Origin of the sequence: Proteus sp. G2300 (assembly GCF_009915965.1) — a bacterium.
GTDB lineage: Bacteria > Pseudomonadota > Gammaproteobacteria > Enterobacterales > Enterobacteriaceae > Proteus > Proteus vulgaris.
The window spans coordinates 57,672-115,342 of sequence record NZ_JAABNK010000007.1; the positions used below are offsets into that span (position 1 = coordinate 57,672).

General features: G+C 38.7%; 50 protein-coding genes, 1 tRNA gene and 1 pseudogene (1 of these 52 only partly in view). 31 read left to right on the plus strand and 21 right to left on the minus strand.

Features of this window, described 5'->3' with window-relative positions:
• Positions 1-77: 77 nt before the first annotated feature.
• Together dppA and GWI97_RS05545 are read right to left on the minus strand one after the other, a co-directional pair.
• A complete protein-coding gene (dppA, locus tag GWI97_RS05540; protein WP_036933859.1) occupies positions 78-1,685 on the minus strand; it encodes a dipeptide ABC transporter periplasmic-binding protein DppA in 1,608 nt (535 codons plus the stop codon).
• Between the two features lie 874 nt (positions 1,686-2,559).
• A tRNA-Pro gene (locus GWI97_RS05545) sits at positions 2,560-2,636 on the minus strand.
• Positions 2,637-2,934: 298 nt separating this feature from the next.
• On the opposite strand from GWI97_RS05545, the gene GWI97_RS05550 reads away from it, so the two are divergent.
• Positions 2,935-3,240, plus strand: a complete 306-nt coding sequence (locus GWI97_RS05550; protein ID WP_036933856.1) for a DUF5339 family protein — start codon at positions 2,935-2,937, stop codon at positions 3,238-3,240.
• A gap of 62 nt (positions 3,241-3,302) precedes the next feature.
• Here GWI97_RS05550 and GWI97_RS05555 read toward each other — a convergent pair whose 3' ends face one another.
• Positions 3,303-3,638 (minus strand): YceK/YidQ family lipoprotein, encoded by a 336-nt coding sequence (locus GWI97_RS05555; RefSeq protein ID WP_036933854.1) that lies wholly within the window; start codon positions 3,636-3,638, stop codon positions 3,303-3,305.
• A 384-nt stretch (positions 3,639-4,022) separates the two neighbouring features.
• On the opposite strand from GWI97_RS05555, the gene GWI97_RS05560 reads away from it, so the two are divergent.
• Entirely contained in the window at positions 4,023-5,681 is a 1,659-nt protein-coding gene (locus tag GWI97_RS05560; protein WP_036933853.1) for a putative transporter, read from the plus strand.
• A gap of 265 nt (positions 5,682-5,946) precedes the next feature.
• Here GWI97_RS05560 and GWI97_RS05565 read toward each other — a convergent pair whose 3' ends face one another.
• Both GWI97_RS05565 and GWI97_RS05570 read right to left on the minus strand, forming a co-directional pair.
• The gene (locus GWI97_RS05565; protein WP_036933851.1) at positions 5,947-7,206 is read right to left on the minus strand and encodes a valine--pyruvate transaminase; all 1,260 of its coding nucleotides are present in this window, start codon (positions 7,204-7,206) and stop codon (positions 5,947-5,949) included.
• A 170-nt stretch (positions 7,207-7,376) separates the two neighbouring features.
• Positions 7,377-7,961, minus strand: coding sequence for a DNA-3-methyladenine glycosylase I (locus GWI97_RS05570; protein ID WP_036933849.1), 585 nt, complete (start codon positions 7,959-7,961; stop codon positions 7,377-7,379).
• A gap of 237 nt (positions 7,962-8,198) precedes the next feature.
• Between GWI97_RS05570 and glyQ the strand changes: the two genes are divergently transcribed.
• Positions 8,199-9,104, plus strand: a complete 906-nt coding sequence (gene glyQ / locus GWI97_RS05575; protein WP_004246832.1) for a glycine--tRNA ligase subunit alpha — start codon at positions 8,199-8,201, stop codon at positions 9,102-9,104.
• 9 nt (positions 9,105-9,113) lie between these two features.
• The gene (gene glyS / locus GWI97_RS05580; protein ID WP_087803699.1) at positions 9,114-11,186 is read left to right on the plus strand and encodes a glycine--tRNA ligase subunit beta; all 2,073 of its coding nucleotides are present in this window, start codon (positions 9,114-9,116) and stop codon (positions 11,184-11,186) included.
• 93 nt (positions 11,187-11,279) lie between these two features.
• Here glyS and GWI97_RS05585 read toward each other — a convergent pair whose 3' ends face one another.
• Positions 11,280-12,566, minus strand: coding sequence for a DUF3748 domain-containing protein (locus tag GWI97_RS05585; protein WP_036933846.1), 1,287 nt, complete (start codon positions 12,564-12,566; stop codon positions 11,280-11,282).
• 136 nt (positions 12,567-12,702) lie between these two features.
• On the opposite strand from GWI97_RS05585, the gene GWI97_RS05590 reads away from it, so the two are divergent.
• The 6 genes from GWI97_RS05590 to recG all read left to right on the plus strand — a co-directional run bounded on the left by GWI97_RS05590 (position 12,703) and on the right by recG (position 19,552).
• Positions 12,703-13,320 carry a trimeric intracellular cation channel family protein gene (locus tag GWI97_RS05590; protein WP_006534609.1) on the plus strand — a complete coding sequence of 206 codons (618 nt, stop codon included), beginning with the start codon at positions 12,703-12,705 and terminating at the stop codon, positions 13,318-13,320.
• 305 nt (positions 13,321-13,625) lie between these two features.
• A complete protein-coding gene (gmk, locus tag GWI97_RS05595) occupies positions 13,626-14,249 on the plus strand; it encodes a guanylate kinase (protein ID WP_036933844.1) in 624 nt (207 codons plus the stop codon).
• Positions 14,250-14,303: 54 nt separating this feature from the next.
• Entirely contained in the window at positions 14,304-14,579 is a 276-nt protein-coding gene (rpoZ, locus tag GWI97_RS05600; RefSeq protein WP_006534607.1) for a DNA-directed RNA polymerase subunit omega, read from the plus strand.
• 29 nt (positions 14,580-14,608) lie between these two features.
• A complete protein-coding gene (spoT, locus tag GWI97_RS05605; protein ID WP_036933842.1) occupies positions 14,609-16,735 on the plus strand; it encodes a bifunctional GTP diphosphokinase/guanosine-3',5'-bis pyrophosphate 3'-pyrophosphohydrolase in 2,127 nt (708 codons plus the stop codon).
• 2 nt (positions 16,736-16,737) lie between these two features.
• The gene (gene trmH, locus GWI97_RS05610) at positions 16,738-17,460 is read left to right on the plus strand and encodes a tRNA (guanosine(18)-2'-O)-methyltransferase TrmH (RefSeq protein ID WP_036933840.1); all 723 of its coding nucleotides are present in this window, start codon (positions 16,738-16,740) and stop codon (positions 17,458-17,460) included.
• 4 nt (positions 17,461-17,464) lie between these two features.
• Positions 17,465-19,552, plus strand: a complete 2,088-nt coding sequence (gene recG, locus GWI97_RS05615) for an ATP-dependent DNA helicase RecG (RefSeq protein ID WP_036933838.1) — start codon at positions 17,465-17,467, stop codon at positions 19,550-19,552.
• Positions 19,553-19,702: 150 nt separating this feature from the next.
• Here recG and gltS read toward each other — a convergent pair whose 3' ends face one another.
• A complete protein-coding gene (gene gltS / locus GWI97_RS05620; protein ID WP_036933836.1) occupies positions 19,703-20,917 on the minus strand; it encodes a sodium/glutamate symporter in 1,215 nt (404 codons plus the stop codon).
• Between the two features lie 241 nt (positions 20,918-21,158).
• Between gltS and GWI97_RS05625 the strand changes: the two genes are divergently transcribed.
• The 4 genes from GWI97_RS05625 to GWI97_RS05640 all read left to right on the plus strand — a co-directional run bounded on the left by GWI97_RS05625 (position 21,159) and on the right by GWI97_RS05640 (position 25,351).
• Positions 21,159-22,550 carry a uracil-xanthine permease family protein gene (locus tag GWI97_RS05625; protein WP_161751869.1) on the plus strand — a complete coding sequence of 464 codons (1,392 nt, stop codon included), beginning with the start codon at positions 21,159-21,161 and terminating at the stop codon, positions 22,548-22,550.
• Between the two features lie 151 nt (positions 22,551-22,701).
• Complete coding sequence (locus GWI97_RS05630; protein ID WP_036933831.1) at positions 22,702-23,244, plus strand: hypothetical protein; 543 nt, start codon at positions 22,702-22,704, stop codon at positions 23,242-23,244.
• A 103-nt stretch (positions 23,245-23,347) separates the two neighbouring features.
• Positions 23,348-25,024: an AsmA family protein gene (locus GWI97_RS05635; RefSeq protein WP_161751870.1), complete on the plus strand. Its 1,677-nt coding sequence runs from the start codon at positions 23,348-23,350 to the stop codon at positions 25,022-25,024.
• An 87-nt stretch (positions 25,025-25,111) separates the two neighbouring features.
• The gene (locus GWI97_RS05640) at positions 25,112-25,351 is read left to right on the plus strand and encodes a hypothetical protein (RefSeq protein WP_036933827.1); all 240 of its coding nucleotides are present in this window, start codon (positions 25,112-25,114) and stop codon (positions 25,349-25,351) included.
• A gap of 81 nt (positions 25,352-25,432) precedes the next feature.
• Here the strand turns inward: GWI97_RS05640 and rluF are convergent, their stop codons facing one another.
• The 5 genes from rluF to typA all read right to left on the minus strand — a co-directional run bounded on the left by rluF (position 25,433) and on the right by typA (position 31,084).
• The gene (rluF, locus tag GWI97_RS05645; protein ID WP_036933825.1) at positions 25,433-26,314 is read right to left on the minus strand and encodes a 23S rRNA pseudouridine(2604) synthase RluF; all 882 of its coding nucleotides are present in this window, start codon (positions 26,312-26,314) and stop codon (positions 25,433-25,435) included.
• Between the two features lie 170 nt (positions 26,315-26,484).
• A complete protein-coding gene (gene fabY, locus GWI97_RS05650) occupies positions 26,485-27,399 on the minus strand; it encodes a fatty acid biosynthesis protein FabY (protein WP_036933823.1) in 915 nt (304 codons plus the stop codon).
• Positions 27,400-27,435: 36 nt separating this feature from the next.
• Positions 27,436-27,873: a D-aminoacyl-tRNA deacylase gene (dtd, locus tag GWI97_RS05655; RefSeq protein ID WP_036933821.1), complete on the minus strand. Its 438-nt coding sequence runs from the start codon at positions 27,871-27,873 to the stop codon at positions 27,436-27,438.
• Positions 27,874-27,940: 67 nt separating this feature from the next.
• Positions 27,941-28,558, minus strand: coding sequence for a glucose-1-phosphatase (gene yihX, locus GWI97_RS05660; RefSeq protein WP_036933819.1), 618 nt, complete (start codon positions 28,556-28,558; stop codon positions 27,941-27,943).
• 690 nt (positions 28,559-29,248) lie between these two features.
• The gene (gene typA, locus GWI97_RS05665) at positions 29,249-31,084 is read right to left on the minus strand and encodes a ribosome-dependent GTPase TypA (RefSeq protein WP_036933818.1); all 1,836 of its coding nucleotides are present in this window, start codon (positions 31,082-31,084) and stop codon (positions 29,249-29,251) included.
• Positions 31,085-31,443: 359 nt separating this feature from the next.
• Here typA and glnA point away from each other — a divergent pair, with 359 nt between their 5' ends.
• From glnA to glnG, 3 genes are all read left to right on the plus strand, one after another.
• Positions 31,444-32,853, plus strand: coding sequence for a glutamate--ammonia ligase (gene glnA / locus GWI97_RS05670; RefSeq protein ID WP_036933816.1), 1,410 nt, complete (start codon positions 31,444-31,446; stop codon positions 32,851-32,853).
• Positions 32,854-33,040: 187 nt separating this feature from the next.
• Positions 33,041-34,087 carry a nitrogen regulation protein NR(II) gene (gene glnL / locus GWI97_RS05675; protein ID WP_036933814.1) on the plus strand — a complete coding sequence of 349 codons (1,047 nt, stop codon included), beginning with the start codon at positions 33,041-33,043 and terminating at the stop codon, positions 34,085-34,087.
• A gap of 10 nt (positions 34,088-34,097) precedes the next feature.
• The gene (gene glnG / locus GWI97_RS05680) at positions 34,098-35,519 is read left to right on the plus strand and encodes a nitrogen regulation protein NR(I) (protein ID WP_036933812.1); all 1,422 of its coding nucleotides are present in this window, start codon (positions 34,098-34,100) and stop codon (positions 35,517-35,519) included.
• A gap of 19 nt (positions 35,520-35,538) precedes the next feature.
• Here glnG and hemN read toward each other — a convergent pair whose 3' ends face one another.
• The 5 genes from hemN to GWI97_RS05705 all read right to left on the minus strand — a co-directional run bounded on the left by hemN (position 35,539) and on the right by GWI97_RS05705 (position 42,287).
• Entirely contained in the window at positions 35,539-36,912 is a 1,374-nt protein-coding gene (gene hemN, locus GWI97_RS05685) for an oxygen-independent coproporphyrinogen III oxidase (protein WP_036933810.1), read from the minus strand.
• A gap of 853 nt (positions 36,913-37,765) precedes the next feature.
• Entirely contained in the window at positions 37,766-38,422 is a 657-nt protein-coding gene (locus GWI97_RS05690; RefSeq protein WP_036933809.1) for a DUF799 domain-containing protein, read from the minus strand.
• A complete protein-coding gene (locus tag GWI97_RS05695) occupies positions 38,419-38,769 on the minus strand; it encodes a DUF4810 domain-containing protein (RefSeq protein WP_036933806.1) in 351 nt (116 codons plus the stop codon). The genes GWI97_RS05690 and GWI97_RS05695 overlap by 4 nt, the downstream gene beginning before the upstream one ends.
• A 24-nt stretch (positions 38,770-38,793) precedes the next feature.
• Positions 38,794-39,468, minus strand: coding sequence for a CsgG/HfaB family protein (locus GWI97_RS05700; RefSeq protein WP_087803755.1), 675 nt, complete (start codon positions 39,466-39,468; stop codon positions 38,794-38,796).
• A 482-nt stretch (positions 39,469-39,950) separates the two neighbouring features.
• On the minus strand, positions 39,951-42,287 hold the full coding sequence (locus GWI97_RS05705; RefSeq protein ID WP_087803703.1) for a Tex family protein: 2,337 nt from the start codon (positions 42,285-42,287) through the stop codon (positions 39,951-39,953).
• Positions 42,288-42,467: 180 nt separating this feature from the next.
• Here GWI97_RS05705 and greB point away from each other — a divergent pair, with 180 nt between their 5' ends.
• The 12 genes from greB (at position 42,468) to GWI97_RS05765 (ending at position 53,260) form a co-directional block, all read left to right on the plus strand.
• Complete coding sequence (greB, locus tag GWI97_RS05710) at positions 42,468-42,947, plus strand: transcription elongation factor GreB (protein ID WP_036933803.1); 480 nt, start codon at positions 42,468-42,470, stop codon at positions 42,945-42,947.
• 148 nt (positions 42,948-43,095) lie between these two features.
• Positions 43,096-43,818: an osmolarity response regulator transcription factor OmpR gene (ompR, locus tag GWI97_RS05715; protein WP_036933800.1), complete on the plus strand. Its 723-nt coding sequence runs from the start codon at positions 43,096-43,098 to the stop codon at positions 43,816-43,818.
• On the plus strand, positions 43,815-45,155 hold the full coding sequence (gene envZ / locus GWI97_RS05720; protein ID WP_087803705.1) for a two-component system sensor histidine kinase EnvZ: 1,341 nt from the start codon (positions 43,815-43,817) through the stop codon (positions 45,153-45,155). Before ompR ends, envZ begins: the two co-directional genes overlap by 4 nt.
• A 208-nt stretch (positions 45,156-45,363) precedes the next feature.
• Positions 45,364-46,404, plus strand: a complete 1,041-nt coding sequence (gene pstS, locus GWI97_RS05725) for a phosphate ABC transporter substrate-binding protein PstS (RefSeq protein ID WP_036933797.1) — start codon at positions 45,364-45,366, stop codon at positions 46,402-46,404.
• 77 nt (positions 46,405-46,481) lie between these two features.
• Positions 46,482-47,441, plus strand: a complete 960-nt coding sequence (gene pstC, locus GWI97_RS05730) for a phosphate ABC transporter permease PstC (RefSeq protein ID WP_036933795.1) — start codon at positions 46,482-46,484, stop codon at positions 47,439-47,441.
• Position 47,442: 1 nt separating this feature from the next.
• Positions 47,443-48,345 (plus strand): phosphate ABC transporter permease PstA, encoded by a 903-nt coding sequence (gene pstA / locus GWI97_RS05735; protein ID WP_036933793.1) that lies wholly within the window; start codon positions 47,443-47,445, stop codon positions 48,343-48,345.
• A 30-nt stretch (positions 48,346-48,375) separates the two neighbouring features.
• A complete protein-coding gene (gene pstB, locus GWI97_RS05740) occupies positions 48,376-49,152 on the plus strand; it encodes a phosphate ABC transporter ATP-binding protein PstB (protein WP_161751871.1) in 777 nt (258 codons plus the stop codon).
• Positions 49,153-49,166: 14 nt separating this feature from the next.
• Entirely contained in the window at positions 49,167-49,901 is a 735-nt protein-coding gene (phoU, locus tag GWI97_RS05745; RefSeq protein WP_036933791.1) for a phosphate signaling complex protein PhoU, read from the plus strand.
• A gap of 215 nt (positions 49,902-50,116) precedes the next feature.
• Positions 50,117-50,956, plus strand: a complete 840-nt coding sequence (locus GWI97_RS05750) for an ABC transporter substrate-binding protein (protein ID WP_036933789.1) — start codon at positions 50,117-50,119, stop codon at positions 50,954-50,956.
• 106 nt (positions 50,957-51,062) lie between these two features.
• Positions 51,063-51,800: an amino acid ABC transporter permease gene (locus GWI97_RS05755; RefSeq protein ID WP_087803707.1), complete on the plus strand. Its 738-nt coding sequence runs from the start codon at positions 51,063-51,065 to the stop codon at positions 51,798-51,800.
• Between the two features lies 1 nt (position 51,801).
• On the plus strand, positions 51,802-52,554 hold the full coding sequence (locus GWI97_RS05760; protein ID WP_161751872.1) for an amino acid ABC transporter permease: 753 nt from the start codon (positions 51,802-51,804) through the stop codon (positions 52,552-52,554).
• Between the two features lie 283 nt (positions 52,555-52,837).
• Positions 52,838-53,260 (plus strand): Hcp family type VI secretion system effector, encoded by a 423-nt coding sequence (locus GWI97_RS05765; RefSeq protein WP_161751878.1) that lies wholly within the window; start codon positions 52,838-52,840, stop codon positions 53,258-53,260.
• Between the two features lie 164 nt (positions 53,261-53,424).
• On the opposite strand, the pseudogene GWI97_RS18580 reads toward GWI97_RS05765, so the two are convergent.
• A pseudogene (locus GWI97_RS18580) lies at positions 53,425-53,568 on the minus strand (hypothetical protein); the annotation flags it as partial.
• 215 nt (positions 53,569-53,783) lie between these two features.
• A complete protein-coding gene (locus GWI97_RS05775) occupies positions 53,784-53,978 on the minus strand; it encodes a hypothetical protein (RefSeq protein WP_161751874.1) in 195 nt (64 codons plus the stop codon).
• 659 nt (positions 53,979-54,637) lie between these two features.
• Here GWI97_RS05775 and GWI97_RS05780 point away from each other — a divergent pair.
• Both GWI97_RS05780 and GWI97_RS05785 read left to right on the plus strand, forming a co-directional pair.
• Positions 54,638-55,990 carry an NCS2 family permease gene (locus GWI97_RS05780; protein WP_144242567.1) on the plus strand — a complete coding sequence of 451 codons (1,353 nt, stop codon included), beginning with the start codon at positions 54,638-54,640 and terminating at the stop codon, positions 55,988-55,990.
• Between the two features lie 80 nt (positions 55,991-56,070).
• Positions 56,071-56,382 (plus strand): monooxygenase, encoded by a 312-nt coding sequence (locus GWI97_RS05785; RefSeq protein ID WP_036933781.1) that lies wholly within the window; start codon positions 56,071-56,073, stop codon positions 56,380-56,382.
• A 51-nt stretch (positions 56,383-56,433) separates the two neighbouring features.
• Here GWI97_RS05785 and GWI97_RS05790 read toward each other — a convergent pair whose 3' ends face one another.
• Both GWI97_RS05790 and GWI97_RS05795 read right to left on the minus strand, forming a co-directional pair.
• Positions 56,434-56,979 carry a GNAT family N-acetyltransferase gene (locus tag GWI97_RS05790; protein WP_036933780.1) on the minus strand — a complete coding sequence of 182 codons (546 nt, stop codon included), beginning with the start codon at positions 56,977-56,979 and terminating at the stop codon, positions 56,434-56,436.
• Between the two features lie 3 nt (positions 56,980-56,982).
• Positions 56,983-57,671, minus strand: the final stretch of a protein-coding gene (locus GWI97_RS05795) for a glycosyltransferase family 39 protein (RefSeq protein WP_036933779.1). The gene runs 784 nt beyond the window's last position; the window shows 689 of its 1,473 coding nt (coding positions 785-1,473); its start codon lies beyond the right edge, outside the window; the stop codon is at positions 56,983-56,985.

The window sequence follows — 57,671 nt, forward strand, 5'->3', positions numbered from 1 at the left end:
TACTGAATGTATTCTTTATTATGGAATAGCGGTGCCTTTCTCAAAGAAAGACACCGTACTAAAGTAAGGTATTACTGTTATTTCAGAGAGACATTCTCGAAGTGATGTTTGCCTAATGGATCAACCACATAGTTCTCCACTTTTTTACTCACTGGTTCATAAACAGTTGAGTGAGCAATGATCAATGCTGGGGCTTGATCATGCATAACAACTTGAGCTTGCTTATAGAGTTCAACTCGTTTGTCGTGATCAGCGGTGATCCGCGCTGGCTGGATCAGATCTTCAAAAGGTTTGTAACACCATTTTGAATAGTTCGACCCTTGTTCTTTTGCCGCACAGCTAAAGAGTGTAGCAAAAAAGTTATCTGGATCCCCATTATCACCTGTCCATCCCATCATAACAGCTTGATGTTCACCGGATTTAGCACGTTTGAGATACTCACCCCACTCATAACTCACAATCTTGGTTTTAACACCAATTTTTTCCCAATCCGCCTGTACCATTTCAGCCATACGACGTGCATTTGGATTATAAGGGCGTTGTACTGGCATTGCCCATAAATCGATGGTAAAGCCATCTGCCAAACCAGCTTCTTTTAACAGTGCTTTCGCTTTTTCAGGGTTATATTCATAATCAACGATCTCATCGTTATAACCCCACATAGTTGGTGGTATAAGGTTTTTGGCTTTTTGACCAGCTCCTTGATAAACAGCCTCAATAATGGCGTCTTTATTCACTGCCATGCTTAACGCTTGACGAACTTTTTGGTTATCCAGTGGCTTTTTCTCAACATTAAATGAGATATAACCTACGTTTAAGCCTGGCTGTTCTAACAGATTGATATCGCTATTTTGTTTCATCTTCGCGATATCGGCAGGATTAGGATAAGGCATTGCCTGACATTCACCTTTTTGCAATTTAGCGTAACGCACAGAAGCATCAGGTGTAATAGAGAAGACTAAACGATCAATATCTGGTTTTTTACCCCAATATTGGTCATTGGCTTTATAAAGAATACGAGAATCTTTTTGGTATTGCAGTAATTGGAAAGCACCTGTTCCGATAGGATCTAAGTCGACTTTTTCAGGTGTTCCTGCTTTCATCATATTATCGGCATATTCCGCAGATAATATAGATGCAAAGTCCATCGCCATATCAGCAATAAAAGGCGCTTCTGAACGTGTTAAAACGAAACGAACGGTATGATCATCAACTTTCTCGATTTTCTCGATCATATTGTTCATATCCATGCCAGTAAAGTATTCATAACTGCCACCTGACACTTTATGGTAAGGATGTTTTGGATCCATTTGACGCATAAAAGTATACATTACGTCATCGGCATTAAATTCACGAGTTGGCTTAAAGGTTTTACTACTGTGCCAATTTACACCTTTACGTAAATGGAAGGTATATACCTTACCATCATCACTCACATCCCAACTTTCAGCGAGCCCTGGAATGATTTCCGTTGTACCCAGTTTAAATTCGACTAAGCGGTCATAAATAGGCACTGAACTTGCGTCATAAGTCGTTCCCGAGGTAAATAACTGAGGGTTAAATCCTTCAGGCGAACCTTCGGAGCAATATACTAATGTTTTTGCCTGCACTCCCGCAGAAACAGCTAATGCAAGTAGCCCGATTGTGGCGGTTAAAATTCCTGTCTGTTTTTTGGAGCTTTTCATCATTACTCTCCGACATTGTTCTGTTGTGTTTTGGTTTCCTGTTTAAAAACGGAATACCTTTTTATTTTGTCATTGTTCAATTAACCAACTGTATCCCCTTACGTCAATAAGGGTCTACGCAGTAAAAAGAACCCGTTATAAACACAAATGAAACAAATATCGAACAAACTCAGAATAAAAAAATAAGTCTCTGGCTAATATATAGTCAATAAAACTACGTATTAAGAAATCCTTAAGTGAAATGACTGTTTTAAAAAAAGCGGTAATTTGTGATTAACCGCTTAAATATTGAACGAATATTTTGAAATGAAACAAAGAATTTGGTGCTTTATTCTGTTATAGAAGAAAAATCACCGTACGATTAGAGGGGCCTGACTTTGATACAAATAAAATCATTAGAGTAAAACAACCAAAATACCGAACTTAACAAATCACTAAACTAAACAGGACCATTAAATTCAGTGTGTTATTAATAGTTTTGATCCTTTAATAGTAGAAAATTCATATTTTTTGAGGATTATCAGAAGTTCCATTGCCCATAAAAAGAGAATTGAGCTGATGATCTAGGCTTCTCATTAAGAATAAATAAAAGTATTCCTCCAATAAGCCTAATAACTGAACGACTTTATCATCGTTGCCAAATCAAAAGCACAATTCATCAAATAATTATCTTTATTATGGAAAATATTTCCACGAATTTCTGTTTTTGAGCTTAATAAAAAAACGGAGTACCCGACGCGATATAAAATAAGCCAAAGAGGATGCCAATATGGCGAAAAAAGAAAGGCGAAGATCTGATACATCGAAATGTATCAACCTAATTTCTAGGGACTAGAACGACAAAACCCCGCTTTAAAAGCGGGGTTTCTTAATATGGTCGGCGAGAGAGGATTCGAACCTCCGACCCACTGGTCCCAAACCAGTTGCGCTACCAGGCTGCGCTACTCGCCGAAAACGAGGTGCATCTTACTGCCAGAAACCCACTGCGTCAATACTTTTTTAGTATCTCCTGACTGTTCGTATGGTTTTCAACCAAAACGATTGATTTTTAACTTTTTATCATAAAAACGATGTGTATTTTAAAGTTATTGTAACAAGCCTATTTCCCTTTCTTCGCTTTACTATGGTTTTCTTTACTCTATAGAGACAAAATGAAAAAAAATAACAAATTTATTCTCAATTATTATCGTCTAATTAATGTACTTTTTATATAATTGCCTTACGTCAAATAAGGTAGGTAGTTTAGAGAATGAAACAATGTTGGTGGGGTGTTGTATTACTTTTATTGTCGACTGCACTTCCAGCTCAAGCATCCACGACTCATGCTTGTCGAGTGTACTTTAAAGAGGCTGATAAATTTATTCAGTACATCTCTCAAAGAGAAGATCTGAAGCACAATATGCCGGAGATTAAAGGAAATTTTGAGCAAAGCAAAAAACGGATAATGGCAGCATCTCTGACAGAACAAAAAGCAATATGTGAAAAGGAAATGCAAGAGCTCAATAGCTTAAATAAAATGTTTGGTCCTAAAGAAGAAACCGTACTAAATAAATAATAAAGTAAACAAATAATGACTAAATATAATTACTTATTTAGTATTTAGTCATTAATTTGATATTAATTCTTGTTTTCATGATTATTATTTGCAGTGGTGCTTTCCAATCTTTTTATTCGTTCTTTAGGCGAATTATCACTTTTATCATCATCTTGAGTATAATAATCATAAGGTAATAATAAAGTATCTAATACTGCACTAAAAGGGAGATCAAGAATAACCAATGGTTTCATTGCCCATCCTGTTTCGTTGTCTTTTAACATTGTCATATTATTTTTTGTTCCCGAATAAAGTTCTTTATTCGGGCCTGCATGAGTCATTACACTTGAACACCCTGTCAGTAATGTCACCAATAATACGAGTAATGTTAAATTTTTACTTGTCGTTCTGAATGTCATAGGGCACCTATAAAACGAGATCTGTAGTCAACGCTTTTTATCATATAGTTAAACCTGTTTTCTCTTATAGAACAAGAGAAAGATAATATAAAACAGCTTAATTTTCTAATCACTAAATAAGTTTAGTAAAAAGACTCATTTTTTCTAATTAGAATAAACATAATAATATTATTAATTATTATGTTTCTCTGATATTAAAATTCAACCCTCATTATTTAAATAAATACTTTAACTCTATATTTGTCTTTTTTATTTTTTTGATCTCTATATATGTTAAATCTGTGCGATAAGACACAGCGGCTTTCATTGTTCTTTGCCAAAATAGGTTTATCGTTTTAGCTCAAATTTTCTCATTTCTATTTTTTTAGGTACAGGATCTTTTTTATGAGTGATATTGCACTAACAATGGTGATGTTGTCATTAGCAGGCGCTCTAGGTCTTTGGATTGGCAATATCAAAATCTATCGAGTCAGTTTAGGGATAGGCGGTGTTCTTTTTGGTGGGATTATTATTGGTCATTTTGCTCAGCACTATAATTTTTCGCTTAACGCACAAACACTTCATTTTATTCAAGAATTTGGGCTTATTCTTTTTGTTTACACGATTGGTATCCAAGTCGGTCCTGGCTTTTTCTCTTCACTACGCGTTTCAGGCTTAAAACTAAACGCATTTGCGATTTTAATTATTCTTCTCGGCTCAATAATAACAGCCTCTATTTATCGTTTGTTTGATGTTCCTTTGCCTATTATTTTGGGTATTTTTTCTGGTGCGGTCACTAATACCCCCTCTTTGGGCGCAGGGCAACAAATACTGACAGATTTGCAAGTTGACCCGACCTCTGTAGGACAAATGGGAATGGGTTATGCAATGGCTTACCCTATGGGGATTTGTGGCATTTTACTCGTTATGTGGCTTCTTCGTGTCTTCTTTAAAATCAATATTGATGAAGAAGCAAAAGCCTTTAGTAATCAACAAAATAGTACTAAAGATACACTACATACCATTAATATTGCTATTAAAAATCCCAATTTAGATGGCCTATTAATGCAAGACATTCCTTTACTCAATGAAGATGCCCTCGTCTGCTCACGTTTAAAACGAGGAGACAACATTATGGTACCTATGCCATCAACAATTATTCAATTAGGGGACTTACTGCATATTGTTGGTTCAAAAGAAGATCTCAATAAAGTACGTCTTATATTAGGGGAAGAGGTCGATGCGTCACTTTCAACGTCAACAAATTTACTGCAATCTGTGCGGATCGTTGTCACTAACGATTCAGTATTAAGCAAGCGTTTAAAAGATCTTGATCTTAAAAGAAAATACGATGTCGTAGTCACTCGATTAAATCGTGCAGGTATCGAACTTATACCAAGTCATAACAGTATGTTGCAGTTCGGGGATATTCTTAATGTTGTTGGTCGCCCCGAATCTATTGAAGCGATTACTGTCTTGTTAGGTAATGCTCGCCAAAAATTAGAACAAGTTCAAATGCTACCCGTTTTTATTGGTATTGGATTAGGGGTTTTACTTGGCTCTATTCCTATTTTTATTCCCGGTATTCCTGTGGCACTTAAATTGGGATTAGCTGGTGGTCCGCTTGTTGTTGCCTTAATTTTAGGGCGTATTGGGACATTTGGTAAGCTCTATTGGTTTATGCCCCCAAGCGCAAACTTAGCATTGAGAGAATTGGGCATTGTCATGTTTCTTGCTGTGGTAGGACTAAACTCTGGCGGTGAATTTGTCGAAACCTTAATTTATGGTCAAGGACTGAGTTGGATTGGCTATGGTATTCTTATTACGCTATTACCGTTATTGATTGTAGGTGTCATCGCCAGAGTCTTCTTTAAACTTAATTATTTAAGTCTTTGTGGTATGTTAGCAGGCTCAATGACTGATCCTCCTGCATTGGCCTTTGCAAACTCAATTCACAGCTCAAGTGGGGCTGCGGCTCTTTCTTATGCCACCGTTTATCCTTTAGCGATGTTTTTACGCATAATAACACCACAATTAATGGCACTTATAATCTGGACTTTGTAGCAAAAATAATAAATATATTAATCAGTTGAACTAAATATGTTACTAAAATCCACATTTTGCTTAGCAGAGGGATAATTAAGGCTATGAATGGCTCTTATTTAAGCCATAGATTTTATAAATGTCTGTTTTAATAGTTCTCGTGCTAAGAAATTTAGATTGAGACGGATTGCTAACGTTTTAGTAATCAATTTCTTTCCGTCAAACTTATGCTCAAAAGTCCTCGTTATTGTCTTTGCCCCTTCTTCTCGCTGAAGGGGCATTTTTATTAGATATTCACTGGCTGATAGATGTTCTCGATTTCTTCAGCCAGAATTTTTATTCCTTTCTCTATCAATTCAGGCTCAGGCACGTAATTCATACGCATACATTGATGAGCATGCTCCCATGAATCCTCTAACCCCGGGAAAAAGTAATGCCCAGGCACCATTAACACACCACGTTTTTTCAAACGACGATAAAGCTCTTCACAAGAAACAGGCAAATCTTTAAACCAAAGCCACAAAAAGATAGCACCTTCAGGTTTATGAATGAGACAACGATCCTCAGGTAGATAACGACGGATAATATCAATCGTTTCCAGTACACGCTGATGATAGAAAGGCCCAATTACCTCTTGAGATAATCGCATTAAATCATCACGTTTTAGCATTTCTAATGCCATTGCAGGACCAATGCCACCAGGTGCAAGACTAATAATGCCATTCACATTTGTGATAGCCGAAATTAGCTCTTCATTAGCAATGATAATGCCACAACGTGTGCCAGGTAAGCCTAACTTAGACAAGCTCATACAAAGAATAGTGTTGTCATTCCAACGAGGTGTGGCTTGGGTAAAAATAATACCCGGAAAAGGAACGCCATAAGCATTATCTATAATCAGAGGAATATTATGTCGCTTGGATAAAGCCTCTAGCTTCTCCACTTCGTCATCAGTAATAACATTCCCCGTTGGATTTGTTGGCCTTGAAACACAAATAGCCGCAATATCATCTCTGATCTCAAGATGAGCGAAATCAACATGGTATTTGAATTGGCCATTAGGTAACATTTCTATAGTTGGCTTATTTGCAACAAACAGATCTTCTTCTAATCCTGAATCTGCGTAACCAATATATTCAGGGGCAATTGGAAAAAGAATTTTACGTTTTTTCCCCTCTTTGGTTGTGCCACCTAATAAATTGAACAAATAGAAAAAAGCACTTTGACTACCATTGGTTAATGCAATATTTTTTGCTGATATATTCCAACCCAGTTTCTCTTTTAAACATGCCGCCAACGCTTGTAACGTCGCATCTTTGCCTTGCGGGCCATCATAGTTACAAACGGCATCACTTAACGTGCCATTTTCTGTCATCTCTTTAAGTAACTGGCGAAAATAGTTATCCATTTCAGGAATATGAGCTGGATTTCCTCCCCCTAACATCACAGCACCGGGTGTACGGATCCCTTCATTTAAATCTTGCATCAAGCGAGCAATGCCTGAATGCTGAGCAAACTTTTGCCCAAATTGTGATAGTTGAGTCATCTTTGCAGGTATCTTCTATGTTGCTTTCTCGTTAAGAAATACCATACCGCGAGCTTTAATCTGCATCAATAGTTATAATAGAAATGATAAAATAGGAATATTAATACAGATTTAAATATTGAAATATAAAACCAATAACTTCTTAAGTTAAAGATAACTCAACCCACATTTTACTTTTTATTGGTGTTTTCACTCTCTTCTTGACGACAAAAACAAGAGAGAATATGGTCATTTACCATACCTACGGCTTGCATAAAAGCGTAACAAGTGGTTGTACCAACAAATTTAAAACCTTTTTTCTTTAACGTTTTTGCCATCTTATCTGAGATTTCAGTGGATGCAGGTACTTGAGATATATCATCCCACTGATTAACAATTGGTTTATTATCAACAAATTGCCAAATAAACTGACTAAAATCTTCACCTTGTTCTTCCATTGTCATAAAAATACGCGCGTTATTAATAATGGCGTTAATTTTTCCTCGATGGCGAATAATCGCGGGATCTTGTAATAGCGCGTCAACATCGTTCTCAGTCATTTTGGCAATTTTTTCAGGTGAAAAGCCCAAAAAACAGTGGCGATAACCTGCTCTTTTTTTGAGTACAGTATACCAAGACAACCCAGCTTGTTGACCTTCAAGGCAAATCATTTCAAAAAGCTTGTATTTATCTCGTTCAGGTTTCCCCCACTCATCGTCATGATATGCTAAATAATCAGGATCATGGGTTACCCAGTCGCAACGCTGTTTGCTCATTCTCTCATTCCTTGTTATCAATAACTTTCAATAGCACCACTTATATACTGTATAAATATACATGTAAATAGATGAAAAAAAATTCAATCTATTTCTTTGAGCATAGTCATAAAGTCAATTAGAGGATTATTTTTTTGATCGAGGGAAAATTGCCCGCATTCCTTGCTGTATATCTTTCGTCTAGAAGGTATACTGAAACCTTTCTTTTTATTCTATGTATCGCCATGCGGATATAACATGCAAAAGTTTGATACCAAAACCTTTCAAGGTCTTATCCTGACACTACAGGATTACTGGGCTCGCCAGGGCTGTACCATTGTCCAACCATTAGATATGGAAGTGGGTGCAGGTACATCACACCCAATGACTTGTTTACGAGCATTAGGGCCAGAACCTATTGCGGCGGCTTATGTACAACCTTCACGTCGCCCAACTGACGGACGCTACGGTGAAAACCCTAACCGTTTACAGCACTATTACCAATTCCAAGTTATCATTAAGCCATCACCTGATAACATTCAAGAACTGTATCTTGGCTCATTAAGAGAGTTAGGTTTAGACCCAACAATCCATGATATTCGTTTTGTGGAAGATAACTGGGAAAACCCAACATTAGGTGCTTGGGGCTTAGGCTGGGAAGTTTGGCTCAACGGCATGGAAGTGACGCAATTTACCTACTTCCAACAAGTGGGTGGATTAGAGTGTAAACCGGTTACGGGCGAAATTACTTACGGCTTAGAGCGTCTTGCCATGTATATTCAAGGCGTAGACAGCGTCTATGATTTAGTTTGGTGTGATGGCCCATTGGGTAAAACCACTTACGGCGATATCTATCATCAAAATGAAGTTGAGCAATCAACCTATAACTTTGAATATGCTGATGTCGACTTCTTATTCTCTTGCTTTGAACAATATGAAAAAGAAGCTCGCGAGTTGTTAGAGTTAGAAAAACCTCTGCCTTTACCTGCCTATGAACGTATCTTAAAAGCAGGACACACCTTTAATCTATTGGATGCACGTAAAGCGATTTCAGTGACAGAACGTCAACGTTATATTTTACGTATCCGTACTTTAACCAAAGCAGTTGCTGAAGCATATTATGCTTCTCGCGAAGCGCTTGGTTTCCCTATGTGTAAAAAGTAAGAGGCTATCATGACAACTGAGACTTTCCTCGTGGAAATCGGCACGGAAGAATTACCGCCGAAAGCGCTTCGTTCTTTAGCTGAATCTTTTGCTGCTAATTTTACTGCAGAGCTGGACAACGCCAATATCACTCATGGTGATGTATCTTGGTTTGCAGCACCTCGCCGTTTAGCCATTAAAGTCGCTAATATGGCGAAATCACAAGCAGATAGAACCATTGAAAAACGTGGTCCTGCAATTGCTCAAGCCTTTGACGCTGAAGGTAAACCAACCAAAGCAGCTGAAGGTTGGGCAAGAGGTAATGGCATTACTGTTGACCAAGCAGAACGCTTGTCAACAGATAAAGGCGAATGGTTATTTTATCGTGCAGAAGTAAAAGGTGAAGCAGTTAACCAATTGCTGATTGGCATGGTAAGCACTGCATTATCAAAATTACCAATTCCAAAATTAATGCGCTGGGGTGATAAAGATACTCACTTTGTACGTCCTGTTCATACTGTCACCTTATTATTAGGTGATACTGTTATTGATGGTGAAATTTTAGGTATCCAAAGCGATCGCGTTATTCGTGGTCACCGCTTTATGGGGGAAGCCGAATTTACGATTGATAATGCAGATCAGTATCCTGAAATTCTTTATGAGCGCGGAAAAGTTATCGCTGATTACGAAACTCGTAAATCCATTATTCTTCATGATGCTCGTCTTGCCGCTGAAAAACTGGGCGGTATCGCAGATTTAAGCGATAGCTTAGTGGAAGAAGTCACTTCATTGGTTGAATGGCCAGTTGTGTTAACAGCAAAATTTGAGGAAAAATTCCTTGCCGTTCCTGCTGAGGCACTGGTTTACACCATGAAAGGTGACCAAAAATACTTCCCTGTTTATGATAAACAAGGTGGATTATTACCTAACTTTATTTTCGTCACTAACATTGAATCATCTGATCCACAGCAGATCATTAGTGGTAACGAAAAAGTCGTACGTCCTCGCTTAGCTGATGCAGAGTTCTTCTTTAAAACTGACCGAAAACAACGTTTAGAAGATAACTTACCACGTCTTGAAACCGTATTATTCCAAAAAGACTTAGGTACACTGCGTGATAAAACCGACCGTATTCAAGCATTAGCTGGCTTTATTGCAGATAAAATGGGTGCTGATGTTAATAAAGCAACCCGTGCGGGTTTACTGTCAAAATGTGACTTAATGACCAATATGGTGTTCGAGTTCACGGATACCCAAGGTGTTATGGGTATGCATTATGCACGTCATGATGGTGAAGCCGAAGACGTTGCTGTTGCACTGAAAGAACAATATCAGCCTCGTTTTGCCGGTGATGAACTCCCTTCTAATCCTGTTGCTAGCGCCCTCGCTATCGCAGAGAAGATGGACACCCTTGCAGGTATTTTCGGCATCGGTCAACATCCAAAAGGGGATAAAGATCCGTTTGCTTTACGTCGTGCATCACTGGGTGTCTTACGCATTATCGTTGAGCAAGATTTACCGTTGGATATTGAAGAGCTGACGCAAGAAGCGGTTCGCCTTTACGGTGATAAACTGACGAACAAAAATGTCGTCAGTGATGTGGTTGAATTTATGTTAGGCCGTTTCCGTTCTTGGTATCAAGAATTGGGTTACAGCATTGATACTATTCAAGCTGTATTAGCTCGTCGCCCAACACAACCAGCTGACTTCAATGCTCGCGTTAAAGCGGTAACTTATTTCCGTACATTAGAAGAAGCCTCCGCATTAGCAGAAGCAAATAAGCGGGTTTCTAATATCTTAGCGAAATCTGCTAACGTAAAACTGAATGACACTGTTTTAGCTTCCGTCTTAAAAGCACCAGAAGAAGTTCAATTAGCGGCTAATCTTTCTGTATTACAAGATAAACTGGCACCATTATTTGCCGAGCGCAAATACCAAGAAGCATTAGTTGAACTGGCTTCATTACGTGATGTGGTCAATAACTTTTTTGATAAAGTTATGGTAATGGATGAAGACGAAGCGGTTCGTATCAACCGTTTAACCATGTTAAGCCAATTACGTGAACTGTTCTTAAAAGTCGCAGATATTTCTGTTTTACAATAAGTTGTACACCTCAAAAAACACAAACCGGCATTGCTTTCACAATGCCGGTTTTTTATTAAATGAGAAGATATCTTCTCAATATATTATGACACTTTACAACCCTGTCTCGACTGTAAATATCTGGCGATAACCATCAACATCGCGCATAAATGCAATATATTGGTCATCCGGAGAGAATACAACGGCATCACTACTTGGTGCTTGTGCTGTTTTTTCTGTTAATCGCGTTAGTTCACCCGTTTTTGCATTACATAACATCACGCTGTTATCGCAAATAAAAGTGAGATATTGTCCATTACTATTCCATGTAAAGGCTGACTGAATATCCCAATCCTGCGAGGTGATCTGTTTTATTTCTTTCGTACTTGGCGAAACGGTATATAACTGTACAACACCATTACCCTCTTTCATTAAGAAAGCAATCGCATCACCTTGAGGTGAACTTCTTAACCAATGACGAGGCTGATTTAAAACACCCGCATATTTTCTATTTGCTGTGTTTGTTAGACGGACTTGGTGAATACCTTTAGCAACAGCTGGCATTGTTGTGTCGGTTCCTGCCAGTGGTTTATCACCTTCAATGCTGAAAGCATGATTATCATCCGGTAAATCCACTAAGAAAATATCAGAAACTTTTTCGCCATCTTCACTCACCGTATCGCCAATAAAAGCGATCGCCCAACGCTGTTGTGAACCATCAACTTTAGTGTAGCCTTGTGTTCCAATCCAGCACTCTTCATAAGCTTTATTAATTTCGTCACTTCCCTTTTTCGGATGAGCAACAGTTTGACTTATCACAGTGCAAAAATATTCACCGTCATATTCACGCGGGTGTTTTTTAGCAACATTAACTGCTTTTAATGGTACCGCGACAGCGACATTACGTTGATCATATTCGCAACCCAGTTCATGCATAATATGGTCATTATAAGTAAAGCTTAAACGTGAACCATCAGGGCTAAATACATGAACATGCGTACCACCCCGTAATGCCCCTGCTTGATAAGGGGGAGTCAAAGAGCATGCATCGATATTAAAAGCACGATTTTGCTCTGATTCATTCACAATCACACCGCGACGGTGATGAAAATCATAATGCCATTCATCGTCTGGGTTTTCAGGGCCATGAATGAAGGCATAACGTACAGGCTCTATTGGACATACAGTAGCAACACCAACGTGTGCCCCTTGCATGGCTGTGTAAATTATCTGTTGCTGTTTTGTTTTCACATGAATTTTTTCTATGGTTAGACCTGTAAAAGATCCTCCATTGGGACGTACATCATAGACTAACCACTGGCTATCTGGCGTCCAAACATTTATATTAGTTAACTGATGATGACGGCGATCGAATGTAATCTGGTGTTCCTGAAAAGACATATTTATCCTTATCGGGAAATAAATTTCCACATTATAAAAACTAATTAATTTTACCTGGCACTAAAAAAATTCAGTCGAGACTTTTTCGCAAGGTAATTACTCTATCCTCACTAAATAGTCAGAAAATTAAAAAATCATGTTACTTAGTGTTCTCTATATTATTGGTATTACTGCAGAAGCCATGACCGGTGCGCTTGCTGCTGGTCGTCGTAAAATGGATGTTTTTGGCGTCATTATTATTGCCTCTGCAACCGCCATTGGTGGAGGCTCTGTCAGAGATATTCTCCTCGGCCATTACCCACTAGGTTGGGTTAAGCATCCTGAATATATTGTCACTGTTGCATGTGCTGCTGTTATCACCATGTGGGTTGCTCCCATGATGAAACATCTACAGCGACTCTTTCTTATCCTAGATGCCATTGGTCTCATGGTTTTCTCTATTATCGGCGCACAAATTGCACTCGATATGGAGTATGGCCCAATTATTGCTGCGATTGCCGCGGTGATTACAGGTGCTTTTGGTGGTGTATTAAGGGATATGCTTTGTAATACCATTCCTCTGGTTTTCCAAAAAGAAATTTATGCCGGTATCGCTTTTGGCGCCGCATGGCTTTATATGGGATTACTGTTTTATACACCATTACCAAGAGACGTCATTATCATCATTACCCTTATTGCAGGATTGACGGCTCGACTTCTCGCTATTCGTTATAAATTGGGCTTACCTGTCTTTAATTACGAGAATCAAGATTAACGAATCGCTGTTTTAACAACAGCGGTTATTTTTGATTCTGTGGGGTATCTCAAAATATAATCTCTTTTCGCTATTGTGATAAAAGGTAATTCCTATCACTGCACCCTTAATTATATGTTAATATTGACATAGTTTAATTTTTCTCTTGTTTTCCCAATTAAAAAAGAGAATACAATAAGAAAAAAATAGCCCTCTATTAAACATGGGCACTGTATGTCATTCATTGTATGTGTATACTATATGGGGGATTTGCTCCCTAAACTTGTATTTATACTTAATTCTCCAGTCAAATTCAGAAAGTCATCATGATCCAAGGAACTCTTTATATTGTTTCCGCTCCAAGCGGTGCGGGTAAATCAAGTCTTATTCAAGCGCTGTTAAAAACACAGCCTTTATATGACACGCAGGTTTCCGTCTCCCATACGACTCGCCCTATGCGACCGGGAGAAAGCCATGGTGAACATTACTTCTTTGTTACTGAAGAAGAATTCAAAAACATGATAGATAGCGGGGATTTCCTCGAACATGCTTGTGTTTTTGGTAACTACTACGGTACATCCGGCAAAGTCATCAAAGAAATCTTAGCCAGTGGCGTTGATGTCTTTTTAGATATTGATTGGCAAGGTGCGCAACAAGTGCGTAAAGCGATGCCTGAAGCTCGCAGTATTTTTATTCTGCCACCGTCAAAAGAAGAGCTTTATCGCCGACTTCGAGGACGTGGGCAAGATAGCGAAGAAGTGATTACAAAACGTATGTCACAAGCTGTATCGGAAATGGAACATTTTAATGAGTATGATTATTTGCTGATTAATGATGATTTCAATACTGCGCTTGCTGATTTACAATCAATTATTCGTTCCGAAAAATTACGCCTTGATCGTCAAACGCTACGACATGGTGATTTAATCAGCAAATTATTGGCAGACTGAGTTAACTTTCAGTATTATGCCCAGTCATTTCGTTAATGGTGGAGTAACACAAATATGGCACGCGTAACCGTTCAAGACGCTGTAGAAAAAATTGGTAACCGTTTTGACCTTGTTCTGGTCGCAGCACGTCGTGCGCGTCAGTTACAAGTTGGCGCTAAAGATCCTTTAGTTCCAGAAGAAAATGATAAAATGACTGTTGTCGCGCTACGTGAAATTGAAGAAGGCCTGATTAACGGTAAAATTCTTGATGCTCGTGAACGTCAAGAGCAGCAAGAGCAAGAAGCAGCAGAATTACAAGCTGTTTCAGCGATTGCGGAAGGTCGTCGTTAATCGTTTTATAAAATAGGGGTAGGTCTGCCTTGTACCTGTTTGAAAGCCTGAATCAAATCGTTCAAAAATACTTGCCATCAGAGCAAGTTGAACAACTTAAAAAAGCCTTTATCGTCGCCCGAAATGCCCACGAGGGACAAACTCGTTCAAGTGGTGAGCCTTATATTACTCACCCTGTTGCGGTTGCGTGTATTCTCGCAGATATGCGATTAGACCACCAAACGCTGATGGCGGCGTTGTTGCATGATGTTATCGAAGATACGCCTGCAACCTTTCAAGATATCGAAACTCTTTTTGGTAGTACAGTGGCCGATCTTGTTGAAGGTGTTTCTAAACTGGATAAATTAAAGTTTAGAGACAAAAAAGAGGCTCAGGCTGAAAACTTTCGTAAAATGATTATGGCGATGGTAAAAGATATCCGCGTCATTTTAATCAAACTGGCAGACCGAACTCACAATATGCGCACTCTGGGTTCATTGCGCCCAGATAAACGTCGCCGTATTGCTCGCGAAACACTCGAAATCTATAGCCCTCTGGCACATCGTTTAGGTATACATCATATCAAGACAGAGCTTGAAGAACTGGGTTTCGAGGCGCTACACCCTAATCGTTACCGAGTGATAAAAGAAGTCGTTAAGGCTGCTCGAGGTAACCGAAAAGAGATGATTAATAAAATCCTCTCTGAAATTGAAGGTCGCCTGACAGAAGCACATATCGAATGCAAAGTTAACGGTCGCGAAAAACACCTCTACTCTATCTATCGCAAAATGTTGCTAAAAGAGCAACGTTTTCACTCGATTATGGATATCTATGCCTTTCGCGTTATCGTGAAAGAAGTCGATACCTGTTATCGCGTATTAGGTCAAATGCACAGTCTTTATAAACCACGTCCGGGGCGAGTTAAAGACTATATTGCTATCCCTAAAGCTAACGGCTATCAATCTCTTCATACATCACTTATTGGCCCACATGGTGTGCCAGTTGAAGTGCAAATTCGCACTGAAGATATGGATCAAATGGCTGAAATGGGGGTTGCAGCACATTGGGCTTATAAAGAGCAAGGTGAACAACCGGGTACAACCGCACAAGTAAGAGCTCAACGCTGGATGCAAAGTCTACTTGAATTGCAACAAAGCGCAGGTAGCTCATTTGAATTTATCGAAAACGTAAAATCAGACCTTTTTCCTGATGAAATCTACGTTTTCACCCCAGAAGGTCGCATTGTTGAATTACCAACGGGGGCGACGCCTGTCGATTTTGCGTATGCTGTACACACTGATATTGGTCATGCGTGTGTGGGTGCAAGAGTTGATAGACAACCTTATCCACTTTCACAATCGCTACGCACAGGACAAACCGTTGAAATTATTACGGCTCCAGGTGCAAGACCGAATGCGGCTTGGCTAAACTTTGTCGTCAGTTCAAGAGCCCGCTCTAAAATTCGCCAACTACTGAAAAATTTAAAACGCGAAGACTCCATTAATTTAGGCCGCCGTTTATTGAATCATGCTCTAGGTGAGCATAAGCTCACTGATATTTCAGCCGAGAATATTGAGCGTGAATTGAAGCGAATGAAGCTTCATTCCATTGATGACTTAATGGCTGAGATTGGTTTAGGTAACACTATGAGTGTTGTTGTCGCGCGTAATTTATTAATTGATAGCCACAATCAAGATGATAACGCACAAACAAATGCAACTAATGATGAAACACCTAAACTGCCAATTAAAGGTGCCGATGGCGTATTGATCTCCTTTGCTAAATGTTGTCGTCCTATTCCAGGTGATCCTATCGTGGCACATATTAGCCCAGGAAAAGGCTTGGTTATTCACCATGAATCTTGTCGTAATATTCGTGGTTATCAGAAAGAGCCTGAAAAATTCATGCCTGTCGAATGGGATAAAGAGATCAACAGTGATTTCATTACTGAAATCAAAGTCGATATGATTAACCATCAAGGTGCATTAGCAAACTTAACCGCCGCAATCAATGATGCAAATTCAAGTATTCAAAGTATGAATACAGAAGAAAAAGATGGTCGTGTGTATTGTGCTTTTATTCGCTTAACTGCGAAAGACAGAATTCAATTAGCCAATATCATGCGTAAACTTCGCATCATGCCTGATGTTCTGCGCGTTAGCCGCAATAAAAACTAATCATGAATTCAATTCGATATGCCCGCATCTGCCAAATGATGGCAATGCGGCAACCCGACCTGACAGTTTGCCTTGAAGAAGTGCATAAATCCCATAATGTGGCAGCAGTCATAAGAACAGCTGATGCCGTGGGTATTCCTAAAATTCATGCTATTTGGCCTGAAGAAAAAATGCGAATGCTCATCTCCCCCGCAGCAGGAAGTAACAGTTGGGTAAATGTCGAAACACACCCTTCAATCACTGATGCCGTGAATGTCTTTCGTACTCAAGGTATGCAAGTTCTTGCGACACATCTCTCAGATAAAGCTGTCGATTTCCGCGAGATTGATTACACTCGCCCAACTTGTATTATTATGGGACAGGAAAAAACAGGTATCTCACAAGATGCTATCGCACTTGCCGATCAAGATATCATTGTTCCTATGATGGGTATGGTGCAATCACTGAATGTTTCGGTTGCCAGTGCTTTAATTTTGTATGAAGCACAACGACAACGCCAGGCCGCGGGTATGTATAATCGAACAGAGAGCGCCCTGACAAAAGAACAACAACAAATTCTGCTATTTGAAGGTGGATACCCAGTATTGGCTGAAGTTTCTCGCCGAAAAGGCCTGCCTCGCCCATACATTAATGATCGTGGTGAAATAGAAGCACCTGACTCATGGTGGGCTGAAATGCAAATGACACAAAAACAACTTAGGAAATTAAAAAAGACGGAGTATTGATCCCATGAAAGGAAAACTGCTTGATGCAATCCCCTTAACCACTCTTCACGGCGTAGGTGCAAGTCAGGCAGACAAGCTGGCAAAAATAGGGCTTGTGACTATTGAGGATTTATTACTCCACCTTCCTTTGCGTTATGAAGATCAAACACATTTATATGCCATTAGTGATCTCCTTCCCGGTATTCCTGCGACTGTTTCAGGTGAAATCTTAAGAACCGAGGTCAGTTTTGGCCGACGAAAAATGATGACCTGCCAAATTTCTGATGGCTCAGGAATTTTAACGCTCCGATTTTTTAACTTTACGGCGGCGATGAAAAATAACCTTGCTCAAGGTAAACAAGTCACGGCCTATGGCGAGGTTAAACGTGGAAGTAGAGGCCCTGAAATTATTCATCCTGAATATAAAATTAAAGTGGCTGGTGCTGAAGTTAAACTGCAAGAAACTCTCACTCCCATCTATTCAACGACAGAAGGCTTACGCCAAACATCATTACGTAAATTAATAGAGCAAGCATTAGAATTACTTGATACCTGTGCTATTAACGAATTATTACCTGAGCAATTTATTCATGGTTTACCCCCGCTAGCCACAGCATTACGTACTTTACATAATCCGCCTCCTGATATCGCTTTTGCTGAACTTGAGAAAGGACAGCATCCTGCGCAAAAAAGGCTAATTATTGAAGAATTGCTAGCTCACAATCTAGGTATGCTCAATGCAAGAGCTGGTGCACAATCTTATCGTGCAGAGCCATTGTTTATGCCATATACATCAACATTACGTCAGCAATTTCTCGCCTCTCTCCCCTTTACCCCGACTAATGCACAACAACGTGTCGTCAATGAGATAGAAACAGATTTAGAAAAAGACTATCCAATGATGCGATTGATCCAAGGAGATGTAGGCTCAGGTAAAACGCTAGTTGCCGCATTAAGTGCGTTACGTGCTATTGCTAATGGTAAGCAAGTGGCTTTAATGGCACCAACAGAATTGTTAGCAGAGCAACATGCATTAACCTTTAGAAAATGGTTTGAGCCTTTTGGTATCCAAGTAGGTTGGCTAGCAGGAAAACAGAAAGGGAAAGCCCGCGAAACACAGCAAAATGCCATTGCGAATGGTGAAGTATCGATCATTATTGGAACACATGCGATTTTCCAAGAACAAGTTAAATTTCACTCTCTAGCCTTAGTGATTATTGATGAACAACACCGTTTTGGAGTACACCAACGTCTCGCTTTATGGAAAAAAGGTGAAGAGCAAGGCTTTCATCCTCACCAATTAGTAATGACAGCAACCCCGATCCCACGTACCTTAGCGATGACCGCTTATGCCGATATGGATACGTCTATCATCGACGAATTACCGCCGGGGCGTACGCCTGTTACTACTGTCGCTATCCCTGATACTCGCCGTAATGACATTATTGAACGCATCAGACTGGCTTGCACAGAAGAGAATCGACAAGCCTATTGGGTATGCACCCTAATTGAAGATTCTGAAGTGCTTGAAGCGCAAGCAGCCCAAGTTATCTATGATGAACTAACAATAGCACTCCCTGAAATCAAAGTAGGATTGGTACATGGGCGAATGAAGCCCACAGAGAAACAAGCTGTAATGGCGGCATTTAAAGAAAATGAATTACACCTCCTCGTTGCAACAACTGTTATTGAAGTTGGTGTCGATGTACCTAACGCCAGTTTGATGATTATTGATAACCCTGAAAGATTAGGTCTTGCGCAATTACATCAACTACGTGGTCGTGTTGGCCGTGGTGCGATTGCCTCTCATTGTGTTTTACTTTATAAAACCCCCTTAACGCAGACCGCTCGTTTACGATTACAGGTATTAAGAGACAGCAATGATGGCTTTGTCATTGCCCAAAAAGATCTCGAAATTCGTGGCCCTGGTGAGCTTCTAGGTACTAAGCAAACAGGTAATGTACAATTTAAAGTGGCTGATTTATTACGCGATCAGGGACTCATTCCTGAAGTACAACGTATTGCACGTTACCTACATGAACATTACCCTAAGCATTCACAAGCCTTAATCGAACGCTGGTTACCGACTAAAACACAGTATAGCCAAGCATAAGATCATTCTTTGCATCGCCTTAACATGCCGTTAAACTCGATTCAGCGTGATATTGAAATAGAACATCCCATAAAAAAACACCCCAATGCTGAAAACCAACAATGGGGTGCTATTTAATACAGAGATACTTCTTCAGTGATAACGGTAAAACTATCCTGCTATAGGTGTAAAGAATGGCAATAGTAGATACAGCTTGATCACTATTGCATTCACAATATCAATAAAGAACGCACCAACCATTGGTACGACTAAGAACGCTAGATGAGAAGGCCCAAAACGATCCGTAACGGCTTGCATATTGGCAATTGCCGTTGGTGTTGCCCCTAAACCAAAACCACAGTGACCCGCAGCTAAAACCGCCGCATCGTAATTTTTACCCATTACTCGGAATGTCACAAAAATAGCGTATAGCGCCATGACACCCGCTTGAACGCCAAGGATAACCAACATAGGTATCGCCAGAGATGCAAGCTCCCATAATTTCAAGCTCATTAATGCCATCGCTAAGAATAACGATAAACTTACGTTACCTAAAACGGACACAGCTCTATCAAAAACACGATAGAAACCAAGCATTGACAGGCTATTACTTAAAATAACGCCGATAAACAGGACACACACAAAGGTCGGTAATGAGAATGCAGTACCTTCTAATAATTGAGAAAGGAATGTACCCGCCATTAAACAAATCGCGATCATCGCAATGGTTTCTAACAAGACCATTGACGTGATCATTCTACCTGTAGTGGGTTTCTCAAACGCTGTTGGCATTTCATGGTCGTCAGCTCCTAATCCTGGCGTTGGAATATTTTTGATTAAGTAGCGCGCAACAGGGCCACCAATCAATCCTCCCAAAACTAAACCAAAGGTTGCACACGCCATTGCCACTTCAGATGCACTCATGAAGCCATAATTTTCAACGAACGTTTTACCCCAAGCCGCTCCTGTACCATGACCACCCGATAATGTAATCGAGCCTGCAAGTAATCCCATTAATGGATCAAGACCTAACATTTTTGCTAGCGCGATACCAACGGTATTTTGCACTAACAACAACCCAACAACGACAAAGACGAAAATAAAAAGCGCTTTTCCTCCGGCCTTTAAGCTCGCGAGATTTGCGTTTAACCCGATTGTTGCAAAGAAGGCTAGCATTAATGGATCTTTAAGTGACAGATCAAAACTGACTTCCCAATCCATAAAAGATTTAAATGCTAATAAAAGAACTGCAACAAGTAGCCCACCTGCAACAGGTTCTGGGATCGTATACCGTTCTAAAAAAGGAACAGATTTCACTAACTTACGTCCGATCAAGAGAACCAAAGTGGCCGCAACCAGCGTGCCATAAACATCAAGATGATACATTTATGTACCCCGTCTTATTTGTTAATTTTATATAAAAATACTACGACGCTAAGTTCATCCATAAACAACGCCAAAAGCAGGTATCCCCGATTAGAAAAAAAAACGGAGACAAACACAAGTTAAAACATATAAAAATGTGAGCGCCTCTTATGCATTTTGATAACATCATTTTCACGCAAACGATTGCTTTTGTGGCGCAGATCATTAAAATACCGTTTTTGTCGAATAAGAAATTCACACCATGGTTACTTCAGAAAATCAAAAATTGCCTAAAGATAGTGATGTTTCAGTTAAAAAAAATAGCGAGCTTCTTTTTGCTTTAGAAGAAAAACCGCCATTAGCTCAAACGCTTTTTGCCGCATGTCAGCACCTTTTAGCCATGTTTGTCGCAGTTATTACTCCCGCAATTTTAATTTGCCAAGCATTAGGACTACCGGCACACGATACCCAACGCATTATTAGTATGTCTTTATTTGCATCAGGTATTGCCTCTTTAATACAAATTCGTGCGTGGGGGCCAATTGGTTCAGGATTATTATCGATCCAAGGAACTAGTTTTAACTTTGTTGCGCCTTTAATCATGGGGGGCTTAGCTCTTAAAAATGGCGGTGCCGATATTCCAACAATGATGGCAGCCCTTTTTGGAACCTTAATGATCGCCTCATTAACAGAAATCGTCCTTTCACGCGTACTTCACCTAGCAAGACGTATCATTACGCCTTTAGTTTCAGGCGTAGTCGTGATGATTATTGGTCTATCATTAATTCAAGTCGGATTAACGTCTATAGGTGGCGGTTATGCTGCTATCGAAAATAATACTTTTGGCTCACCACAGAACTTATTGTTAGCAGGCTCTGTACTTATCGTCATTATTTTACTAAACCGACAAAAAAACCCTTATTTACGCGTTGCCTCTTTAGTTATTGCAATGACTGTCGGTTATATTCTTGCTTGGGCACTTGATATGTTACCAACGCCAATAGAACATCAAGAAACACCGCTGATGACGATCCCTGAGCCATTTTATTATGGGTTGTCATTTGATTGGCATTTACTTATTCCTTTAATGCTGGTGTTTATGATCACCTCACTGGAAACCATTGGTGATATCACCGCTACATCGGATGTTTCTGAACAACCTGTGAGTGGCCCTGTTTATATAAAACGTATTAAAGGGGGCGTTTTGGCTAATGGAATTAACTCCATGGTTTCAGCATTTTTCAATACCTTCCCAAACTCTTGCTTTGGTCAAAATAATGGTGTAATTCAATTAACAGGCGTTGCTAGTCGTTATGTAGGTTATGTTGTAGCAGCAATGCTTGTTATTTTAGGCTTATTTCCATTCGTTGCGGAATTTGTGCAACGAATTCCTGAGCCTGTATTGGGTGGGGCAACATTAGTCATGTTCGGTACGATTGCCGCATCTGGTGTACGTATCGTTTCTAAAGAAGCATTAAATCGCCGAGCAATTATGATCCTTGCGATTTCACTTGCTGTGGGATTAGGCGTTTCACAACAACCTCAAATATTACAGTTTGCACCTGATTGGTTAAAAACTTTACTCTCATCAGGTATTGCCGCGGGTGGTTTAACAGCCATTATTTTAAATCTGATTTTTCCACCAGAAAAATAATTAGAAAATCAGTCTATAAAGCGTTATTTCTCCGATTAAGAAATAACGCTTTATCTTCAAATTCAAAGTGATGGGTGTTTTTATACAAGCATTTTCCTTTCTGTTGCAGTAATTAATACTTATGATTTAACTGATGATAAAAGGAAAAGAGATGCCAACCTCATTCAATATTGTCAACAATAAAGCTCTGCAATTTCTCAAAACACATCCTTCTACTGCAAATTACCATATAAAAACGCTTGGTCAGTTTTTTACTTATCTTAAAGATTCCATTCTTTCATTATTTAACACCAACCATAAATTTGCATATTTAGGTAATAAATCAGTCGCTGAATTTAATCTAGAACATATGCAAAAAGATCTAAATACTTTTTTGGCGAATCCACACTTAAACCAGCCCCAAAACAAAGACAAATCGGATGCTCTTCAATATTCATTTGATTACTTACAAAACCAGATTCGCATCACACCTAATTTTTATGATATTTATCGTTCAGGAAGTCTAGAACCTAATGAATTGATTTCCCAATTAATTAATTACAATAATAAATTAAAAAACAAGGATCTAAATAATACAGAAAAACAGTATTTTCAAACGACGATAAATATATTAGAAGAAGTAAGAAACCAATTAGATAAATTTCCAAACTCACAGAATTTGATAAACAAAATATCTTATCTCATTAATAAGTAGGTTAAGACTCTTTGATTTATCAGATGAAAGCTTGAGCATCGCTCAGTTTTCAGGCATAACTGTATAATGTTTTGATGGAGTATAAAACTACGGGAGAAGGGTTATGCGCTGGTTGATGAAAAGTTTGGTATCTCTGATACTTATCGTGATTTTATTTATTATTATAATTTATGCTTTCATCCAAACTCAGTGGGGCGCACAAAAAACAAGCGAATGGCTAACACAATATACTGACTATGATATTCGCTTCTCCGGCATTGAGCATGACCTTGCGCAACCAGAACAAATTATTGTTTATGACCTTTTCGTTAATCCTAAACAAGACAAAACAACCGTATCTGCAAAATCAGCGCAAATTCGATTTGATTGGCAATTTTTTACTGCGCCTTCTCACCTTCAAAAAATCACATTAGAAAATGGCAATATTGAATTTACTAATAAAACCACTTCGATGCCGTTAAGTGCTGATATTCTGCAATTTAAAAATATGGCGTTAAACGGTACTCAAACCAATTTTTCTTTTGAAGCCCAAAAAGTCACTGGTGGTATTACGCCTTGGGTACCAACCTCAACAGATTTTATTGGCGCTGGTCATTTCCAATTTTCTATTGCTAATGGCATGATAAATAATAATGAATTCAGTAACTTTATCATTTCTGGTCAATATCAACCCAATCATATTCAAATAGAAAAATTGGGAACGCGTTTACTCAATGGTTCACTATCATTAAGTGGTCAGTATCAAGATAATCAATGGAAACTTGATGACGTCTATATGAACGGCTTACGCTGGCAATCGTCTCAAACCTTCAGTGATTTAATGCAATCAATTTCTGAATATCCTCATATTAGCATAAGAGCACTTAATATTGTTGATTTTACGGCAGAAGGAAAACAATGGGCTGTGAGTGGCTTTGATGGGCAATTCTCTCAATTTAACTGGGGTAAAAACCTTGCATTCACAACAGGTGAACTCAACGCAAATGACATTGTTTTTCAAGATGAACATTTCACTGATCTTATCGCAAAACTGAATCAACAAAATAATCAGCTCAATCTCGATAACCTTAGTTTACGTTATGAAAAAGGCCTAATTAAACTTGCTGGTAATTGGAATAAAGACAATAAAACCATTTCTATTCACGAAGCGACGCTTTCAGGCCTTTTATATACCCTTCCTGAAAATTGGCTCGTTTTTCTAGCTAAACCAATTGACGACAGCTATGATATTAAAAATATAACTATCGAACAGTTATCCATAAACCAATCAATTTTAATTGATATCACACCAGAATTTCCTTTCCAATTCACAGGATTAACAGGAAAACTGCAAAATTTAATAATTGCAAAAGAAGGTGAATGGGGATTATGGCAAGGCTCAGCAAGATTAAATGCAGATAGTGGAACATTAAATCGTATTGAATTACGTCGCCCTGATTTAAACATTGTCACTCAGCAGGATAACGCAATTGTTGAGCAATATTCGGCCTTTATTGGTGATGGCATTGTGCGAGGCTCAGCGGGTTTAGTGCAATCTAGCCAACAACGCCAATTCTCACTGATTGCTAATGGACTGAATGTCCCATTATCAACACCATATACATTAGGTTTAAAAACAACCTACTCTGACGAAATAGGTCAATTTACACTAAAATTGAAAGGTGATTTACGTGCAAACTCCGTGGTATCAACACTTAATGGTACATTAACTGGAAGTAACGGTGAGCAACAAATACTCAACTCAGTAATACAAAACGGCGAAATAATTAATCACCTATAATCTTGATCTTTCGCAGGAGCACGGATTGCTCCCTTAATAAAAAGCGTTACAATGCGTCATTACCCTTTTCTTTATTGTGGAGTTTTCATGTCTGACGAAGATTTTTCCCCTGAAAAAATATCTTTAAATACGTTTCAACAATCTCCTTTAACTGCACTTGAAGATAACAGCACACTGCTTGTGTGTGATGACCACGAAACTCCATTGTTCTATTGCCTATCGAAAGAAGACTATGACACTTTAATTGAACGCGTTATGAATGCCGAACTTGCTGCGATTGTGCTTGAACGTCGTCAAAATAAATTAGATGAGTTGAATTTAGACTAGTATTATCGATGCATAAATAGAGCAAACAAAAAACACCCTTTCAGGTGTTTTTTTGTTTTTCTCGCATCTACAAAGATGAAATTAACGCTTTTTCTTTTTTCGGCCTGGCTGAACAAAGCGCTTACGTGCATTATTTTCTGATTCTTTGTTTTTTGTTTCAGGAATATAAATACCCAGCGCTTTTGCATTACTACTGATTTGTTTTTTCGGTTTATTCTGCTTAGCTTTTGGTGGTGCTTCAGACGTTGATTTCTCAATCGCTTCAAATAAAGTGATCAGTTCGTCATCGGTCAGATCACGCCATTCACCAACCGGTAATCCTGATAAACTCACATTCATAATACGAACGCGTTCAAGCTTAGTGACTTCATAACCAAAATATTCGCACATACGACGAATTTGGCGATTTAAACCTTGAACTAAGGTAATACGAAACACCATTGGCGCCTCTTTTTTCACCTTACATTTCTTCGTTTTTTGCCCCATGATAGGTACGCCAGCACCCATTCCATGAATAAATTCATCTGTAATCGGTTTATTTACTGTCACAAGGTACTCTTTTTCATGAGAGTTACCTGCACGTAAGATTTTATTGACTAAATCACCATGGTTAGTCAATAAAATTAGCCCTTGAGAATCTTTATCTAAGCGCCCAATAGGAAAAACTCGGGTACTGTGGTTAACATAGTCAACAATATTATCTTTTTCGCCATCATCTGTAGTACTCACAATACCCACAGGCTTATTCAGCGCGATTAAAACAAGCTCAGAGTTATCCTGTGCTTCAATTAATCGACCATTGACTTTGACTTCATCGCCAGCAAATACTTGTGAGCCAATACCGGCTCGTTTACCATTAATAAGGACAAGTCCTTGCTCAATATAACGGTCAGCTTCTCGACGTGAGCAGATCCCGCTTTCACTGATATATTTATTAAGACGAGTAGATAAATTGGTGTCCATGCTTCCCTCCGTAAACTGCGAAATATACATCAATTGGATAGCGATAGAAACTCTATAAAATAAGCATTAAAGCACAGTCTTTTATCTCTCTACCTGAATGTCAAAAAAACAATAGAAAAGGAGTATTAACTTATTAAAAAATTTATTTCAATAAGTTAATATCATGATATTTAGCACTGTTCTTTTTGTGAAGGTAACACAATATAAGTCCCGCTAAAGACAGCACCTACACCTTCATCACCACAAATATCAACGTCTAGTTTAATACGCGCTTTACTCCCTTTCGCTAATCGTCCTAAATCTCCACTCAAATTTTCCATATCAGCAACAGCGGCAGGACGTCCAGAAACAGGTTTTCGATAGCGAATATGAGCATCCACTAACACAATATCACCTTGTAATTTGTGCTCTTGCATTAATAACCAAATCAATCCCCAACCTGTTAAGGTAGCAAGTGAAAATTGACTACCTGCAAAAATAGTGTGATGAGGATTTTGATTTCCAGCTTCGGGAATAGTGGTATAAAAACGTGTTCCCGTGTATTGAGTAATACGTAATCCCATTTTTTCACTTAAAGGGATATGTTGGTGCCACTGTTTTTGTAATTCAGCACACCAGTCTGGTCGATGAAGAATATCATCTAAAGACTCAATACTTTTTTTCATAAAGAAGTGTTTAATGGGTGTGGTTTGTGGGCCTGTAACTAGACCACAGTTTTCATAACCTAACTTCTCAAAAAAGTTGACAGACTCTTCTCTTGCACTACACACTATCCGTTTTATACCTTCTTGACGAGCCAATGACTCTAATGCCATTGCAACAAGAGTTCCTAAGCCTTTACCTTGTGCATCTGTACGTACCGCCATAAAGCGGATAGCACCTTCATTATCCGCATTAATATAAAGTCGCCCAATTGCAACAGGTTGCCCGGTTTCATCGACAACCATTTGATGATGAGCAAGGGTATCATAACCGTCTTTTTCAGAGCCTTCAGGTTGATGTAGAGGTTTACGAAGCATTTCCCAGCGAAAAGCATAATAAGCATCGAATTCCGCCTCTGTTTTTGGGGTTCGTAAATGGTACATATCTGAGCTCCTCTTAACATCACTGACTATTTAACACTACACCTGTAACCAGAATGTGACAGGTCCGTCATTAGTCAGTGTGATTTGCATATCAGCAGCAAATTGGCCTGTTTGTGTTTCTAAACCTTGTTGCTGACATTGTTCAATAAAGTAGTGATAGAGATTTTTCGCTAATTCTGGAGAAGCACCATTCGAAAATCCTGGGCGCATACCTTTTTGTGTTTCTGCAGCAAGTGTAAATTGAGAAACAACGAGCAAACTTCCCCCAGCTTGTTTCACATTCAGGTTCATTTTGTCGTCTTCATCACTGAATATGCGATAACCACAGACTTTTTCACATAACCTTTTCGCTTTTTGTTCGTTATCGTCTTTCTCTACACCTAATAGAACTAATAAGCCTTGATTAATAGCGCCGACTGTTCCACCAGCAATATCCACTTTTGCTTGTGTTACTCGTTGAATTAACGCGATCATACTCTCTCCGAAATAAATCAATAAAAAAGGATAACAAATTCAATTCATTGTTATCCTTACGATAGCATTATTCTTCTACTGGGAGAGTAAAATCGTAATCTTTGAAATACTCGATAATGGTATTTTTATCAATTACGTGTACTGCATTCATGCCAACCGAAAGAGCGGCATCAACATTAATTTGTAGATCATCAAAAAAAACAGCATTTTGTGCTTCAACATCTTCAGATTCTAAAACATACTTAAAGAGTTCAGGATCTGGTTTTCTCATACCAAGATCTTGCGACAAATAGAGAAAGTCAGCAGAAGCCGCAATTTCAGGATAGTGTTCAGGCCAGTAATCTTGATGCAAGCGATTCGTATTTGATAACACCACAACCCGATGCCCTTGCTCTCTTAATTTATTCATTATATCAATGACTTCAGGTCGTACTGCGATAAAAATAGCCTGCCATCCTTCAGCGAATTGCTCAAAGCTTAAGCTCATGCCAAGTTCTGAGTTAATTTCTTCAGCAAATTCGATATCTGTAATATTACCGCGTTCATGTAATTTAAAAACTTCGCCTGCTGTAAAGTTCTTTTTTATGCTTGCAAGTGGAACACCGCTAAGCTTACTCCATACTGCGAATACTCGGTTAAAATCGATATCAATAATCACATTACCCATATCAAAGATATAAAGCATAAATCCTCTCCATAATAGAAAACTCATTTTACTTTAATCATAAATCGCTTTACTGAACAGGCTTAAACGTTAAAAAAGTACAATAATCACACTTAATTTTTAAGCAATCCCAAAAACCTGAATAATAGAGTAGGAAAAATGGTACTAAGCGTAGAAATATTTAAATATGAAATGGATTTAGGGAAACTTGAAGTGATTAGTACACTTAGTCATTATCTTTTTTTCGCATTAGATAAACTAAGCCACTTATTTTCAAGTGATAAAGAAGTTAGGTTTTTAGCTATCTAATTTAAGGACAATCACCGTCAATTTCAGTGCATCAATCAACATAAAATATACAGCAACCCACGAATAAACATTAAAAAAATACAATATGTTAAAAAGATACCAATAAGTAAAAGAAACTCTCAAAACATCAGTAACAAGCTAAACAGTACTTTAGTTGTAAAAATAAACCGAGGGATAAACGATAAGCAGGAAAAAGAGAAAAACTTATGCGGTGACAAATTACCCACCGCATTCGTCTTATATATAAACTCTAAATAATTTAAATCACAGATAGGTGAGGAACATCGATAAACTATGTTGTTCGCTAGATGAACGTAGCCAACACTCCAGTAACTTAAAATATGACGAGTATAAACTCAGGGCGCTGACGCGCCCTAAGAATTAGGTTATCAGAATAACGAATTAGTCTTTGCTACGGTAAGCACGACGACGATCATTTTCTGACAGATAACGCTTACGCAGACGGATAGACTGCGGAGTGACTTCAACTAACTCATCGTCATCAATAAATTCTAATGCTTGTTCTAACGTTTGCTTTATATGTGGCGTCAGCGTTGTTGCTTCATCCGTACCAGAAGCACGCATGTTAGTCAGCTTTTTACCCGTTAAGCAGTTTACTGTTAAGTCATTAGAACGAGTATGAATACCAATCACTTGGCCTTCATAAACTTCTGCACCATGAGTTACAAATAATTTACCGCGGTCTTGTAAACTATACAGTGCGTAAGCAACAGCTTTACCTTGGCCATTAGAGATCATCACACCGTTATTACGGCGACCGATTTCGCCTGGACGAACATCGTCATAATGACTGAATGTTGCATACAGTAAACCAGTACCTGATGTCATGGTCATAAATTCAGTACGGAAACCAATCAGACCACGGCTAGGAATAATGTAGTCTAAACGTACACGTCCTTTACCATCTGGTTGCATATCACGCATTTCACCTTTACGTTCACCCATCGCTTGCATCACATCACCTTGGTGTTGTTCTTCAATGTCGATAGTGACTTGTTCGAAAGGCTCTTGTTTACGACCGTCGATATCACGGAAGATAACTTTAGGACGAGATACCCCTAATTCGTAACCTTCACGACGCATATTTTCAATCAGAACTGACAGGTGAAGCTCACCACGACCTGATACACGGAATGCATCTGGATCTTCAGTTTCTTCTACACGTAATGCAACGTTATGGACTAACTCTTTTTTCAGACGATCTAAAATCTGACGAGAAGTCACGAATTTACCTTCACGTCCACAGAAAGGTGAAGTATTAACACAGAAATACATGCTAACAGTTGGTTCATCAACGGCTAATGCAGGTAGCGCTTCAACAGCACCCACTTCACAAATCGTATCAGAGATATTCAGTTCACCTAAACCTGTGATTGCGATGATATCGCCAGCTTCAGCAACATCAACTTCGATACGTTCTAAACCTAAATGACCTAAAACTTTACCGACTTTGCCGTTACGGGTATTACCTTCGCTGTCAATGATAGTCACTTGTTGGTTAGGTTTAACCTTACCACGCTTAATACGACCAATACCGATAACACCTAGGTAGTTGTTGTAGTCCAACTGAGAAATTTGCATCTGGAATGTACCTTCCAGATCCACTTTTGGTGGCTCTACATATTTGACAATAGCTTCATATAACGGGGTCATATCTTCAGCCATGTCATTGTAATCTGTTCCCGCAATACCATTTAATGCAGATGCATAGATAATTGGGAAATCAAGTTGTTCGTCAGTTGCACCTAAGTTTACGAACAGGTCAAATACCTGATCAACAACCCAGTCTGGACGCGCACCAGGGCGGTCAACTTTATTGATAACAACAATTGGTTTTAAATTGTTAGCAAACGCTTTTTGTGTCACAAAACGCGTTTGTGGCATTGGGCCATCCATCGCGTCAACCAGTAATAGAACGCTGTCTACCATAGACATAACGCGTTCTACCTCACCACCGAAGTCGGCGTGTCCTGGGGTATCTACGATATTAATACGATAGTCATTCCATTTAATCGCTGTATTTTTCGCAAGAATAGTAATTCCGCGCTCTCTTTCGAGATCATTTGAGTCCATCACGCGCTCAGCTACGGTTTCACGTTCACCGAACGTACCAGATTGCTGTAGTAATTTATCGACGATAGTTGTTTTACCATGGTCAACGTGGGCGATGATGGCGATATTACGCAAGTTTTCGATCACAAAATTTGCCTCAGGCATTGTAGAAATAAGCGCAGTATTGTACACGCTTTAGACGAGAGACTAAACAAGATCACAATAATGATTGCTTAACAATATGCAATTAATTGAATTGTGATCCTTTTCACGCCTCAGAATTTAGTAGCATCCGTTCGATTGCACCAAAATAGTGCAACTAATTAGGCTTAATTTGCACCAAGTTTGTGCAATAATTAAAAAATCACAGGAGATATTCTACACTAAACTTCATCAATACAGTATATATCCCTTTTTAGATAAGTTGGCATGCTTTTCGCAATAGAATTTAGGTGAGCAAAAAATTCACCGAAAAATGTGTAAGGCCACTGCACTCAATAAAACCATTCGCCAGGAGAGTTCCTATGTCCCTTGAACATGTGTTATCCATGATTGAAGAACATAAAGTTAGATATATTGACTTACGTTTCACTGATACCCGCGGTAAAGAACAACATCTTACTATTCCGGCTCATCAGGTTAACGACGATTTCTTTGAAGAAGGAAAAATGTTCGATGGTTCCTCTATTGGTGGCTGGAAAGGTATTAACGAATCAGACATGGTACTGATGCCAGATGCAACAACCGCAATGCTTGACCCTTTTTTCCAAGATCCAACACTGATTATTCGTTGTGATGTATTAGAGCCAGGCACTATGAAAGGTTACGACCGTGACCCACGGTCTATTTCAAAGCGTGCTGAAGATTATTTAAAATCAAGTGGTATTGCAGACACCGTATTATTTGGGCCAGAGCCAGAATTCTTCCTGTTTGATGATATTCGTTTCAAAAACGATATTTCAGGCGCTTCTTACGCTATCAATGATATTGAAGCTGCATGGAACACCAATACCAAATATGAAGATGGCAACAAAGGTCACCGCCCTATGGTTAAAGGGGGCTATTTTCCACTGCCACCCGTTGATTCATCACAAGATATTCGTTCTACCATGTGTAATATTATGGAAGAAATGGGCTTAGTGGTTGAAGCACATCACCATGAAGTGGCGACAGCCGGTCAAAACGAAGTCGCAACTCGCTTCAATACCATGACCAAAAAAGCAGATGAAACCCAAATTTATAAATACGTGGTACAAAACGTTGCTCATGTATTTGGTAAAACAGCGACCTTTATGCCTAAACCCTTAGTCGGTGATAATGGCTCTGGTATGCACTGCCATATGTCACTGTCTAAAAATGGTGTAAACCTGTTTGCCGGCGATAAATACGGCGGATTATCTGAAATGGCGCTGTATTACATCGGCGGTATTATCAAGCATGCTCGTGCGCTAAATGCATTTACCAACCCAACGACTAACTCCTACAAGCGCTTAGTTCCGGGTTTTGAAGCCCCTGTTATGTTGGCTTACTCTGCGCGTAACCGTTCAGCGTCCATTCGTATTCCAGTTGTGGCTAGTATGAAAGCGCGCCGTATTGAAGTGCGTTTCCCAGATCCTTTAGCAAACCCTTATCTTGCGTTTGCTGCTCAGTTAATGGCTGGTCTTGATGGAATTATCAATAAAATTCACCCTGGTGATGCTATGGATAAAAACCTTTATGACTTACCGCCAGAAGAAGCAAAAGAGATCCCAACTGTCGCGGGTTCATTAGAAGAGGCATTAAACGCATTAAATGCCGATCGCGAATTCTTAACTCGCGGTGATGTATTTACTGATGATGCTATTGATGCCTATTTAGAATTATTACGTACTGACGTTCAACGTGTACGTATGGCACCGCATCCTCTTGAATTTGAAATGTATTACAGTGCTTAAGATGATCTTTACTGAGAAAAACTTAACCCCTGAGATGTAAAACGATTTTTTTTGCCGTGAAGCTATTTTGCCCATCTTCGGATGGGCACTTTTCTCCCATTTAAGGAGTCCGTCTATTCACTTACGCATTGGTTCATTAATGCAATAAAGGTAAGATGCACTAAAATGGTGCAAAGAGGTATTCAATATGGAAACGGCAGACTTACCTGATAACACATTAATTTTAGACTCATTAATACACTCTGTATTGGTTATCAACAAAGAGTTTATTATTTGTTATGCAAATCATTCTGCGTTACAAGTTCTAGCACAAAGCCGTCGAAAATTATTTGAAACACCTTTTACCGCCTTATTCAGCTATTATTCTTTTGATGCTGATTTAATGCGTGAAACGTTAGCGAGTGGGCAAAGCTTTACCGACAATGAAGTGATCTTGGTTGTTAATAACCAATCACACACAATGTCGCTCAGTGCCCAACCTATTTCCGAGCAACACATTTTGCTGGAACTGGCGCCTATGGATAGTCAACGCCGGTTAAGCCAAGAGCAGATACAACAAGCCCAACAAATGGCTGCTAGGGAATTGGTTAGGGGGCTGGCACATGAAATTAAAAATCCGTTAGGCGGATTACGGGGGGCAGCTCAGTTGCTGGCAAAATCCTTACCTGATCCTGCACTAACGGAATATACGCAAGTCATTATTGAACAAGCCGATCGCCTACGTGTTCTTGTGGACAGGTTACTCGGCCCACAACATCCAGGTACGAAAACACACCAGAGTATTCACCATGTTGTTGAGCGTGTAGCTCAACTTATTTCACTTGAATGCCCTGAGAATGTCATTTTACTCAAAGATTATGATCCCAGTTTACCTGAATTATCACATTACCCAGATCAAATAGAACAAGTCCTCCTCAATATTACACGTAATGCCTTACAAGCCGTTGAAAAAAAAGGAGGTACGATTATTTTACGTACCCGTACAGCTTTTCAGGTCACACTTCATGGTGAACGTCATCGCCTTGTTGCTCGTATTGATGTGATTGATACAGGTGATGGTATCCCTCCTCATCTACAAGATACGCTTTTTTATCCTATGGTAAGTGGCCGAGAAGGTGGAAATGGATTGGGATTATCGATTGCTCGTAATTTAGTAGATCAACATTCAGGTAAAATTGAATTTACCAGTTGGCCCGGAAATACTGAATTTTCTATTTATTTGCCAATTAAGTAGGAGATAACCAATGCAAAAAGGAAATGTATGGGTTGTTGATGATGACAGCTCTATTCGGTGGGTACTTGAACGTGCTATTTCTCGTGAAGGTATGTCATGCAAAACTTTTGAACATGCGAATGATGTGCTTAATGCATTAAATACCGAAATACCTGATGTATTGTTATCAGACATTCGTATGCCTGATATTGATGGTTTATCTCTTCTAAAAATAATTAAAGAACAATGTCCGACTCTACCCGTTATTATCATGACGGCGCATTCTGATTTAGATGCTGCTGTTAATGCTTATCAACAAGGGGCTTTTGATTATTTACCTAAACCCTTTGATATTGATGAAACATTAGCATTAATTGATCGTGCCATTACTCACTATCGTGAGCAAAAACAACCAACTAACGATGAAAACTCGCTACAATCAGTTTCAGATATGATTGGTGAAGCTCCCGCAATGCAAGAGGTTTACCGTATTATTGGTCGACTATCTCGCTCCTCAATCAGCGTGCTTATTAATGGTGAATCCGGAACAGGTAAAGAGCTAGTCGCGCACGCTTTACATCGTCATAGCCCAAGAGCTACCGCGCCTTTTATCGCCCTCAATATGGCGGCTATTCCTAAAGATCTCATTGAGTCCGAACTTTTTGGTCATGAAAAAGGGGCCTTTACGGGAGCTTCTCAAGTACGTCAAGGGCGATTTGAACAAGCAAATGGCGGTTCTCTTTTTCTTGATGAAATTGGTGATATGCCTCTCGATATTCAAACACGATTACTACGCGTACTTGCTGAAGGACAATTTTACCGTGTAGGTGGTTATGCTCCCGTTAAAGTTGATGTACGCATTATCGCGGCGACACACCAAGACTTAGAAAAACGTGTTCAAGCCGGTGATTTTCGTGAAGATCTCTATCATCGGCTCAATGTAATACGCATTCAATTACCCCCTTTACGCGATAGAACGGAAGATATTCCAAGTTTGGCACGTTACTTTTTACAAAAAACAGCAAAAGAACTTGGTGTGGAAGCAAAAGTACTCCATCAACAAAGTTTACAAATAATGATGGAATACAACTGGTCAGGTAACGTCAGACAATTAGAGAATGTGTGTCGCTGGTTAACGGTAATGACGGCAAGCCAAGAAATTATGCCTCAAGACTTACCACAAGAAATTCGCCAGCCCGATGAAAAAGTGAAAAGTGTAAGCCGACTATCATCTCAACATTGGTCACAACACCTTTCATTATGGGCAGATGAAGCATTAAGTGAAGGAAAAGAAAACATCCTCACTGATGCATTACCTCAATTTGAACGCACTCTTTTGCTAAGTGCCTTAGCCTATACGCAAGGACATAAACAAGATGCAGCACGATTACTAGGTTGGGGCAGAAATACGTTAACCCGTAAATTAAAAGAATTAGGGATAGAAGAATATTAATCCTCTACCCCTATCTTATTTAAATAACACGAGAAAATTGACGTTGACGCATTTGATTGCGTAAATAGGTATCGAAACACATACAGATATTACGAATAAGTAGACGACCTCTTGGTGTCACTTGAATATCCTCTTTTGTGATTTCCACTAAGCCATCATTCTTCATTGAGATAAGTAATTCTAAATCTTCTTTAAAATAGTCATGGAAGACAATACCGTGCATTTTCTCAATATCAGAAAAATGTAGATTAAAATTACAAATTAAGGTTTTAATTACATCTCGACGAATACAATCATCATTAGTCAGTGATAAGCCTCGCCATAGTGCATTCCCTTCACTATTTACACGAGCATAATACTCCTTTAATACCTTCTCATTTTGCGCGTAGTTATCCCCTAACATACTAATTGCAGAAACGCCCAGGCCTAATAAATCACACTCTTCGTGAGTGGTATAACCTTGGAAATTACGATGTAAAATACCTTTACGCTGAGCTACGGCTAATTCATCATCGGGCTTCGCAAAATGATCCATTCCAATAAATTGATAGCCATTTGTCGTCAGTGTGGAAATTGTCTCTTGTAATATTTCTAATTTTTCTTCCGCTAAAGGAAGGTCTTCATCTTTAATTTTACGTTGAGCTGCAAATAAATTAGGTAAATGGGCATAATTGAATACACTTAATCTATCTGGTGATAATTCAATGACACGTTTGAGTGTAAAAGCAAAACTCTCTTTGGTTTGTTTAGGCAAACCATAAATTAAGTCAATGCTGGTAGAGTGAAAACCCACTTCACGTGCACGTTCTACTAATGCAAAAATGAACGATTCATCTTGCTCACGATTCACCTTTTGTTGCACTTCTTTATTAAAATCTTGTACACCCATACTCAGGCGATTAAAGCCTTCATTACGCAAATGATCGATAACATCTAATTCAATTTCACGCGGATCGATTTCAATAGAAAGTTCTGCATTATCAACAAAATCAAAATGCTGACGTAATAATAAAACGAGCCGACTAATTTGTTGCTTATCCAGAAAAGTAGGTGTTCCTCCCCCCCAATGCATTTGAGTTACTTTTCGGTCTTTAAAATAACGTGCTCTATTAATAATTTCTTTTTCTAAAACATCAAGATACTCATCTGCTTTATGTTTATGGCGCGTAATCATTTTATTACAACCACAGAAATAACATAGCTTATGGCAGAAAGGAATATGAATATAAAGCGATAAAGGGCGCTCAGGGTAACGTTGAGTCGCTTTGATAAAATCGGTAGCCCCATATTGCTGATTAAATTCCAATGCTGTTGGGTATGATGTATAGCGAGGACCTGAATAGTTATACTTATGGATCAGGTCAAGATCCCAAATAATTGTTTGTTCTGACATGCCTCTACCTTCCAAAAGTGAACCGCTGATATCTCATACCAGCAAACAGACACTATGAATATCTGAAATAATAGTGTAACCAATAAATCAAGAACTGAATATGATCGAAAGGGGTATCGTATAAATCCCTTCTTCTTATTGATAGGTCGTTATGCTCGAATACAAGGTGTGATATAAATCACATTAAACAAAAATAGTCTTACCCATGAAAGATATTCATGAATAAATTACGTTTATTCAATATGTTAGTTAACTTTTATTATTCTAAAATAACACTTATCAACTTTTACACAGAGTTTAAAGCGATATTTTACTCAAAATACGATTTAAATTAATTAAATATCTCGTTATATTAATTTTATTATTTTTTTATTCTCTCGTAATTTGATGATTATAATAATAGTAATAATTATATCTTTACCTAAATTATAATATTACATACCCTAGAACAAAACATTGATTAATATCCAACTCAGTCGTGTTTTGATTTAAATTTAAGGGTCAGTTAAAGAATAAAGGTCACTATATTACAAGGAAAGATAGTATCCCCATACCTTATCTTATTCTAACGACCGTACTCTTATTTAATCAGTCTCTTTTATATACCCAAATTATGGATTATTAACCATGGAAGGAAACGGACTAGCAACCAAGGATGGTTCTTCTCTTCAATAAAATAGTCTCTTTATTTTCTTTGTTATTAATTTAATCCCTTTTATTAAAAATATCCGTTCTTCTTTAATGACTAATAAGAATAATTATTATTTGATAATGGAAAAATAAAAAGCTCTATTTATTATAATTATATAAAATAGAGCTTTTTTCTTTATTATTGTTAATTTATAGCATTAATTTATTCTGCATCTTTACCATAATTAGGAGAACGAGGACCATATAAAATACCATCGGCTTTCCCTGCCGAAAGTAACCGTACACTGGTTATTCCTGCAATTTGATAGCTTTTATCGGAAACTGTATTGACGATTTGATTCACAACAGCAGAAACTAGCATTCCCACTAAACTGCCAGATGATCCCTCTGTTTCAGTACTTGATGCTGTTGCAGCACGACGCCACAACATGTCACCATTACGGAGATCAACAAGTTTAGCGCTAACAGTTACTCGTGTATCACTAGAAATAACTTGATATGACGTACCAAACTCAGTGATATCTAAGTATAAAACAGCATCCGCACCAAAGATCTCACGCAATTTTTTCGGGCTTACAGCATGGATATCTCCTGCCATGGATAACCCATTATGCTTAAAGGTTTCTTCAACGACGGCCACCGGGAAAACATAATAACCCGCTTCTGCTAAAGGATATGTCACTTGAGATAAGAAGCTGTGCTCTGCACCCACTTCTGTCGTGTGGTTTTGAGGCACTAATACTAAAATACTTTTTGGCTTACTTTGTTTAAATGCGGTGTAATCTGTTTTGACAGGTTGAGCACAGCCCGTTAATACCAACGCAAATGCAAAACAGATTAACGTGAATAAACGACTCATTTTTGCATTCCTTTGTTTTTCATCAGACGATCCATAAATTCGGCTGATTCAGGATAAAGTGATTTCTCCTCATTAAATTCAGCCATGGCTAAATCTAAAGCGCCTGTTGCGCCATATAACATGCCTAAGTGCGCATGTAATCCAGGTGGAATACCTAATGATTTAGCACGAGAAAGTTCGATACTTTTCTTTAATGCATCAATCTGTGCTTGTGGGTCACTTTCACTTTGTTGATAGTATTGATAAACCACTTGCTGATAGCTGTCCCAGTTATAAAGCGGTTTAGGGCTATTCACACACCCCGCTAATAACAGCGTAAAAGCAAGGCTCATGACTGATTTTAACATTGTTATATCCTTATAAAATGAGCATTACTTTGAAGGTTGCCAAGCGTTGCTTTCAATACCTGCCACTAAATTATTGACGGCCTCTCGAATAGCTAAATCGAGTACTTTACCGTTAAGTGTTGAGTCATAGCTTGCTGTTCCACCAAAACCAATAATTTCACGGTTAGAAAGTTCATATTCACCGGCACCTTGAGATGAAAACACGACTTCTGATGTATTCACATTCACAACGTTTAAATTCACTTTTGCATAAGCAACTTGTGTTTTACCACGACCTAAAATGCCAAATAATTGGCGATCACCCACTTCTTTACGGCCAAATTCAGTCACATCACCTGTGATCACATAAGTGGCACCTTTCAGTTGTTGGCTTTGCCCTTTAATACCTGCTTCTTCTTTTAATTCCGATAAATTGGCCCTGTCTAATACATTAAAACGCCCGGTTTGCTGTAAATGAGTCATTAAAATGGTTTTTGATTGATTACCTAATCTATCAACGCCATCAGAGAAGATCCCATTCATATAGCTAGAACGGTTATCAAACTTACCAATCGAAATAGCGCTCTTAGCGCCTGTGTAAGTGGTGTTATAGGTTGCGACTTTAGCGACGTCTAAAGAGCGTGAAGATTCTGAAGCACATCCTGCAAGTAATGTTGCAGAAACCAAGATCAAGCCAAGTGATAATTTATTTAAATTCATATTAATAACCCAATAAAGGTGAAATAAACCTATAGACATTCATTCTATTAATTAATAGAGAGTTGATATAAACAAAAACAATGTTTTTTCAGTTTTAGCTCATAGACGTTCACTTAAAAACCTTATTGTTAATAAGGTCATAAGGCGATCAACTCATATTTTATAATATAAAGGTAATCAGCGATGGGGAGAATAGAAGATGGATGATAAAAATAATAATAAATAAATATAGAGATAAAATAGAGCATACTTTATTTATTATTTTTTGAATATCCCTTAAGTCAGATTAAAACAAAACCAACTAAAAATAAAAAACAAATGAGAGAAGATTTAGGCTACGTTATTCTTTATCAGCATTTGGTTATTAGAAAATAAACGAGAATAAGATAAATAAAAAAATGTGATGCCACAATATCTAATGACACCACATTCAATAACGCTAGAGCCTCTTACTCATTAACACCGTAACCATAAAGGTGTCATTAGCGTTTTTTTCCAAACGCAGCAGCTAACGCATCACCCATTGCGCTATTTCCCGCATTATTGCCACTATTTGTTGATTGGCGGTGATTACGAGTCGGTTTTTGCCCTTTATTATTTTTAGGATGATTATGACTTGGTGATGATTGTCTATTTTCACTATCACCAGCAACTTCATCTAAACGCATAGTTAATGCAATACGTTTACGGGCTAAATCAACTTCAAGTACTTTAACTTTAACAATATCACCCGTTTTTACCACGGTATGTGGATCTTCAATAAATCGGTCTGCTAAAGAGGAAATATGGACTAAACCATCTTGATGTACACCGATATCAACAAATGCACCGAAATTAGTCACATTGGTCACAGTACCTTCAAGGATCATACCACTAACTAAGTCATTCATCGTTTCGACACCTTCAGCAAACGCTGCTGTTTTAAACTCAGGACGTGGGTCGCGTCCTGGTTTTGCTAACTCTTTTAAGATGTCATTAATTGTCGGTAAGCCAAATTGCTCTGTAATAAACGCTCTTGCATCAACCTGTGAGATTAAGGCGCTATTACCCATTAAATCATCAATTTTTTGTTGCGTGGATTGTAGGATATTTTCGACGACTGGATACGCTTCAGGGTGAACCGTCGATGCATCCAGAGGGTTTTTACCATCACGAATACGCAAGAAACCAGCACATTGTTCAAAAGCTTTTGGCCCTAAACGCGCCACTTTGAGTAGCTGCTTTCTATCATTAAAGCGACCATTTTCATCACGCCAATTGATAATATTTTGAGCTATAGATTGGCTAAGTCCTGCAACTCGCGTTAATAACGGTACTGATGCTGTATTTAAATCCACCCCAACACCATTCACACAATCTTCAACAACAGTATCAAGTTTTCTGGCTAATAATGTTTGGCTAACATCATGCTGATATTGGCCAACACCAATCGATTTAGGGTCAATTTTTACAAGTTCAGCTAACGGATCTTGCAGACGACGGGCGATAGATACGGCACCACGAATAGACACATCTAAATCAGGGAATTCATTAGCTGCAAGCTCTGAAGCGGAATATACGGATGCCCCTGCCTCGCTCACAATTACTTTTTGTGCTTTGACTTCTGGGTAACGTTTTACCGTTTCAGCGAAAAAGCGCTCTGTTTCACGAGAAGCAGTACCATTACCAATCGCCACCAGCTCAACATTATGCTTAATACATAATGCAGCTACACTAGCCGCTGCTTTATCAGCTTGCCCTGTATGAGGATAAATCGTATCTGTCGCAATTAACTTACCCGTGCTATCTACAACAGCAACTTTAACACCTGTACGTAAACCAGGATCAAGCCCCATAGTTGCTCGCATACCTGCTGGTGCAGCCATCAATAAATCATTAAGGTTACGAGCGAAAACATTAATGGCTTCTTCTTCTGCCTTTTCTCGTAATTGGCTCATCAATTCGGTTTCAATATGCATTAAAACTTTAATGCGCCAAGTCCAGCTTACGACTGCCTTACGCCAGTTATCTGCTGGTTGGTTATTTAAACGTAATCCTAAATGCTCCGTGATCAGTTGCTCACCATAACTTTCTTTGGGCGCTTCTTCAAATTGAGGATCAGGGTTAAGCGATAATTGTAAAATACCTTCATTACGGCCACGAAACATGGCTAACGCACGATGAGAAGGAACATTCGCAATAGGTTCATGATGGTCAAAATAATCGCTAAATTTTGCCCCTTCGACTTCTTTCCCTTCAACGACTTTTGAAACAAGATGTGCATTTTTCCATAAATACTGACGAACTTTTGCCAACAAGCCAGCATCTTCTGAAAAACGCTCCATTAAAATATAACGCGCACCATCTAAAGCTGCTTTCGTATCATTCACGCCTTTTTCTGCGTTGATATAAGCCGTTGCAGCATCTTCTGGATTATGTTGTGGTTCATTCCACAATAAATCGGCTAAGGGCTCTAATCCATTTTCAATGGCAATTTGCCCACGAGTACGACGTTTAGGCTTATAAGGAAGATAAAGATCTTCAAGCTCTGTTTTACTTTGCGTTTCATTAATTGAAGAGCGTAACTCTGGTGTTAATTTTCCTTGCTCTTCAATTGACTTTAAAATTGTTTGGCGACGATCATTGAGTTCTCGTAAATAACTAAGGCGAGTTTCTAATTGGCGTAATTGCGTATCATCTAACCCACCAGTGACCTCTTTACGGTAACGGGCAACAAATGGCACCGTATTCCCTTCATCCAGTAACGTTATGGCCGAAAGGACTTGCTGAGGCTTAACCGTGAGCTCTTCTGCAATAATTCGGCTTAATGATTCATTCATACTATATTTACCTACCGAGAGGAATAATTTAAAAGAGGGCTATTATACACACGCCACACTAAAAAAATTTGGCAAATTTCCGATTACACTCGACAATTATGAGGAAAATAACAGATTAATTTATCATTCACGCTATAGTATCTTTATGAAATTCAATGTTGATGATAGTTTTAATTTGTAATGGCAAAAAGTAATTATATTACTCGTGATGGCTGGTATGCGTTGGACAAAGAGCTAAAATATCTTTGGAAAGAAGAGCGCCCTCGTGTCACACAATCAGTTTCAGAAGCGGCAGCACAAGGCGACCGTTCAGAAAATGCTGAATATATATATGGAAAGAAGCGATTACGTGAAATTGATAGACGTGTTCGCTTTTTATCAAAACGTCTTGATGAGCTAAAAATTGTTGATCCCGATCCTCGCCAAGAAGGAAAAGTTTATTTTGGTGCTTGGGTCACACTTGAAGATGATGACGGAAATGTCAAAACCTTCAGACTTGTGGGACCCGATGAGTTTGATCCAGCAAAACAGTGGATTTCTATTGATTCACCTGTTGCCCGAGCGCTTATCGGTAAACAAGTCGATGATGAAATTAGTGTGCAAACACCAGGTGGTGAAGTTAATTACTGCGTATTATCTATCAAATATTATTCGGAATAAGATAAATAAATAGATTTATAACCTTTATTATCACCAAAGAACAAGTTTTATCTGTAAATTATTAACATTTATTCTTTGGTTTTGGTTTAATATTCTTAACGATGATAGAATTCGCTAACAAAAGCATTTGCACTTCGGGAGCTTAAAAATGCAAGAAAGTTATAAAGTGCTAATCGTGGATGATGATTTACGTCTACGTTCACTACTCGAGCGCTATTTGACAGAGCAGGGTTTTCAAATCCGTACTGCTGCAAACGCTGATCAAATGGATCGTCTGCTCACTCGCGAATCTATCCACCTTATTGTGCTCGATTTAATGCTTCCTGGTGAAGATGGCTTATCTATCTGCCGTCGCTTGAGAAGCCAAAACAACCCTATTCCTATTATTATGGTTACGGCCAAAGGGGAAGAGGTTGATAGAATTGTTGGACTTGAAATTGGTGCTGATGATTACATCTCGAAACCATTTAATCCAAGAGAGCTACTGGCTCGTATTCGTGCTGTACTCCGCCGTCAAGCGAACGAATTACCCGGCGCCCCTTCACAAGATAATGCTATTATCTCTTTTGGTAAATTCAAGCTAAATCTTGGTACACGTGAAATGTTCCACGAAGAAGAGCACATGCCACTAACAAGTGGTGAATTTGCTGTATTGAAAGTGCTGGTTTCTCATCCTCGAGAGCCTCTTTCTCGTGACAAACTAATGAGTCTCGCTCGTGGTCGTGAATACAGTGCTATGGAACGTTCAATTGACGTGCAAATTTCTCGTTTACGTCGCATGATTGAAGAGGATCCAACACACCCTCGTTATATTCAAACAGTTTGGGGGCTTGGTTACGTCTTTGTTCCTGATGGAACCAGCGCTCAATGAGAAGGCTGAGGCTTTCACCCCACAATAAACTGACTCGCTCGTTATTTCTGGTTATCTCGCTACTTTTTTTTAGCTTGATAGCCAGTTATATCGTTGTGCAACATCTTATTGTAGGGCCAAGCCTTCAGCAATTTAATAAAGTTTTAGCGTATGAAATACGCACATTAATGCCTGAAGAACTTATTTTAGTCGATGGCACTCCACTTAAAATTTCTCCTGCTTTACGCAATAAAATCTATAGCGAATTAGGTATCTCTTTTTTTGATAAAGAGGCCGCGCTTGAGGAGGGGCTCTATTGGGCTAAAATCGACGACAAATTAAGTGAGCAGATGTCTGAATATCTGGGAGGAGAAACAGAGATTTGGATTGAAAACACGCTAGAATACCCTGTTTTATGGATCAACACGCATATTTCCCCCTCTCTTTGGATCCGCGTTCCACTCACTGAATTAGGGCAAAACTTCTTACTACCTGTTTATCGACAAGCGATTATTTTTATTATCATCGTTGTCGCTTTTTTCTGGCTCTATAACCGTTTTCAAAATCGCCCACTCAATGAAGTCGAATATGCTGCACGTCGTATCGGGAAAGGCGTTATTCCGCCACCTATCACTGAATCTGGCTCCTCTGAAATGCGATCAATCATTCGTGCATTTAATCAAATGTCATCAGGCATACGCTCATTAGATAATGATAGAACACTCGTAATGGCTGGCGTAAGTCATGACTTACGTACACCGCTCACTCGTATTCGCCTTGCTACTGAAATGATGAGCCCTGAAGATAGTTATCTTGCTGATTCTATCAATAAAGATATTGAAGATTGTGATGCCATTATTGGCCAATTTCTAGACTATATGCGCACCGGTAAAGAGATGTCTTTGGAACTGTGCGATATGAATAATCTACTACAAGAAGTCATTTCAGCTGAAGCAAATTCAGGCAAAATAAGTGAAGTTCACCTTCATCCTACCCCCATTAATATTACGGCTAACCCTATCGCTGTGAAACGAGCACTTGCCAATATGATGGTGAATGCCACTCGCTATGGCAATGGTTGGATACGCGTTTCAAGTGGGAGAAATGAAGAATATGCATGGTTTCAAGTCGAAGATGATGGCCCAGGTATTCCACAAGAAGACCGACAACGTCTTTTCCAACCTTTTGTTCAAGGTGAGCAAGCACGTAGCTCAACGGGCGCGGGTTTAGGATTATCCATTATTCGCCGTATTATAGATGCCCACGGCGGTTATGTTGAACTTGATGATAGCGTTAAAGGTGGCTTACTTATCCGTGCTAATTTTCCGTTAAAAGAGCGCGATGACGAGGACGATTAATTTCTCTTCATCTAAAGCCTCTTTTGATTCCATCGTTTCCATTCTATTTTCTCTTCTTCCTGTCAATATTTCATCATTTTTTTACTTTGTCATAAAACTGTCACAATTAAGACATTTAATTGTCATCTTACTGACCTATTGTCTGTGCGTACCGTAACCGAAGTTGATAGATGTCGAAAATTATTCTACCTATCCCACAGGAGGGATTATGAAACTGATGCGTACCACCCTGACTAGTGTCATTGCCGCTGCGTTTTCAATGACCGCTCTTTCTGCACAGGCAACGACCTCGCTGACTGGTGCTGGCGCAACGTTCCCTGCCCCGGTTTATGCTAAATGGGCAGATTCCTATCAGAAAGAAACGGGTAACAAAATTAACTACCAAGGCATTGGATCCTCTGGTGGTGTAAAACAGATTATTGCAAATACCGTTGATTTTGGTGCTTCTGATGCCCCATTAGCGGATGCTAAGTTACAAGCTGACGGTTTATTCCAGTTCCCAACCGTGATTGGTGGCGTTGTTATGGCTGTCAATATTCCGGGTATCAAATCAGGTGAACTGACCTTAGATGGCGATACTATTGGTAATATCTATTTAGGCAAAATCCAAAAATGGAACGACCCTGCCATCACAAAACTCAATCCAGGCGTAAAATTACCAGACCAGAATATCGCGGTTATTCGTCGCGCTGATGGTTCAGGTACATCATTCGTTTTCACTAGCTACTTATCCAAAGTCAATAACGCATGGAAAGACCAGGTAGGCGCAGGTTCTACGGTTAAATGGCCTACCGGTTTAGGTGGCAAAGGGAATGATGGTATTGCTGCATTTGTTCAGCGTGTACCAGGTTCAATTGGTTATGTTGAATATGCTTATGCCAAACAAAATAATCTTGCTTATACTAAATTAGTAACCGCTGATGGTGAAGTGATTGCACCAACGTCTGACAGCTTTAGTGCTGCGGCAAGAAAAATTGATTGGAGCAAAAGCTTTGCACAAGACCTGACTAACCAGAAAGGTGAAAATGCATGGCCAATTACTTCAACCACCTTTATCTTAGTGCATCAAAAACAACAAAATGCAGAAAAAGGTAAAGAAGTGCTGAATTTCTTCAACTGGGCTTATGACAAAGGTAATCAGGAAGCGAAAAACCTAGATTACGCAGTATTACCCGCAGAAGTTGTAGAACAAATTCGAGCTGCATGGAAAACAAGTATCAAAGACAGTAATGGTAAACCGATTTACTAATAAAATCGGCAACCATTAAGAGATAAGTTAACGTTCACCCCCTGCTAAACAGGGGGTAATAAATTAAAAGAGGCTTTATGGCCGAGCACACAACGGTAATAAAGGCCCCTAGTAAACGAGGGGACGTTATTTTCAGCGCACTAGTCCGTCTAGCTGCGTTGATTACGCTTTTGCTTTTAACAGGTATCATTGTTTCACTGATTTTTGCCTCATGGCCAAGTATTCAACAATTTGGTCTCTCGTTCTTATGGACGAAAGAGTGGGATCCGCCTGCTCAGGAATTTGGTGCGTTAGTGCCCATTTATGGCACCGTTGTAACGTCAATCATCGCACTGGTTATTGCCGTTCCTGTCAGCTTTGGTATCGCCCTTTTCCTCACTGAGTTAGCACCTAACTGGTTAAAACGCCCATTAGGTATTGCTATCGAGCTACTCGCTGCCATTCCAAGTATTGTTTATGGTATGTGGGGACTGTTTGTCTTCGCTCCATTGTTTGCAACTTATTTCCAAGAGCCTGTCGGTAATGTGCTTTCATCCATTCCTATTGTGGGTGAGCTATTCTCAGGCCCGGCTTTTGGTATTGGTATCTTAGCTGCAGGCGTCATCCTCGCTATCATGATCATTCCTTATATCGCTTCTGTTATGCGAGATGTGTTTGAACAAACACCAGTCATGATGAAAGAGTCCGCTTATGGCATTGGCTGTACAACATGGGAAGTGATTTGGAATATCGTTCTACCTTATACCCGTAATGGCGTCATTGGTGGTGTTATGTTGGGATTAGGTCGCGCTCTAGGTGAAACGATGGCGGTCACCTTTATCATCGGTAATACCTACCAATTAGATTCCGCATCGCTGTTTATGCCAGGTAACAGTATCACGTCTGCATTAGCCAACGAATTTGCAGAAGCAGAAACAGGATTACATACTGCGGCATTAATGGAATTAGGGCTTATCCTGTTTGTCATCACCTTTATTGTCCTTGCGATTTCTAAGTTTATGACATTACGTTTATCTAAGAATGAAGGAGCACGTTAATATGTCTAAACCCTCCTCTTCTTCATTACAAGTTCAAACAGAGAACGAACTGCGAGTACGTCATAAACGCCAACTTTGGCGTCGTCAAAAAAACCGTATCGCACTGTTCTTGTCTATTTCTACAATGGCATTTGGTCTTTTCTGGTTAACGTGGATTTTATTCTCCACCTTCACCAAAGGCTTTGATGGTATGTCATTAGCCCTTTTCACAGAGATGACTCCGCCACCTAATACGGAAGGTGGTGGATTAGCTAACGCCATTGTCGGTAGTGGATTATTGATTTTATGGGCAACGGTGATTGGAACACCACTTGGTATTCTTGCAGGGATTTATCTTGCTGAATATGGTCGTCGTTCATGGCTTGCTGAAACCACTCGTTTTATTAACGATATCTTGCTGTCAGCGCCATCAATTGTTGTCGGGCTCTTTGTCTACACCATTGTTGTCGCACAGATGCAGCACTTTTCAGGATGGGCAGGAATTATCGCATTAGCGTTACTGCAAATTCCTATCGTTATTCGCACCACTGAAAATATGTTGAAGTTAGTACCTGATAGCTTACGCGAAGCCGCTTATGCATTAGGAACACCAAAGTGGAAGATGATCTCTAAAATCACCTTAAAAGCCTCAGTATCAGGCATTATCACAGGTGTATTATTAGCGATTGCACGTATCGCAGGCGAAACTGCGCCACTGTTATTTACTTCACTATCAAATCAATTCTGGAGCACAGACTTAAATGAACCGATAGCTAACTTACCAGTGACTATCTTTAAGTTCGCCATGAGTCCTTTCGCAGAATGGCAAGAGCTTGCCTGGGCTGGCGTATTACTTATCACCCTCTGTGTTCTATTTATCAATATTATCGCGCGCGTGCTATTTGCTAAACGCAAGCACGGTTAACGCAGAAAGTTAAGCAAGAGAGAACGTTGAATGATTATGGCTAATGATAACGCAGGAAATAAAATCCAAGTTCGCGACTTGAACTTCTATTACGGTAAATTTCATGCGCTGAAAAATATCTCTTTAGATATTGCCAAAAATAAGGTGACAGCCTTTATCGGGCCTTCTGGTTGTGGCAAATCCACCTTACTGCGTACTTTTAATAAAATGTATGAGCTTTACGGCGAACAGCGTGCAGAAGGCGAAATTTTGCTAGATGGCAACAATATCTTGACTGATAAGCAAGATATCGCGCTATTACGTGCCAAAGTTGGTATGGTGTTCCAAAAACCAACACCTTTCCCGATGTCAATTTATGACAATATCGCTTTTGGTGTACGTTTATTCGAAAAATTGTCTCGCGCTGATATGGATGAACGTATTCAGTGGGCTTTGACTAAAGCCGCATTATGGAACGAAACCAAAGATAAATTACATCAGAGTGGATATAGTCTCTCTGGCGGTCAACAACAGCGTTTATGTATAGCACGCGGTATCGCTATTCGCCCTGAGGTTTTATTACTTGATGAGCCTTGTTCAGCGCTTGATCCAATTTCGACGGGTCGTATTGAGGAGCTTATCAGTGAGCTCAAATCAGAATATACCGTGGTTATCGTGACGCACAACATGCAACAAGCAGCACGTTGTTCTGATTACACTGCATTTATGTATTTAGGCGAATTAATTGAGTTTAGCGATACGGATACGTTATTTACGCGTCCTGCGAAAAAGCAAACTGAAGATTACATCACTGGGCGTTATGGCTGATAACGAGGCAATTAATGGATAATTTAAATCACAATAAGCATATTTCTGGTCAATTTAATGCTGAGTTAGAGCATATCCGCACTGAGCTGATGGTTATGGGGGGGCTTGTTGAAGAGCAACTAAAAAAAGCCGTTATGGCAATGCATAATCAAGACCAAGCATTAGCGAATGAAGTCATTCAAGGTGACCATAACGTCAATATGATGGAAGTAGCCATTGATGATGCGTGTATGCGAATTATTGCTAAACGTCAGCCAACCGCAAGTGACTTACGTTTAATTATGGCGATTTCAAAAACGATCGCTGAACTAGAGCGTATTGGTGATGTTGCTGAAAAAATCTGCAAAACAGCACTTGAAAAGTTTTCACATCAACATCAACCGCTGTTAGTAAGCTTAGAGTCTTTAGGCCAACATGCGATACAAATGCTTCATGATGTTTTAGATGCCTTTGCCCGTATGGATTTAGATGAAGCAGTACGTATCTATCGTGAAGACGCTAAAATTGATAACGAGTATGAAGGTATTGTTCGTCAATTAATGACTTATATGATGGAAGATCCTCGTACCATTCCTAGTGTACTCACAGCTCTATTTTGTGCACGTTCTATTGAGCGTATTGGTGACCGTTGTCAGAACATTTGTGAGTTTATTTTCTATTACGTAAAAGGTCATGATTTCCGCCACTTAGGAGGCGACCAAGTAGAAAAAATGCTAACACAAAGTGATGACAGCAATACCACTAAATAAATGTCTCTCTCATTTTTTATCTCTTACAAACAGCGACGCTTATGTCGCTGTTTTTTTATTCTTTTATAACTTGATCCTACTCTAGCTCAACACTTTTCCTCATCTTATTCCTTAAAAGCATATTCATATCAATTTTTATTATTTTATGAACTTAAATCAACTTGATAGCGTGATACCCAATATAACGATGATAATTCTTTTCTTTGGGGTGAATAATGAAACTACGTGTTTTGGCAACCGCATTAATTGCAGGCTCTGTGCTTTTCTCTGGTATTGCAAAAGCAGATAAACTTGATGATATAAAAAAAGCAGGTGTAGTACGTATCGCTATTTTTGACAGCAATCCTCCTTTTGGGTTTATTGATCCTCAAACCAAAAAGCTCGCAGGTTATGATGCGGATATCGCTAATGAAATAGCCAAAGATCTAGGTGTAAAACTGGAACTGCGTCCAACAAACCCAGCAAACCGTATTCCACTGTTAAGCTCTAAGAAAGTCGATTTAATCGCAGCTAACTTCACCATTACCGATGAACGCGCTAAGCAAGTTGACTTCTCTGTTCCTTACTTTGCAACCGGACAAAAATTTATTGCACGTAAAGGGGTTTTAACTAACCCAGAACAAATTCACTCACTGCGTATTGGTGCAGATAAAGGTACTGTTCAAGAAATCACATTACGTGAACGCTATCCTGACACCAAAGTTATCTCTTATGACGATACACCACTGGCTTTCGCTGCATTACGTAACGGTAATGTACAAGCCATCACACAAGATGATGCAAAATTAGTCGGCTTATTAGCAAATCTTCCTGATGCCATAAAAGCAGATTTTGAGGTGTCATCATTTAGTATCACCCGTGAATACCAAGCAGTTGCAGCAGCTAAAGGTGAAGAGCGCTTAATTAACGAAATCAATAACACCCTATTAAGATTGGAAAAAGAAGGTAAAGCAGACGAGATCTACAATCGTTGGTTTGGCCCTGAAACAAAATCAGCTCAACCTCGTGGGGACTTTAAATTTGCGCCATTATCCGAGCAAACACCACAATCTTAATCTTTAAAGCGTAATAACTTTCTTCTTTCATCAAAATAAAGTTATTCCTTTACTAAAACACCTACCCCGCTTTTGCGGGGTTTGGTGTCTACAATAGGCCTATTATATGTTTGAGCAATTTCTATCACATTACCTTCTTGAGCCACACTATTTAAGTTGGCTTTGGAGTGGTTTTTTAATCACCTTGCTTATCTCTTTTTGGACTATTGTCATTGCAACATTAATGAGCTTTGCCCTTAGTGCTGCAAGAGATAGCACTTTTGCATCATTACGCTGGTTAGCCACGGCTTATATATCGCTATTTCGTAATACTCCACTGTTAGTGCAGTTGTTCTTTTGGTATTTCGCATCCGGAGAAATTCTGCCACTAAGCGCCATGATATGGCTAAACACGCCTCATGAGATTGCATTTTTAGGTGTAACGCTTTCTTGGCCTTCTTTTGAATTTTTAGCGGGCATTGTGGGTCTGACATTTTATTCAACGCCATTTATTGCCGAAGAGCTAAGAGCCGGTATTCAAGGCGTTAAACAAGGGCAAAAATATGCTTCTTTGGCATTAGGTTTAACACAATGGCAATCTATGCGTTATGTGATCCTACCTCAAGCCTTTCGTATTGCTCTACCCCCTTTGCTAGGTCAATACATGAATGTGATAAAAAACTCATCACTGACTATGGCTATTGGTGTTGCAGAGCTTTCTTACGCATCAAGACAAGTCGAAACAGAATCACTACGTACCTTTGAAGCCTTTGGTGTTGCAACGGTTCTCTATATTGCAGCAATCGCATTGATGGAAGCTTGGGGACAATGGCATCAGCAACGTAAATTAGCACAAGGATATTAAGATGGATTTTACTGTTATTGCTGATAACTGGCAGTACTTACTCTTTGGTGCTTATCCTGATGGACCTTTAGAAGGTGCTACACTGACCGTCTTTATCAGTATCATTGCAGGTATTGCATCAATTATTTTGGGTACATTAGGTGGCATTGCTTTGGCTATGCTCAGAGGTATCTGGGTTAACCTTTTCGCAGCTTTTTTAGGTTTTTTCCGCGCTATTCCTGTCATTATGTTGATATTTTGGGTCTATTTTTTATTGCCCGTTGTATTGGGGATGGAAATACCTGAAATCACCACCGTAATTTGTGCATTGACTTTAATTACATCGTCTTATATTGCGCATGGCGTTAAAGCAGGTATTTTAGCGATTGGAAAAGGACAATGGCAGGCAGGGTTATCGTTAGGCTTTAATCGCTGGCAAGTGCTATGGCATATCGTATTGCCGCAAGCATTACGCATGATGGTGCCTTCATTTATTAATCAATGGATAGCCTTAATTAAAGATACTTCATTAGCTTATGTGGTGGGTGTAGGTGAACTTTCGTTCTTAGCAACACAAGTTAATAACCGTAGCATGGTTTATCCAATGGAAGTCTTTCTGTTCGTTGCATTTATTTATTTTATTCTCTGTTTCTCATTAGAAATTATTGCCAATAGAGTGGCTAAATTATTTTCAACACCAAAAGAAAAGCGCCCTTTTTGGCAGATGGTGTTGCCGTTTAGAAAAAAATATTTTACTGAAAAAAGTTTAGGCTAATAATATAACTAGGCTAAAGTAATTTAGCCTTTTTATTATATTCGGATAACAATATAAAAATAAACAAATTATAATAATGTCCTGATTAAAATAGCCAATTAAACACACGTTAAATTTAATTAAAATAAAGAAAAGTTAATATAAATAAAATCTTATTTTATTTATCCTATTTGTTTAACTCTTTTTTTATTACACTATATACTGAATAAAAATTAATAAACTAGTATTTTATTCAGTCCCAATAAAAGATATTTAAACTAGATTAAAAATTAAAGGATAGATGATGTCTCATTTAATTTATTTAACCTTAGAAGGATCTAAGCACGGCTTAATTTCGTCAGGTTGCTCAACGCAAGATTCCATCGGTAACCGTTATCAAAAAGGTCACGAAGATGAAATTCAAGTTCTTAGTTTAAATCATTCAATAACACGTAATCAGAATACATCTCCTCAACCTGTTCAGATTGTAAAACCAATAGATAAAGCATCCCCATTACTTGTAGCAGCAATTGATAGTAATGAAGTATTAAAAGCTAAATTTACTTTTTTTAGAACTTCAGCAAATGGTCAACTTGAAAAGTTCTATGAGATTAAGTTAACAGAAGCGTCAATTATTGATATTTCCTGTGTGTATCCTAACTCAGTAAATGATCACGAATCGATGCCTTATGAAAGAATACAATTGAAATATCAATCTATTGCATAGAGCCATTTATCTGCAAACACCTCCTCCTATAGTATTAGTAAAGATAACGTATTATAAATAAAATCAAAAGCTATGCTATTAACAGCATAGCTTTGATAATGTAATTTATCTATTAAATAACATACATAACTAATTGTCAGAGTAATAACATTAATGACACATTTTTAGCGATCTAACATAAAGATTAGATTCTGTAAAATTGTTTTTTTATAGATAAAATAACCTTGAGAAAGTAGATCTCTTTCAACATAGTTAGAAAAGAAAAAGCTAAAAAATGCACCCAAAATAAAAACAATGAAAAAAACACCATTAAATTTTGACTTCCTTCCATTGGTCTATTTTTTATAGCAACAGAAACCAATAAATAAAGAAAATAAAATATAGTAGGTATAATAAATAAAAAAATCCGATGTTTAAATGAAAATCTAATTTTTTCAGCAAGAGAAAAATAATTAATATAACTTTCTATAGAGAGATACATTCCTATAGAAAAAATAATGAAAAGAACACCTGATACCAAATGCTAATATTTTTTATCGTTAATTAAATAACATGTTGCATTCAGATATTTTCTAACAGAAGGTTCTCCAGAAAGATTTATATACCTATTACCATCTTTGCCAACATATTCAGTTGCAACAGTACCAATATTTTTTAACTCTACAATAAGTTTAATAACTACTAAACTATCATTGATATTACCTGCAAAATTTGACATAAAATCCGTATAACCAAAAATTGTATTTTTCCATCGTTTATAGGGATTTGGGTCTGTTAAAACATAAAGAAAATAAGCTCCTTCCTCAGCGGTTAATAATGCATAAATTTCTTCATTTTCACTAAGTTGTCGCCTTAGTTCTACATATTTATACTCATCTCGCTCCCAATAAGTTGGCTTACCATCGAAAGTATTATGCAGTGATAATCCTTTAGTTAACTCTATTTCTTCTGCTCATTACTCCACATCCATTTCCCCTACTCCTTTTTTCTTTTATTCAAAGAAATAAAAATAAACACCACATATAATCATTAATATACCTTAACATTTAAGTTTAAAAAACAAAGATTTTTTTAATCAAAATACATACCTATTTTCATCCGAAAATTAAAACAACCTATTATCAATTGATGTTTATTTTAGAATATATTTCTAAAATATTTAATATAAAACATCAAAACTACGAGATCCTTTTTAACAATAAGTTTCACACTTATTCTTATATTTTAATGACAATACATTTTTCATTGAACCTTTCCTCTCTTATCCGTATTTTATTTCTCATTGACGCAATCGATTACTTTTTTAGGTGCAGTTATTGTTTTATTTGTGTAGGATAAAGCGAAAAACATTTTTTTTGGGATCTTTTGTCTATGAGCATGTCATCACCAAATTCTGATTCACAGGGTTTGCTCCAACGCCTGTTTAAGCTACAAGAACACGGCACAAACGCTCGCACCGAACTGATTGCGGGTATCACGACTTTCTTAACGATGGTTTATATTATCTTCGTTAACCCTCAAATCCTTGCAGCTGCCAATATGGATATCAAAGCCGTCTTCGTGACGACCTGCTTAATTGCGGCTTTCGGCAGTATTTTAATGGGATTAGTAGCAAATTTACCTATTGCCGTTGCACCCGCGATGGGCCTAAACGCCTTCTTTGCCTTTGTGGTTGTTGGCGCAATGGGGTATTCATGGGAAGTCGCTATGGGGGCGATTTTCTGGGGGGCTGTAGGTCTATTTTTACTGACCCTTTTTCGTATTCGTTACTGGATAATCGCCCATATTCCACTGAGTCTTCGAGTGGGGATTACTAGCGGTATCGGTCTTTTTATCGCCATGATGGGCTTAAAAAATTCCGGTATTATTATTCCTAACAACGATACCATCGTCACTATCGGTAATTTTGCTTCTCATAATGTGTTATTAGGTGCTTTAGGCTTCTTTATTATTGCCATTCTTGCCGCACGTAATATTCATGCAGCCATCCTTATTTCTATTGTTATCACTACCGTTATTGGCCTTATTTTAGGTGATGTACAATATCAAGGTATCTTTGCTATGCCACCGTCTATCACCACTGTAGTCGGTAAAGTGGATATTGTTGGTGCGTTAGATATTGGTCTTTCTGGCGTTATTTTTGCCTTTATGTTGGTTAACTTATTTGACTCTTCTGGCACATTAATTGGTGTGACAGATAAAGCAGGCTTAACGGATGAGAAAGGCAAGTTTCCACGAATGAAACAAGCGTTATACGTCGATAGCTTAAGTTCTGTTGCAGGCTCTGCAATGGGAACATCTTCTGTTACTGCCTTTATTGAAAGTACTTCAGGGGTTTCAGTCGGTGGACGTACCGGTTTAACTGCGGTTGTTGTGGGTATTCTTTTCTTACTTGCTATTTTTTTATCACCACTTGCAGGTATGGTGCCAAGCTACGCAACGGCTGGTGCATTAATTTATGTGGGTGTATTAATGACCTCAAGCCTTACACGCGTGAAATGGGATGATTTAACAGAATCCGTGCCTGCCTTTATCACTGCAGTCATGATGCCATTTAGTTTCTCAATCACCGAAGGTATCGCGCTTGGCTTCATTGCTTATTGTGTAATGAAAGTAGGGACTTTCCGCTGGAAAGAAATTAACCTGTGTGTTGTGATTGTTTCACTGCTGTTTATTTTAAAAATATTACTGATTGATACTCATGTTATTGATTTAAATTCTTTATTTTAATATTCAATAAATCAGAGTAATCATAATAACGAACAAAACGGCACAGATAAGTGCCGTTTTTTATAAGAAAAGAGGTGATCATGCACGTTCTTCTACAAGTCGATTTCCCTTATCAGGGCCCTTTTGGTGATGAAATGACACAAACTATGGATACATTATCTTCATCAATTAACCAAGAGCCCGGTTTTATATGGAAAATTTGGACTGAAAATAAAGAGACACAAAAAGCAGGTGGTATTTACCTTTTTACTTCGAAAGAAGAGGCTCTCGCTTATCTAGAGAAACACCGTACCCGTTTAAAATCTTTTGGTATTCCAGAAGTGCGTGGGGAAATTTTCTCAGTGAATCAGGCCTTAAGTTTACAAAACCAAGCTTCTTTTCTGTCAAAATAATAAAAAAGCACAAGTGTTATCTGTCACTTGTGCTGTTTAACAGCATAATAATTACGCTTTTGACGGCAATAATAACCCAAAAATAGCAGAGTCTGATACTTCATCACCTACTACCCAACGCTGTTTAAGATACCCTTCTTGTTCAAAACCCAATTTCGCTAATAAAGCAGCTGATGCCTTATTATCAGGATGAATATCCGCTTCTAAACGACGAACCGCTAAATGTGTTTGAAGATAATCAATAAATGCGACCATGGCTTCCTTCATGATCCCTTTGCCTTGATAAGCCATATCAAGGCAATACCCAACCTCCCCTCGTCGAGAACTCGGATAATGATTAAAGAAAACACACATCCCCATTAATGCATTTGTCTCTTTGTCTATCACCGCTAAACGCAGATACTCTTTTCTTTCCATATGCGTAATATCTTGAATGATATCTTGTTGCGCTTCTTGAAGTGATTGCCAAGGAAGGTGGCTCCAGTAACGTGTGACTTCAGGTGAACGCATAATATTAAACCAATCTTCAGCATCACCCATTTCAAAGGGACGCAAAATCAATCTAGGGGTTTCAACCTGAATATCAGCATAACGCATTTTCTACTTTTCCTTATGAGTGTTTGGAGCCACAAATGCAATACAAACGGGCTCTGCAATAGCATTTGGCTCAGCACGAAACATTATCTCTTGAGTATCAGCTATTTTTAAACTCGGCCAGTACTTTAATCCTTTATCAAAAGAGGCTTTTTCACAGTAATAGCCGACTTCGCTGATCAATACGACGCCTTTTTCTTCTAATTGTTGAAGCGTGATATAACGATTATAGATATTAGGTGGTTGTACATTCTCTTCTAATATCCACGGTTGCGAAGATAGAGGCCTATCTTTACCATAAAAAGTCACCCATTCATGCATATATTCGCCTCCCACATACGCTAATGGCGTGTGATAATGTTGATGCCAAGCTTGCTCAACATCTTGCACAAATGTTTTGATACCAATAAACTTTTGACCCGCATTACGCACATTAGCAGCTTGTACGACGGTATAGCCAGAAACAACTAACATGCCAAAAACACCTAAACCATACAATACACCACGCAATGAGCGCTTAGGCATGACACTGATTGAACCCACAAAAAGCGCCGTCGCTATCGACACAAATGGCTGTAACCACTCAGTGATACGACCACCTTCATGAAAGCTAAACCAAGTAAAAATAATCGCTAATGGAAATAACAAAATAAAATTCAGCAATTGACTATCTTGAGATGCAGACCAACTTAATC

Coding starts and splice junctions, on each gene's coding strand:
- dppA (WP_036933859.1), bottom strand. CDS start 1,685: ATGAAAAGCTCCAAAAAACAGACAGGAATTTTAACCGCCACAATCGGG.
- GWI97_RS05550 (WP_036933856.1), top strand. CDS start 2,935: ATGAAACAATGTTGGTGGGGTGTTGTATTACTTTTATTGTCGACTGCA.
- GWI97_RS05555 (WP_036933854.1), bottom strand. CDS start 3,638: ATGACATTCAGAACGACAAGTAAAAATTTAACATTACTCGTATTATTG.
- GWI97_RS05560 (WP_036933853.1), top strand. CDS start 4,023: ATGAGTGATATTGCACTAACAATGGTGATGTTGTCATTAGCAGGCGCT.
- GWI97_RS05565 (WP_036933851.1), bottom strand. CDS start 7,206: ATGACTCAACTATCACAATTTGGGCAAAAGTTTGCTCAGCATTCAGGC.
- GWI97_RS05570 (WP_036933849.1), bottom strand. CDS start 7,961: ATGAGCAAACAGCGTTGCGACTGGGTAACCCATGATCCTGATTATTTA.
- glyQ (WP_004246832.1), top strand. CDS start 8,199: ATGCAAAAGTTTGATACCAAAACCTTTCAAGGTCTTATCCTGACACTA.
- glyS (WP_087803699.1), top strand. CDS start 9,114: ATGACAACTGAGACTTTCCTCGTGGAAATCGGCACGGAAGAATTACCG.
- GWI97_RS05585 (WP_036933846.1), bottom strand. CDS start 12,566: ATGTCTTTTCAGGAACACCAGATTACATTCGATCGCCGTCATCATCAG.
- GWI97_RS05590 (WP_006534609.1), top strand. CDS start 12,703: ATGTTACTTAGTGTTCTCTATATTATTGGTATTACTGCAGAAGCCATG.
- gmk (WP_036933844.1), top strand. CDS start 13,626: ATGATCCAAGGAACTCTTTATATTGTTTCCGCTCCAAGCGGTGCGGGT.
- rpoZ (WP_006534607.1), top strand. CDS start 14,304: ATGGCACGCGTAACCGTTCAAGACGCTGTAGAAAAAATTGGTAACCGT.
- trmH (WP_036933840.1), top strand. CDS start 16,738: ATGAATTCAATTCGATATGCCCGCATCTGCCAAATGATGGCAATGCGG.
- recG (WP_036933838.1), top strand. CDS start 17,465: ATGAAAGGAAAACTGCTTGATGCAATCCCCTTAACCACTCTTCACGGC.
- gltS (WP_036933836.1), bottom strand. CDS start 20,917: ATGTATCATCTTGATGTTTATGGCACGCTGGTTGCGGCCACTTTGGTT.
- GWI97_RS05625 (WP_161751869.1), top strand. CDS start 21,159: ATGGTTACTTCAGAAAATCAAAAATTGCCTAAAGATAGTGATGTTTCA.
- GWI97_RS05630 (WP_036933831.1), top strand. CDS start 22,702: ATGCCAACCTCATTCAATATTGTCAACAATAAAGCTCTGCAATTTCTC.
- GWI97_RS05635 (WP_161751870.1), top strand. CDS start 23,348: ATGCGCTGGTTGATGAAAAGTTTGGTATCTCTGATACTTATCGTGATT.
- GWI97_RS05640 (WP_036933827.1), top strand. CDS start 25,112: ATGTCTGACGAAGATTTTTCCCCTGAAAAAATATCTTTAAATACGTTT.
- rluF (WP_036933825.1), bottom strand. CDS start 26,314: ATGGACACCAATTTATCTACTCGTCTTAATAAATATATCAGTGAAAGC.
- fabY (WP_036933823.1), bottom strand. CDS start 27,399: ATGTACCATTTACGAACCCCAAAAACAGAGGCGGAATTCGATGCTTAT.
- dtd (WP_036933821.1), bottom strand. CDS start 27,873: ATGATCGCGTTAATTCAACGAGTAACACAAGCAAAAGTGGATATTGCT.
- yihX (WP_036933819.1), bottom strand. CDS start 28,558: ATGCTTTATATCTTTGATATGGGTAATGTGATTATTGATATCGATTTT.
- typA (WP_036933818.1), bottom strand. CDS start 31,084: ATGCCTGAGGCAAATTTTGTGATCGAAAACTTGCGTAATATCGCCATC.
- glnA (WP_036933816.1), top strand. CDS start 31,444: ATGTCCCTTGAACATGTGTTATCCATGATTGAAGAACATAAAGTTAGA.
- glnL (WP_036933814.1), top strand. CDS start 33,041: ATGGAAACGGCAGACTTACCTGATAACACATTAATTTTAGACTCATTA.
- glnG (WP_036933812.1), top strand. CDS start 34,098: ATGCAAAAAGGAAATGTATGGGTTGTTGATGATGACAGCTCTATTCGG.
- hemN (WP_036933810.1), bottom strand. CDS start 36,912: ATGTCAGAACAAACAATTATTTGGGATCTTGACCTGATCCATAAGTAT.
- GWI97_RS05690 (WP_036933809.1), bottom strand. CDS start 38,422: ATGAGTCGTTTATTCACGTTAATCTGTTTTGCATTTGCGTTGGTATTA.
- GWI97_RS05695 (WP_036933806.1), bottom strand. CDS start 38,769: ATGTTAAAATCAGTCATGAGCCTTGCTTTTACGCTGTTATTAGCGGGG.
- GWI97_RS05700 (WP_087803755.1), bottom strand. CDS start 39,468: ATGAATTTAAATAAATTATCACTTGGCTTGATCTTGGTTTCTGCAACA.
- GWI97_RS05705 (WP_087803703.1), bottom strand. CDS start 42,287: ATGAATGAATCATTAAGCCGAATTATTGCAGAAGAGCTCACGGTTAAG.
- greB (WP_036933803.1), top strand. CDS start 42,468: ATGGCAAAAAGTAATTATATTACTCGTGATGGCTGGTATGCGTTGGAC.
- ompR (WP_036933800.1), top strand. CDS start 43,096: ATGCAAGAAAGTTATAAAGTGCTAATCGTGGATGATGATTTACGTCTA.
- envZ (WP_087803705.1), top strand. CDS start 43,815: ATGAGAAGGCTGAGGCTTTCACCCCACAATAAACTGACTCGCTCGTTA.
- pstS (WP_036933797.1), top strand. CDS start 45,364: ATGAAACTGATGCGTACCACCCTGACTAGTGTCATTGCCGCTGCGTTT.
- pstC (WP_036933795.1), top strand. CDS start 46,482: ATGGCCGAGCACACAACGGTAATAAAGGCCCCTAGTAAACGAGGGGAC.
- pstA (WP_036933793.1), top strand. CDS start 47,443: ATGTCTAAACCCTCCTCTTCTTCATTACAAGTTCAAACAGAGAACGAA.
- pstB (WP_161751871.1), top strand. CDS start 48,376: ATGATTATGGCTAATGATAACGCAGGAAATAAAATCCAAGTTCGCGAC.
- phoU (WP_036933791.1), top strand. CDS start 49,167: ATGGATAATTTAAATCACAATAAGCATATTTCTGGTCAATTTAATGCT.
- GWI97_RS05750 (WP_036933789.1), top strand. CDS start 50,117: ATGAAACTACGTGTTTTGGCAACCGCATTAATTGCAGGCTCTGTGCTT.
- GWI97_RS05755 (WP_087803707.1), top strand. CDS start 51,063: ATGTTTGAGCAATTTCTATCACATTACCTTCTTGAGCCACACTATTTA.
- GWI97_RS05760 (WP_161751872.1), top strand. CDS start 51,802: ATGGATTTTACTGTTATTGCTGATAACTGGCAGTACTTACTCTTTGGT.
- GWI97_RS05765 (WP_161751878.1), top strand. CDS start 52,838: ATGTCTCATTTAATTTATTTAACCTTAGAAGGATCTAAGCACGGCTTA.
- GWI97_RS05775 (WP_161751874.1), bottom strand. CDS start 53,978: ATGTCAAATTTTGCAGGTAATATCAATGATAGTTTAGTAGTTATTAAA.
- GWI97_RS05780 (WP_144242567.1), top strand. CDS start 54,638: ATGTCATCACCAAATTCTGATTCACAGGGTTTGCTCCAACGCCTGTTT.
- GWI97_RS05785 (WP_036933781.1), top strand. CDS start 56,071: ATGCACGTTCTTCTACAAGTCGATTTCCCTTATCAGGGCCCTTTTGGT.
- GWI97_RS05790 (WP_036933780.1), bottom strand. CDS start 56,979: ATGCGTTATGCTGATATTCAGGTTGAAACCCCTAGATTGATTTTGCGT.